At 34.2% G+C, this 57,671-nt stretch carries 65 protein-coding genes, 3 pseudogenes and 1 riboswitch; of the genes and pseudogenes, 16 read left to right on the forward strand and 52 right to left on the reverse strand.

Annotated features, from left to right (window positions below):
- From AC3WTI_RS09655 to AC3WTI_RS09770, 24 genes and pseudogenes are all read right to left on the reverse strand, one after another.
- Positions 1–1,064, reverse strand: a pseudogene (locus tag AC3WTI_RS09655) (hypothetical protein); the annotation flags it as partial.
- 631 nt (positions 1,065–1,695) lie between these two features.
- A pseudogene (locus AC3WTI_RS09660) lies at positions 1,696–1,897 on the reverse strand (molybdopterin molybdenumtransferase MoeA); the annotation flags it as partial.
- 331 nt (positions 1,898–2,228) lie between these two features.
- Entirely contained in the window at positions 2,229–3,176 is a 948-nt protein-coding gene (locus tag AC3WTI_RS09665) for a DNA-binding domain-containing protein (RefSeq protein WP_142305790.1), read from the reverse strand.
- A 799-nt stretch (positions 3,177–3,975) separates the two neighbouring features.
- Complete coding sequence (locus AC3WTI_RS09670; RefSeq protein ID WP_000075958.1) at positions 3,976–4,884, reverse strand: chemotaxis protein; 909 nt, start codon at positions 4,882–4,884, stop codon at positions 3,976–3,978.
- 125 nt (positions 4,885–5,009) lie between these two features.
- Positions 5,010–5,495, reverse strand: coding sequence for a hypothetical protein (locus AC3WTI_RS09675; protein WP_000068312.1), 486 nt, complete (start codon positions 5,493–5,495; stop codon positions 5,010–5,012).
- A 239-nt stretch (positions 5,496–5,734) separates the two neighbouring features.
- The gene (locus tag AC3WTI_RS09680; protein WP_000213334.1) at positions 5,735–6,073 is read right to left on the reverse strand and encodes a DUF3964 family protein; all 339 of its coding nucleotides are present in this window, start codon (positions 6,071–6,073) and stop codon (positions 5,735–5,737) included.
- A 49-nt stretch (positions 6,074–6,122) separates the two neighbouring features.
- On the reverse strand, positions 6,123–7,436 hold the full coding sequence (gene flgE / locus AC3WTI_RS09685; RefSeq protein WP_144488427.1) for a flagellar hook protein FlgE: 1,314 nt from the start codon (positions 7,434–7,436) through the stop codon (positions 6,123–6,125).
- A 21-nt stretch (positions 7,437–7,457) separates the two neighbouring features.
- The gene (locus AC3WTI_RS09690; protein WP_001143483.1) at positions 7,458–8,030 is read right to left on the reverse strand and encodes a flagellar hook assembly protein FlgD; all 573 of its coding nucleotides are present in this window, start codon (positions 8,028–8,030) and stop codon (positions 7,458–7,460) included.
- 3 nt (positions 8,031–8,033) lie between these two features.
- Positions 8,034–9,149: a flagellar hook-length control protein FliK gene (locus tag AC3WTI_RS09695; protein WP_142305788.1), complete on the reverse strand. Its 1,116-nt coding sequence runs from the start codon at positions 9,147–9,149 to the stop codon at positions 8,034–8,036.
- Positions 9,150–9,159: 10 nt separating this feature from the next.
- Positions 9,160–9,570 carry a hypothetical protein gene (locus AC3WTI_RS09700; RefSeq protein ID WP_000360869.1) on the reverse strand — a complete coding sequence of 137 codons (411 nt, stop codon included), beginning with the start codon at positions 9,568–9,570 and terminating at the stop codon, positions 9,160–9,162.
- Between the two features lie 116 nt (positions 9,571–9,686).
- Entirely contained in the window at positions 9,687–10,991 is a 1,305-nt protein-coding gene (gene fliI, locus AC3WTI_RS09705; protein ID WP_097840436.1) for a flagellar protein export ATPase FliI, read from the reverse strand.
- Positions 10,988–11,674: a FliH/SctL family protein gene (locus tag AC3WTI_RS09710; protein WP_097840435.1), complete on the reverse strand. Its 687-nt coding sequence runs from the start codon at positions 11,672–11,674 to the stop codon at positions 10,988–10,990. Before AC3WTI_RS09710 ends, fliI begins: the two co-directional genes overlap by 4 nt.
- The gene (locus AC3WTI_RS09715; protein WP_000883361.1) at positions 11,661–12,665 is read right to left on the reverse strand and encodes a flagellar motor switch protein FliG; all 1,005 of its coding nucleotides are present in this window, start codon (positions 12,663–12,665) and stop codon (positions 11,661–11,663) included. The genes AC3WTI_RS09710 and AC3WTI_RS09715 overlap by 14 nt, the downstream gene beginning before the upstream one ends.
- Positions 12,666–12,678: 13 nt before the next feature.
- Positions 12,679–14,259, reverse strand: a complete 1,581-nt coding sequence (locus AC3WTI_RS09720) for a flagellar M-ring protein FliF C-terminal domain-containing protein (RefSeq protein ID WP_492304359.1) — start codon at positions 14,257–14,259, stop codon at positions 12,679–12,681.
- A 22-nt stretch (positions 14,260–14,281) separates the two neighbouring features.
- The gene (gene fliE / locus AC3WTI_RS09725; protein ID WP_000701682.1) at positions 14,282–14,581 is read right to left on the reverse strand and encodes a flagellar hook-basal body complex protein FliE; all 300 of its coding nucleotides are present in this window, start codon (positions 14,579–14,581) and stop codon (positions 14,282–14,284) included.
- 16 nt (positions 14,582–14,597) lie between these two features.
- Positions 14,598–15,011: a flagellar basal body rod protein FlgC gene (gene flgC, locus AC3WTI_RS09730; RefSeq protein ID WP_000484671.1), complete on the reverse strand. Its 414-nt coding sequence runs from the start codon at positions 15,009–15,011 to the stop codon at positions 14,598–14,600.
- A gap of 20 nt (positions 15,012–15,031) precedes the next feature.
- Complete coding sequence (gene flgB / locus AC3WTI_RS09735) at positions 15,032–15,490, reverse strand: flagellar basal body rod protein FlgB (RefSeq protein WP_142305789.1); 459 nt, start codon at positions 15,488–15,490, stop codon at positions 15,032–15,034.
- Between the two features lie 317 nt (positions 15,491–15,807).
- The gene (locus tag AC3WTI_RS09740) at positions 15,808–16,080 is read right to left on the reverse strand and encodes a hypothetical protein (protein ID WP_001058080.1); all 273 of its coding nucleotides are present in this window, start codon (positions 16,078–16,080) and stop codon (positions 15,808–15,810) included.
- Complete coding sequence (locus AC3WTI_RS09745) at positions 16,070–16,438, reverse strand: flagellar export chaperone FliS (protein ID WP_097840433.1); 369 nt, start codon at positions 16,436–16,438, stop codon at positions 16,070–16,072. Before AC3WTI_RS09745 ends, AC3WTI_RS09740 begins: the two co-directional genes overlap by 11 nt.
- 22 nt (positions 16,439–16,460) lie before the next feature.
- On the reverse strand, positions 16,461–17,837 hold the full coding sequence (locus AC3WTI_RS09750) for a flagellar hook-associated protein 2 (protein ID WP_097840432.1): 1,377 nt from the start codon (positions 17,835–17,837) through the stop codon (positions 16,461–16,463).
- Between the two features lie 19 nt (positions 17,838–17,856).
- Positions 17,857–18,720, reverse strand: a complete 864-nt coding sequence (locus AC3WTI_RS09755) for a flagellar hook-associated protein 3 (RefSeq protein WP_097840431.1) — start codon at positions 18,718–18,720, stop codon at positions 17,857–17,859.
- 41 nt (positions 18,721–18,761) lie between these two features.
- A complete protein-coding gene (gene flgK / locus AC3WTI_RS09760) occupies positions 18,762–20,060 on the reverse strand; it encodes a flagellar hook-associated protein FlgK (protein ID WP_253621532.1) in 1,299 nt (432 codons plus the stop codon).
- A gap of 17 nt (positions 20,061–20,077) precedes the next feature.
- Complete coding sequence (locus tag AC3WTI_RS09765) at positions 20,078–20,530, reverse strand: flagellar export chaperone FlgN (protein WP_097840429.1); 453 nt, start codon at positions 20,528–20,530, stop codon at positions 20,078–20,080.
- A gap of 16 nt (positions 20,531–20,546) precedes the next feature.
- Entirely contained in the window at positions 20,547–21,011 is a 465-nt protein-coding gene (locus AC3WTI_RS09770) for a YaaR family protein (RefSeq protein ID WP_097840428.1), read from the reverse strand.
- A gap of 145 nt (positions 21,012–21,156) precedes the next feature.
- On the opposite strand from AC3WTI_RS09770, the gene AC3WTI_RS09775 reads away from it, so the two are divergent.
- Together AC3WTI_RS09775 and cheR are read left to right on the forward strand one after the other, a co-directional pair.
- Positions 21,157–21,654, forward strand: a complete 498-nt coding sequence (locus AC3WTI_RS09775; protein ID WP_001020094.1) for a hypothetical protein — start codon at positions 21,157–21,159, stop codon at positions 21,652–21,654.
- A 39-nt stretch (positions 21,655–21,693) separates the two neighbouring features.
- Entirely contained in the window at positions 21,694–22,476 is a 783-nt protein-coding gene (cheR, locus tag AC3WTI_RS09780; RefSeq protein ID WP_142305787.1) for a protein-glutamate O-methyltransferase CheR, read from the forward strand.
- Between the two features lie 32 nt (positions 22,477–22,508).
- On the opposite strand, the gene AC3WTI_RS09785 is transcribed toward cheR, so the two are convergent.
- The 7 genes from AC3WTI_RS09785 to AC3WTI_RS09815 all read right to left on the reverse strand — a co-directional run bounded on the left by AC3WTI_RS09785 (position 22,509) and on the right by AC3WTI_RS09815 (position 30,621).
- Positions 22,509–23,225 carry a hypothetical protein gene (locus AC3WTI_RS09785; RefSeq protein WP_097840426.1) on the reverse strand — a complete coding sequence of 239 codons (717 nt, stop codon included), beginning with the start codon at positions 23,223–23,225 and terminating at the stop codon, positions 22,509–22,511.
- A gap of 27 nt (positions 23,226–23,252) precedes the next feature.
- Positions 23,253–24,605 carry a transglycosylase gene (locus AC3WTI_RS09790; RefSeq protein ID WP_097840425.1) on the reverse strand — a complete coding sequence of 451 codons (1,353 nt, stop codon included), beginning with the start codon at positions 24,603–24,605 and terminating at the stop codon, positions 23,253–23,255.
- A gap of 16 nt (positions 24,606–24,621) precedes the next feature.
- Positions 24,622–26,265 carry a flagellar motor switch protein gene (locus AC3WTI_RS09795; RefSeq protein WP_087958203.1) on the reverse strand — a complete coding sequence of 548 codons (1,644 nt, stop codon included), beginning with the start codon at positions 26,263–26,265 and terminating at the stop codon, positions 24,622–24,624.
- Between the two features lie 173 nt (positions 26,266–26,438).
- Positions 26,439–28,439 (reverse strand): chemotaxis protein CheA, encoded by a 2,001-nt coding sequence (locus AC3WTI_RS09800; RefSeq protein WP_087958202.1) that lies wholly within the window; start codon positions 28,437–28,439, stop codon positions 26,439–26,441.
- A gap of 129 nt (positions 28,440–28,568) precedes the next feature.
- On the reverse strand, positions 28,569–28,937 hold the full coding sequence (locus tag AC3WTI_RS09805; protein ID WP_000940576.1) for a response regulator: 369 nt from the start codon (positions 28,935–28,937) through the stop codon (positions 28,569–28,571).
- 150 nt (positions 28,938–29,087) lie between these two features.
- Positions 29,088–29,765 carry an OmpA family protein gene (locus tag AC3WTI_RS09810; protein ID WP_000977945.1) on the reverse strand — a complete coding sequence of 226 codons (678 nt, stop codon included), beginning with the start codon at positions 29,763–29,765 and terminating at the stop codon, positions 29,088–29,090.
- 22 nt (positions 29,766–29,787) lie between these two features.
- Positions 29,788–30,621, reverse strand: coding sequence for a flagellar motor protein MotP (locus AC3WTI_RS09815; RefSeq protein WP_097840424.1), 834 nt, complete (start codon positions 30,619–30,621; stop codon positions 29,788–29,790).
- A 172-nt stretch (positions 30,622–30,793) separates the two neighbouring features.
- Between AC3WTI_RS09815 and AC3WTI_RS09820 the strand changes: the two genes are divergently transcribed.
- On the forward strand, positions 30,794–31,396 hold the full coding sequence (locus AC3WTI_RS09820; RefSeq protein ID WP_087958200.1) for an HD domain-containing protein: 603 nt from the start codon (positions 30,794–30,796) through the stop codon (positions 31,394–31,396).
- Positions 31,397–31,421: 25 nt separating this feature from the next.
- Here AC3WTI_RS09820 and hfq read toward each other — a convergent pair whose 3' ends face one another.
- Both hfq and AC3WTI_RS09830 read right to left on the reverse strand, forming a co-directional pair.
- Entirely contained in the window at positions 31,422–31,610 is a 189-nt protein-coding gene (gene hfq, locus AC3WTI_RS09825; RefSeq protein WP_000400660.1) for an RNA chaperone Hfq, read from the reverse strand.
- A 54-nt stretch (positions 31,611–31,664) separates the two neighbouring features.
- Positions 31,665–31,883: an aspartyl-phosphate phosphatase Spo0E family protein gene (locus AC3WTI_RS09830; protein ID WP_002096752.1), complete on the reverse strand. Its 219-nt coding sequence runs from the start codon at positions 31,881–31,883 to the stop codon at positions 31,665–31,667.
- Between the two features lie 239 nt (positions 31,884–32,122).
- Between AC3WTI_RS09830 and AC3WTI_RS09835 the strand changes: the two genes are divergently transcribed.
- The 6 genes from AC3WTI_RS09835 (at position 32,123) to AC3WTI_RS09860 (ending at position 36,767) form a co-directional block, all read left to right on the forward strand.
- The gene (locus AC3WTI_RS09835) at positions 32,123–32,242 is read left to right on the forward strand and encodes a YjcZ family sporulation protein (protein ID WP_000120179.1); all 120 of its coding nucleotides are present in this window, start codon (positions 32,123–32,125) and stop codon (positions 32,240–32,242) included.
- 166 nt (positions 32,243–32,408) lie between these two features.
- Entirely contained in the window at positions 32,409–32,876 is a 468-nt protein-coding gene (locus tag AC3WTI_RS09840) for a VOC family protein (RefSeq protein ID WP_097840423.1), read from the forward strand.
- A gap of 7 nt (positions 32,877–32,883) precedes the next feature.
- On the forward strand, positions 32,884–34,098 hold the full coding sequence (locus AC3WTI_RS09845; protein WP_253621531.1) for an MFS transporter: 1,215 nt from the start codon (positions 32,884–32,886) through the stop codon (positions 34,096–34,098).
- Positions 34,099–34,226: 128 nt separating this feature from the next.
- Positions 34,227–34,676, forward strand: a complete 450-nt coding sequence (locus AC3WTI_RS09850; protein ID WP_097840421.1) for an ArsR/SmtB family transcription factor — start codon at positions 34,227–34,229, stop codon at positions 34,674–34,676.
- Between the two features lie 19 nt (positions 34,677–34,695).
- Positions 34,696–35,916 (forward strand): MFS transporter, encoded by a 1,221-nt coding sequence (locus AC3WTI_RS09855; protein ID WP_097840420.1) that lies wholly within the window; start codon positions 34,696–34,698, stop codon positions 35,914–35,916.
- 125 nt (positions 35,917–36,041) lie between these two features.
- Positions 36,042–36,767: a sulfite exporter TauE/SafE family protein gene (locus AC3WTI_RS09860; protein ID WP_097840419.1), complete on the forward strand. Its 726-nt coding sequence runs from the start codon at positions 36,042–36,044 to the stop codon at positions 36,765–36,767.
- Between the two features lie 94 nt (positions 36,768–36,861).
- Here AC3WTI_RS09860 and AC3WTI_RS09865 read toward each other — a convergent pair.
- From AC3WTI_RS09865 to AC3WTI_RS09880, 4 genes and pseudogenes are all read right to left on the reverse strand, one after another.
- A pseudogene (locus AC3WTI_RS09865) lies at positions 36,862–37,447 on the reverse strand (DJ-1/PfpI family protein).
- Between the two features lie 86 nt (positions 37,448–37,533).
- Positions 37,534–38,268 carry an oxygen-insensitive NADPH nitroreductase gene (gene nfsA / locus AC3WTI_RS09870; protein WP_087958193.1) on the reverse strand — a complete coding sequence of 245 codons (735 nt, stop codon included), beginning with the start codon at positions 38,266–38,268 and terminating at the stop codon, positions 37,534–37,536.
- A gap of 211 nt (positions 38,269–38,479) precedes the next feature.
- Positions 38,480–38,797 carry a magnetosome magnetite crystal formation protein family gene (locus tag AC3WTI_RS09875; protein ID WP_087958192.1) on the reverse strand — a complete coding sequence of 106 codons (318 nt, stop codon included), beginning with the start codon at positions 38,795–38,797 and terminating at the stop codon, positions 38,480–38,482.
- Between the two features lie 148 nt (positions 38,798–38,945).
- Positions 38,946–39,524, reverse strand: coding sequence for a YdcF family protein (locus AC3WTI_RS09880; protein WP_097840418.1), 579 nt, complete (start codon positions 39,522–39,524; stop codon positions 38,946–38,948).
- A gap of 160 nt (positions 39,525–39,684) precedes the next feature.
- On the opposite strand from AC3WTI_RS09880, the gene AC3WTI_RS09885 reads away from it, so the two are divergent.
- Positions 39,685–40,350 carry a DUF421 domain-containing protein gene (locus AC3WTI_RS09885; RefSeq protein WP_087958190.1) on the forward strand — a complete coding sequence of 222 codons (666 nt, stop codon included), beginning with the start codon at positions 39,685–39,687 and terminating at the stop codon, positions 40,348–40,350.
- A 36-nt stretch (positions 40,351–40,386) separates the two neighbouring features.
- Here AC3WTI_RS09885 and AC3WTI_RS09890 read toward each other — a convergent pair whose 3' ends face one another.
- From AC3WTI_RS09890 to AC3WTI_RS09900, 3 genes are all read right to left on the reverse strand, one after another.
- On the reverse strand, positions 40,387–41,742 hold the full coding sequence (locus AC3WTI_RS09890) for an MATE family efflux transporter (RefSeq protein WP_087958304.1): 1,356 nt from the start codon (positions 41,740–41,742) through the stop codon (positions 40,387–40,389).
- A gap of 131 nt (positions 41,743–41,873) precedes the next feature.
- A complete protein-coding gene (locus tag AC3WTI_RS09895; protein WP_097840417.1) occupies positions 41,874–42,719 on the reverse strand; it encodes a MerR family transcriptional regulator in 846 nt (281 codons plus the stop codon).
- 96 nt (positions 42,720–42,815) lie between these two features.
- Complete coding sequence (locus tag AC3WTI_RS09900) at positions 42,816–44,489, reverse strand: ribonuclease J (RefSeq protein WP_087958188.1); 1,674 nt, start codon at positions 44,487–44,489, stop codon at positions 42,816–42,818.
- 333 nt (positions 44,490–44,822) lie between these two features.
- Here AC3WTI_RS09900 and AC3WTI_RS09905 point away from each other — a divergent pair, with 333 nt between their 5' ends.
- Entirely contained in the window at positions 44,823–45,986 is a 1,164-nt protein-coding gene (locus AC3WTI_RS09905; protein ID WP_087958187.1) for a cation:proton antiporter, read from the forward strand.
- Positions 45,987–46,049: 63 nt separating this feature from the next.
- Here AC3WTI_RS09905 and AC3WTI_RS09910 read toward each other — a convergent pair whose 3' ends face one another.
- From AC3WTI_RS09910 to AC3WTI_RS09945, 8 genes are all read right to left on the reverse strand, one after another.
- Positions 46,050–46,328, reverse strand: coding sequence for a DUF3986 family protein (locus AC3WTI_RS09910; RefSeq protein ID WP_087958186.1), 279 nt, complete (start codon positions 46,326–46,328; stop codon positions 46,050–46,052).
- An 81-nt stretch (positions 46,329–46,409) separates the two neighbouring features.
- A complete protein-coding gene (locus AC3WTI_RS09915; RefSeq protein ID WP_142286638.1) occupies positions 46,410–47,759 on the reverse strand; it encodes an aspartate aminotransferase family protein in 1,350 nt (449 codons plus the stop codon).
- 190 nt (positions 47,760–47,949) lie between these two features.
- The gene (locus tag AC3WTI_RS09920; protein WP_097840416.1) at positions 47,950–49,500 is read right to left on the reverse strand and encodes a solute symporter family protein; all 1,551 of its coding nucleotides are present in this window, start codon (positions 49,498–49,500) and stop codon (positions 47,950–47,952) included.
- 2 nt (positions 49,501–49,502) lie between these two features.
- Positions 49,503–49,844 (reverse strand): DUF485 domain-containing protein, encoded by a 342-nt coding sequence (locus tag AC3WTI_RS09925; protein ID WP_000817376.1) that lies wholly within the window; start codon positions 49,842–49,844, stop codon positions 49,503–49,505.
- Positions 49,845–50,079: 235 nt separating this feature from the next.
- Entirely contained in the window at positions 50,080–50,709 is a 630-nt protein-coding gene (locus tag AC3WTI_RS09930; protein WP_492304360.1) for a sterol desaturase family protein, read from the reverse strand.
- Positions 50,710–50,790: 81 nt separating this feature from the next.
- Positions 50,791–51,084, reverse strand: a complete 294-nt coding sequence (locus AC3WTI_RS09935) for a hypothetical protein (RefSeq protein ID WP_000286363.1) — start codon at positions 51,082–51,084, stop codon at positions 50,791–50,793.
- 19 nt (positions 51,085–51,103) lie between these two features.
- Positions 51,104–51,736, reverse strand: a complete 633-nt coding sequence (locus AC3WTI_RS09940; protein WP_087958303.1) for a LysE family transporter — start codon at positions 51,734–51,736, stop codon at positions 51,104–51,106.
- A 138-nt stretch (positions 51,737–51,874) separates the two neighbouring features.
- Positions 51,875–52,603: a YqcI/YcgG family protein gene (locus tag AC3WTI_RS09945; protein ID WP_087958182.1), complete on the reverse strand. Its 729-nt coding sequence runs from the start codon at positions 52,601–52,603 to the stop codon at positions 51,875–51,877.
- Positions 52,604–52,870: 267 nt separating this feature from the next.
- On the opposite strand from AC3WTI_RS09945, the gene cspB reads away from it, so the two are divergent.
- Both cspB and AC3WTI_RS09955 read left to right on the forward strand, forming a co-directional pair.
- Positions 52,871–53,068: a cold shock-like protein CspB gene (gene cspB, locus AC3WTI_RS09950; RefSeq protein ID WP_001161731.1), complete on the forward strand. Its 198-nt coding sequence runs from the start codon at positions 52,871–52,873 to the stop codon at positions 53,066–53,068.
- A 119-nt stretch (positions 53,069–53,187) separates the two neighbouring features.
- Entirely contained in the window at positions 53,188–53,436 is a 249-nt protein-coding gene (locus AC3WTI_RS09955; protein WP_000534396.1) for a DUF2564 family protein, read from the forward strand.
- Positions 53,437–53,469: 33 nt separating this feature from the next.
- Here the strand turns inward: AC3WTI_RS09955 and AC3WTI_RS09960 are convergent, their stop codons facing one another.
- From AC3WTI_RS09960 to AC3WTI_RS09970, 3 genes are all read right to left on the reverse strand, one after another.
- Positions 53,470–53,646 (reverse strand): zinc-finger domain-containing protein, encoded by a 177-nt coding sequence (locus tag AC3WTI_RS09960; RefSeq protein WP_087958181.1) that lies wholly within the window; start codon positions 53,644–53,646, stop codon positions 53,470–53,472.
- Positions 53,647–53,658: 12 nt separating this feature from the next.
- Positions 53,659–54,318 carry a ribonuclease H family protein gene (locus AC3WTI_RS09965; protein WP_087958180.1) on the reverse strand — a complete coding sequence of 220 codons (660 nt, stop codon included), beginning with the start codon at positions 54,316–54,318 and terminating at the stop codon, positions 53,659–53,661.
- A gap of 151 nt (positions 54,319–54,469) precedes the next feature.
- The gene (locus AC3WTI_RS09970) at positions 54,470–54,955 is read right to left on the reverse strand and encodes a QueT transporter family protein (RefSeq protein ID WP_001026467.1); all 486 of its coding nucleotides are present in this window, start codon (positions 54,953–54,955) and stop codon (positions 54,470–54,472) included.
- A 6-nt stretch (positions 54,956–54,961) separates the two neighbouring features.
- A riboswitch (PreQ1 riboswitch) is annotated at positions 54,962–55,006 on the reverse strand.
- A gap of 132 nt (positions 55,007–55,138) precedes the next feature.
- On the opposite strand from AC3WTI_RS09970, the gene AC3WTI_RS09975 reads away from it, so the two are divergent.
- The 3 genes from AC3WTI_RS09975 to AC3WTI_RS09985 all read left to right on the forward strand — a co-directional run bounded on the left by AC3WTI_RS09975 (position 55,139) and on the right by AC3WTI_RS09985 (position 57,386).
- The gene (locus AC3WTI_RS09975) at positions 55,139–56,011 is read left to right on the forward strand and encodes an aldose 1-epimerase family protein (RefSeq protein ID WP_087958179.1); all 873 of its coding nucleotides are present in this window, start codon (positions 55,139–55,141) and stop codon (positions 56,009–56,011) included.
- Between the two features lie 69 nt (positions 56,012–56,080).
- Positions 56,081–56,467 (forward strand): reverse transcriptase-like protein, encoded by a 387-nt coding sequence (locus AC3WTI_RS09980; protein WP_097840415.1) that lies wholly within the window; start codon positions 56,081–56,083, stop codon positions 56,465–56,467.
- Between the two features lie 13 nt (positions 56,468–56,480).
- On the forward strand, positions 56,481–57,386 hold the full coding sequence (locus tag AC3WTI_RS09985; RefSeq protein WP_144488432.1) for a DMT family transporter: 906 nt from the start codon (positions 56,481–56,483) through the stop codon (positions 57,384–57,386).
- Between the two features lie 2 nt (positions 57,387–57,388).
- Here AC3WTI_RS09985 and AC3WTI_RS09990 read toward each other — a convergent pair whose 3' ends face one another.
- The gene (locus tag AC3WTI_RS09990; protein WP_001195212.1) at positions 57,389–57,649 is read right to left on the reverse strand and encodes a DUF6123 family protein; all 261 of its coding nucleotides are present in this window, start codon (positions 57,647–57,649) and stop codon (positions 57,389–57,391) included.
- Positions 57,650–57,671 lie beyond the last annotated feature (22 nt).

Below are 57,671 nucleotides of genomic sequence, written 5' to 3' on the forward strand. Positions count from 1 at the left end.
ACTAAACCTGTTACTTTGATTGTATCTTCTGTTGCTTTTTTATTATTTGCTACTGTGATTGTATCCGCCGCTGGCGCCGTTGTTACTGGCTCTGTTGCGTATTTTACTGCTGTTCGGCTACTTTCATCTTTGTTTGGTTTTGTCACAGTTACGTACACTGTTCCACCTGTTGACTCTAATAAATCTTTCACTTTAATTGTTGCTTCTTTTCCACCGTCAGCTACTGCTTCTGATGTTGCTTTTACTTCTCCATCTTTCGCTACATTGTATACTTTTACAATGTCACCTTCTGTTAAGTCTGTTACTTTAATTGTATCTTCTGCACCTTTTTTATTGTTTTCTACTGTGATTGTTTTTGCTGCTGGCGCTGCTGATACTTCCGTATCATATTTCACTGCTGTTCGTGTGCTTTCTAACTCTTCTACATTTTCAACACTTACATATACTGTTCCAGTAGTTTTTGCATTTTTTGCAATTTGTTTGATTTTCACTATACCTATTTCTAGCTCAGAATCGCCCTTTACAATTGCTTTTCCTAGCTCTTTCCCTCCACTAGAAGCATCATAAACTCTTACTGTAGCCCCTTTTTTTACACCTTCCACTTTTACTTCATCTTCTACACTCGCTTTATTATTCACTACTGTTATCATTTTTACAGCCGGTGCTTTTGTTACTGGCTCCGCAGTATATTTTATCGCTGTTCGGGAACTTTCTTCCTTTTCTTTTTTCGTCACAGTGACATACACTGTGCCACCTTTTACTTCTAATAAATCCTTCTTAGAAATTGTCAAAGATTTACCTTGATCTTCTACTGTGCCCTCTGCTAATATCTCTGTAGATTTGATTGTACTATAAACTCTTACTTTATCCCCTGCTTCCAATTCACTTACTTGAATCGAATCTGTATCACCAGTTTTTTTATTTTCTATTTTTACATATGTCGCTTTTAGATCACCAGATTTCTCTACTGCTGCAAAAGCTGTAGCAGTTGGGTGAATAGCAGACATCAATAATATTGAACTCATACCAAGACCTGTTAAAAATTTTGTATTTTTATTTTTCATTGTTATAGCCTCCCAAATCTTATTTTTTATTTATAAAAATAATTTTATATTTTTATTTTACAATACTATATATTAACGATTTATATTATCCTACTTTTTTTAAAAATATGCTAGATAGTTAATTAAATTTTTTTATAAAAAAATTTAATTAACTATCATTTAAAGTATTTCTGAGAATTGTTTCACTTAAAATTTAATTATCAAACTAATGGCCAATAAAAATACAAGCAACTGTCATATATACTCATAATCGCCTTATATGAAACCCAATATCAAATGAATACTAACTTAAAAATTTTAACAAAGAACTAAATATTATTTCTACTCGTCTATAGAATATCTTAATTACGAGTTGTGCCCATACAGGTATAAATATTTTTTAATTAGTTGCTCAACCTTCCAATGTTACCGCTTCAAAAAGAAAACGTGATTTGCATAGATAACGAGTTTCAAATATTAACAGAACAAATTATCTATATGGATTAAGCTATAGTACTCAATAATCGATTTTTATTTAATGGATAAAATGTACAATGCCAGTAAATATATTCCACCCTGCAATGGATAGAGAACATCTAATCCCCTTTTTATATCCTCCCGTACCGTCTAGTAGTATAATAAAAGTGTTTCAACCTACTAACAAAGAAAACGAACTAGATTATCTAATCCTGATGGATAGGCGAATAATTGCTCTTAAATACAATCTAGCTTTATTCGTATAAATTTTTTAAATGGATAGGTTTTAGAAAATCTTCTCCCAGTAATGTTCTTTCTCGTTTCACGTGTGATTTTTCACTAAGCATCTAGATACGGATACTAGATTTTACTAATAATATTTAGCTAGTAAACATTTATAATTCTCTACTGATACACCACCAATTGTAATTAATATATCTTCTTTTACTTAACACTTTTTCACAACTGGTACTTCGCTGTAATCAAATGTAACAAAGAAGAAATGAAATACCTAGATTGATGTAAACTCTTCGTTTCCTAAAAATCATTCCTTTTTGAATATCTTCACCTCGGAAAGAAGCCTTATCTCTTTTTAATTAAATGCTTCATTTTCACATATTCCCCCTTTTCCCGGAACGATTCCATACAAAACAAAAGGGAAATACATATAAACTATGTACCTCCCTTTTATTTTGTACCCAAATTTTATTACTGTGTTACAGTCATAACCTGTCCACTACGATCAACCATAATTTTCATTTTACCGTCTTGTGCGTTATATAACCCTAATTTATGCAAATCTTGTTTACATTCTTTTACGAAGTAAGGCAATGTGCGAATTTGATCAATATCAGAGCTCGTAATGAAATGAATTAAATGATGCGTCATTTCTTTTATATCATGAACAAGCTCTTCCTTTTCTCGCTTTAACCTTTCATTTTCAGCTCGTAATACATGTAACTCGACTTCAAGACCACGTGCATTCTTTTCATCTTTTGAACGCTCTGCAGCCATACTAGAAAGCTTATAGATTCCTTCCATGAACTGATGTAGTTCATGCTCTTTTCTTTCACTACAATGGCTAATTGTTTCAAAATTATCAACAATACCAGATATAACTGTTACTAGATTTTTTTCGTTCTCTATATTTAGAACTTCTTTTCGTAATTCTTTCTTGTTTTCTTTTTTCATCTCAACAATTGGTTCTTTTACAGGTGTATATTTTCGTTTTCGTCCTGGTTTTTGTTTTTCAATATTTTCAAACGGTATTTCACATTTTTTTAATTTGTAATACGTATTTTGTAATTGACTTTCTGTTTTCAGAAAAAGATTTAGTTCGTTTTTACTAACGTATTTTGAAATATTAATAATGTTTAAACCGTGCCGTTGGCAAAATTGATACACTTCATACAGTAACTCTAGCTCAGACTTCAGCCATGTAATCGCTGATTTTTCATATGCTCGCATCCCGCCATGTTTTTCGATATCTATTTGAAATAATACCATTCTATTATGTAAATCAACTAGTTCTTCATACTCTACTCGGAATTGTTTCTCTATTTTTTTAAATTCCGTTTCTAGTTGCATATCGTTCATTTTATTATTTGACATGTTTTGTAAAAGACTTAATACATTGATTGCTGTGTGGTGATACATAATCTGTGTCACTCCCCCTCATCCTTTCACAATTCTCATCTGACTCCCATGTCTTCTCAGAAAATAGCAATTTTTACATATCCATATTATAACATTTCGAAATTATCTGTCAAATAATAAACATACAAAAATATATAGAAAGTATAGAAATAGAAAAATTATTTTTAATTAATATGTATAATTGCATATTAATTATATTATATGGTATTTTGGATATATTTTCACCGGAAAAGTTTGCGTTACTACGCAACCTTACTAGCATAATCCCAAAATACCTTCTCTTATATTTTTAAATAAACAAGTCCACTATTTATTCATTAAACGAATTGAAAATCTCGAAATAGAGACTATTCATACAACCACAAACACTCCAGAAATGTTTAATCTTTCTCCCTGTACAGAAGAGTATAGAATACTAAAAAGGAACTAGCCAGTACTACTTACACGTGGCTAGTTCCCTCCTCCCTACTAAAAAAATAGAGTTGTATATCAGTTCTTCAAACCCTCAATCAAAGGCTCTTTTCTTCTACTGACCTAAAACCACTCCATATATCTGATCTCACATCACATGGGGCTCTATTAGGCACTAACCGCCACCACACATAGCTAGATACTCTACTCTCGACTTGATAAATAAAATGAAATGGTACACCAGTTCCTCTCAAACTCTCTTGGTGCCCAACTTCCCCCATTTACCTAAAGCCACTTCATATCTCTGGTCTCACATCGCATGGGGCTCTATTAAGTACTGACCGCTCCAAACATGGCTAGTTCCTCTATTCCAACTAAAAAGAAGCTTTTAAAGCACTAACTTATCAACTAAACCAATTAACTCTTGAATATCTGGTTTACTTACTTGAGCATTTGCTCCTACAGCTTCGCCTTTATGGAATAATTCATTTGTAATTAAAGAAGAGAAAATAATGACCGGTAAACGATTCATTACTTCACTATCCTTAACAACTTTCGTTAAATGATGTCCATCCATTTTCGGCATTTCAATATCAGTAATTAGCAAGTGAATATGTTCAAACATTTTTTCACCTTGCTCTTTCGCTAATTTTTCAATTTGTGCTAACGCTTCTGCACCATTGCTGAAGAAGTTCATTTTCGTATATCCAGCTGATGATAATGTTTCTTCTAATATTTGGCGAAGCATCGCTGAATCTTCTGCAATATAAATAACTTTTTCAGCTCGATCTGTTTTCTGTTCTAACCCTGCAAGTGATTTATTATCATAACCAGTACCGCTAATTTCGCATACAATTTTTTCATAATCTAATAGTAAAATAATTTGCCCATCTAGCTTTACAATACCAGATGTCGTTTCTTCTAATCCCATAGACAATGAAGCTGGTTCATCAATTTGTTCCCACGAAATACGTTGAATACGATGCACTTCATCAACGCGGAAAATAACTTTCATTTGGTTTAATTCAGAGATAATAAATTTCGTTTGATCAAGTGGCTTTGTCGATTTTAAATTAAGAGCTGTCGCTAAATTAATAACAGGTAAAATTTCACCACGTACTTGAACAACACCTTCAACTGCATGATGAGATTCTGGCACAGTTGTAACAGGGAATGGATTAATGATTTCACGTACTTTCATTACGTTAATACTAAATAGGTTTTCACCAACAGTATATGTAACAATCTCTAATTCATTTGTTCCGCTTTCTAATAAAATACTTTGTGCTTGTGACATAAAGGTGTCGCTCCCCTTCCATTAATTCCGTATATCTAATTATTAAGCTTTATTAAAACGAAAAAGTCAACTATCTATATAAAAAATATAGATAGTTGGACGATTCATTTTATTTAAAAAGACAATTAATCTTGTATAAACGAAGCAAGTGCCTCTAATAACACTTCTTGTGCTCCTACAATTTCTGTCGGCATTGCTTCCCACTTTTTCGAAAGCTCCGTTTCTACCCTTATTCTTAGCTCCGAATCCATTTCTTCTAGCACATATTCTTTCGTCGCTATATCAACATCAAGTAGCGCAAGTGCATATAATTCTGGATCATTTATTTTTTTAAATAATTGTTTCAATATAGCTGGTGCTATATGTTTTAATTTTTCAATATGAATTTCCTTATCCGAAAATAGTAACTCATATTGAATAAACGTAACATTATCTTTAATCACTTTAAAATAGCAATTATTTTTTTTATCATTTACAAAATAACCGTTCGGATCTGCAATAATACTCTCTACTTTACGAATTAAATCCGGCAAACTACTCGCCGCCATTACAGTCCGTTGCTCAACCTCACTTGGCGAAATGAATGTAACGCGATACTTATTCTGCGCCATCCTCCTCATCTCTCCTTTTATAAAAATCTATCGTCACAAATAAACTTAGTAGTCAATCTAACACGCTAAGACCACAGGTATTATTCATACTACACTTCGCTTAAATCTTCTTAAACTAACCTAGTAACTCTCCATATCTCTGGTCTTAAACAACGGTCGAGCACCCACATAAGCACTAACCGCCACCACACACCGCCAGGTTCTCTCTCAAAACCTAAAAAAGGGCTTTTAAAAGCTTTTTAAGAGCTTTTCAATAACTCGATGTTATTGAACCAAAATGCAATCTGCTGATCCGTTATCCCTGATAGTGTAATAAAAAACTCACGGCACTTCATCTCGTCCTTAAACAGTTGATACTTCCATTCTCCTTCGCTACCAACACTTACGAAATAAAACTCATGAATACGGCCAATAATTGATTGCTTTTCACCAAATGAATATGCAGGTACTTGCTTAATTTCAAATTGATCAGGTAAATATATATGCTCTTCTCGTTCCATTTTTAACACTTGCTCTGCAAGTTCACGTTTATTTTCGAAAAAAGGCAATTGTAAAATTCGCTCTTGTCTTGTCGTCATACGAATAAAAAACCCTTTCTACTACATTACAATTTTACTTCATGATATATTATCGAATTAAGTTTACAACTTCATTTAATACTTCATCTGAAACTTTAATTACTTTCGCATTTCCTTGGAATCCACGTTGATAAAGCATTAAATCAACAAATTCTACAGATAAGTCTACGTTTGAACTTTCTTTTGCTGACCCTCGTACATTCCCTGCACCATTCTCACCAGCAACACCTATTCCTGGAATACCCGCTGATGGTGTCGCAACATAATTTCCATTTCCTGTTTTCATTAATCCACCTGAATTTGGGAATGTAGCTACAGCTAGTTGCCCTACAACTTTCATACTACCATCTGAATATTTCATCATAACGAAACCACCGTCAGAAATAGAATAGTCATTTGCAATTGCAGCTGGACGCCCCGTTACTTCTGTTGTAGAAATAGTTTTCCCTGTCGGATAATTTGTTAATCCGCTTAAATCAAGTGTTAGACCACTACCAAAAGGAATTTTAATGGATCCACCTTTAGTAATTTCACCAGTTACTGGATCTTTTTGTACAGCCTCATCTGTCTCCTTTAAATTTCCTAATGTATCAAATTTAAGATTTTTTTCGCCCGTCATGCCTTCGACAGGCTTAAATTCTTTTTCGTTTTTAGAATCATTCCTTACAGAAACTGTATATGTATATTCGCCTGGCACCGGCTTTTCAACTTCTTTACCATCTACAGTCTCTTTTGTAGTCTTTTGTTTAATATTTACACGTAACGTTAATGAGTTCCCTTCCGCATCAAAAACTGTGAATTCGTGAGATAATGCATTTTGGTTTCTAGGAAGGTTTCCGCCTATTGTCGCTTTATCTGTTTGAATCCCACCAACAGCTGATCCCATTGGAATATGAATTGGGCTTGGTCGTGAAGAAAAATCTACTTCTTGTGTTCCTGTTTTCACGCCATAACCTAGTACATACTGTCCACCTGTATTTGTAACATAGCTATCTTTCGATACACCAAAAGACCCTTTTCTCGTATACTCTACATTTCCACCGTTACGATCACCAACTAAAAACAAACCGTTTCCTTCTATCGCTGTCTCCATCTTATCACTAGTTAAAGTAATAGAACCATCACTAAAATCTGTAGATGTCCCACTGAACTTTACACCGTTACCAATACTCTTTGGATTCGTACCAGCATAGGCACCATCACCACGTGAACCAACCGTATTATTATATAGCAGATCATCAAAAATAGCCTTTTGCTTTTTATATCCAACTGTTTGTGCATTTGCAATATTATTTGAAGTAACACTTAATGCATTTTGTGCTGCATTCATCCCTGTAATACTTGTATATAACGCTTTAATCATAACCTTTGTACACTCCTTTTATTAATCTTGCTTAACCTCTTCATTTTTTTCTATATCATCTTTTTTCTCATCTTCCGGATTAGTTTCTGTTATCGGTTTATCAGAAACCCTTTCTATGAAACGAAGTGAGACAACTTGATTATCAACAATAAGTTGCACATCGTTATTTTCAGCAAGCCGAACTGTTTCCACTTGACCAGTCACTTGCTTTCCATTATTGCTTACACCTCTAACGTACTTTCCTAAAAACTTCATCCCTCCATCAAGAGCCGTCGAATACATCGTTGATTGCAGTTTATCTACTGCTTTCGTCATATTCTGTACTTGCTCCATAAGCGATAACTGTGCTGTTTGGTTCATCATTTGGTTCATATCCATCGCATTAAACGGGTCTTGATGTTGAAAGCTTGCTAAGAAAAGTTTCAGGAAATCATCTTTATCCATAATACCGGGTGTTTTTTGAGTACTTGCTGATACTCCGTTTGCTTGTTGAGCTGTCGACTGTGCACCAGTAACAGATGCATTTTTTGTTTGTGCTCCTGCTTGTAACGGAATATGATTTGTACTCGTTGTATTTAATCCAACTGTTGGCACACTTTATTCCTCCAATAATCCCGCAAATTCTTTTGAATGTTGTTTTTCATGTTTCGTACTTGCTAATTTTTGTTTTTGTCTTTGCTCTTGTTCTCGCTGTTCTTTTCGATTTTCATCTTTATCTGAATAGCTAATTTGAATATTGATTTCTTTTTCTTTTAACTTCAGTCTCAATTCATCAAAAATGATTTCAACACGTTTTTTCGCATCATGTTTTTCCATTTCTACGTGAACATCAATTTGGTCTCCATGTTTTTTCATAAACACCGTTAATGTACCAAGTTTTTCTGGATTTAACTGAAATAAAACACGCTCTTGTTTCACTACAAATTTTTGCAACGCTTCTACTTGTGCTTCCATTTTCTTTCCTAAGTCAGGTAACGTAACTTTCTCAGCGCCACTATTTGATTTTCCTATTTGATCCGTACCCGTTGCTTTATTTAGTAACTCCGCACCCATTGAACTCGAATCGTTTAACACATCACCTTCCGGCAACTCTATCTTTACATCATCGCCCTCAGCTTTTGGGAGATCTACATCTAAGTCTTTGGAATCTTCTTGTTTCTTTGCAATATTACAAGTTTCTGTTTCTACAATTTTTAATGCTTGCATCGTTTGCTCTGGCATCGTCACTTTATCTAATACCATTTGCATTGTATCTTCTAAACATATAGCATTTTTAATATTCATATTTGAAAGGAGCTCTTGTAATTGTTGTAATTCTGCTGCGGGTAATTCGTTAAGTTTTATATTTCCATATTCTTTATACAGCTCTTGTATTTTTTGTATGTATTGATATAACAATTCTGGCTGCACACGTAATTGCTCAATTGCAACCATTTGCTCAGATACAGCTAATAACAACTGTTCTGTCTCTTGTTTTTCTTCTTTCTTTACAATTGGCTCTTCTTTCGTTACTGATTGTTTAGAAAGAATATATTCTTTTTTTTCTTCTTTTGGTGCTTCTTCTCGTTTCATTTTCTCCGTTTTCGGCTGCTTTTTATTTTCCATTCTCATCGTACGATCGAATGAAGAATCTTCACTTTTTGATTGTACTTCTAGCCCTTTTTCTTTTTGCGGAGGTAAACTTTGTTGCACCGGTAATACAGACTGTATCACTATATTCACCTCATCCATTCATACACATTTTCAAATCAAGAAGCATTTTTTCTTCCTGCTTTTCTCTTACTTTTGCAAGCTTTTTACAATCTTCTTGATACATCTCATCAATGACACGTTCTTTTTCTTTTACTTGTTCTAAAAGGCTTTCATTTTTTTGAATAAAATCTTCCGTTTTTTTAATTTTCCGATTCCATTCTTCTATTCTTTCAGGTGAAAACGTATGTGACGAAAGCATGCCAGCCATTATACGCTGCCCAGTTTGTACGACTTTACTACGCGATTTTACAACATATAAATCATATTCTTTTTTTTGTTCTATTTTTCTTTTTTCAGCTGTTAATTCATACACTTCTTTCAAAATCTGTTCTTTTTCTTGATTTATTTGCAATTTTATCGTGTCGTACTGCTGCTTATCCACCTGTTTTTATAGCCCCTTCCTATTATAACGTTCTCTTTTTCTATTATATAGTTTTTTTCCAAAAAAATCTGTGAAATATTAAAAAACAAAAAAATAAGACCTCTTGGGCAGAGGTCTTATACTATATGGTGCATCGCTTCAACAATATCATCAAATTGGAAGCGATCTGATCGACCTTGTTTTAAAAACGTATTTATACCTTCTACTTTGTTTTTACATTCAAAAATATAAGCATTTTCTGCATTTTCTTGAATCGTCCCTAATTTAAAATACAATTCATTTTCTTTATAAACAGATAAGATTTTTCTCATTTCATTTGCAAGTTGCCAATGATTAGATGACACGATTTCTTCCATAATCCTACTTACTGAGTCTAGCACTGAAATAGCAGGGTAATGACTAAGTGTTGCAAGTTCACGCTTTAATACAATATGCCCATCTAAAATACCACGAGCTAAATCTGGTACAGGTCCGTTTAAATCATCCCCATCAACGAGTACTGTATATATACCTGTTATAGATCCCTTTTGTGTTTTCCCAGAGCGCTCTAATAGCTTCTTCATATAACTTTCCATTAAGAGTGTTTTACCACCGATTGGCAACTCTTTAACGGCAATATCAACACTTCTACGCGCATCAGCAAAACGAGTAACAGAGTCCATCATAAGTAGTACGTTATTACCTTGATCACGGAAATATTCAGCAATAGATGTTGCCAGTTTCGCTGCACGAAGTTGCATTAGGTGACTTTCATCTGACGTCGCTACAACAACGACGCTTTTTCGCATACCTTCTTCGCCTAACTCTTTTCGAATAAAGTCTTTTACTTCTCGGCCACGTTCTCCTACTAAACTAATAACATTAATATCAGCTTTTGCGTTTTTCGCAATCATTCCGAGTAAAGTAGATTTACCAACACCAGAACCTGCAAAAATACCAATCTTTTGACCGATGCCAATTGTTAGCATGGAATCAATAGATTTGATTCCCGTTTCAAATACATCGGTAATTTCTTCACGTTCAAATGCATGAATAGGCGGGGCATCTAGTTTTATTTTTTGTAGTGGAATATTGTCTGCATCCTCATTTAGTACTCCGCCATTTGCACTTAACACTTTTCCGAGTAAATGATTGCCACGAGGTATAACAACATCTTCTTCAATTAGTGTAACTGAATCTCCGTAACATACTTTTTCTGTTTGTTCAAATGGAAGTAACATGTTGTTCTCTTTTTCAATTGCAATTACTTCACATAAGACGCTATGTTCTCCAACGAGACAAACATCACCGATTTTCGCCTTTGGCCCTTTCGCTACAAAAAACTGTTCTTGTACACTATGAACTTTACCGACTTTCGTATAAAACGGCGTTTCAATAAACGTATTCCATTTTTGGTTTTCATTCATTAATAGTCGATTCATACATTTTGCTCCTCAAATAACTTCTCTTCTTCCCATTTCTGGCGAAGTTTCGCAAATATAGGTGCAAATTTAAATTCAAAGAACTCTTTCTCTTCTTCCAGAACAAATTCACCGAACTGTAAGGAGAAATCATATTTCCATTCTACTAATTGTAATAACCAGTACTCTTTCGTATTTTCCTTCTCTTCTTGAATACGTTCAAACGTTTCTGGATGTACGGTAATAACTAGTTTTTCAAACGAAGTAGGCAATGTTTGAACGATGCCAGTTAAAATAGGTAACACATCAAGCAATCTAGCATCTACTGCTTGATTCACAATTTTTTCTGCTAGTTGAAAAGATTGATCCCATAATAATTCCATCCATTCGTATGCTGTTTCTTGTTGTTCTTTTTGAAACTGTATATGTGCCGATTCTATCTCTTTCATCTGCTGCTGAACATGCATTTGAAATTGTTCTTGATCATGTAATAACTGCTGACGTTCTCGTTCTAACATTTGTTGTTCTTGTCTTAGTTGATTCAGTTCAGTATGTAATGATTGTTGCTGTGCAAGAAGCTCTTCATGGTCCACCTGTATTTCTTCTTCTACTTGAACTGGTATTGGTTTTGGAAATTGTAATTCATACGTTTCTTCAGAAAAAGAAACAGAATTCTTCGGAATTCTGTTTTTAAATAAGGACATCATCTTCACCTCTTTGAACGATAATTCTTCCTTCCTTCTCTAACTTTTTCACTGTGCCTGTAATCGTTTGCTGTGCCTTTTCAGCATCCGTCATCTTAAGCGGTCCTAAGCCATCTAATTCTTCTAGAATCATCTCTTTACGGTTTGAAGACATACATGTAAATAATTTCTCTTTAATCTCTTCTTTTGCAATTTTAAGTGCTTTCGCAATAACACCATTATCTGTAATTTCCTCTAACACACGACGAAGTGCAAGATCTTCAAGTCCAAGTAAGTCTTCAAATACAAACATGTTTTCTTTAATTTTCTCAGATAACTCATAATCCATTTCATCCAGCTTTTGAAAGACTGTTTTTTCAACACCTCGTGAAACGTTATTTAAAATGTTTACTATTGTTTTCAAGCCATCTGTTTTATTAATTGCATTAAACGCCATATTATTTAATTTTGATTTTAATAAATCCCCAATTTGATTTATTAATTCACCATCTACTTGCTCTAGCTTCGCAATCCCCATTACCGTTTCTACTCGCTTATGATCTGGTAATCTCTCAATTAATTGAGAAGCAAGCTGCGGTTTAATATAAGAAGCGATAATCGCAATCGTTTGTGGCGATTCATCATTAAGTACAGTAAGAAGTGGTTCTAAATCTGTAAGTGAATTTAAGAATTCAAACGGATTATCTTTGTTATACCAAAGATCTTCCAATAATTTTTCTAGTTCGTCTTCTGGCATATTTTTAAATATGCGACGAATATATTCTTTATCTGGAGTCACTAGGTTTAATTCTTTTACATTTAATTCATACAAGAACTCCCCTAGTACATTTTCTAACGTTTCCGGTTTATATACACGAAACTTCGCGATTTCACGAAGTAATACTTCTTTTTCCTCAGCCGTCATATATTCAATGACTTTTGCTGCCACCCCTTCTTCTAATGTACGAATAAGGATGGCAGCTTTTTCTTTGGAGGAGATTTCATCTAACATCGGTGTTCCCCCCTTACTGTCCATTTAACCATTTTTTAATTACTTTTGCAGTTCCTTCTACATGTTCTTTCGTAGCATCCTGCACTTGTTCATCTAACGTCGGTTCTTTCGGTTCTTCTGGTTCAGGTTTTGGTTCTGGTACTATTTTTTCTTCAGGAATTTCCATAATACTTTCACTACTTGCAGCAATCTCATCTTCTGCTAAGTATTCTTCATATTCCTCTTCTTCTTTCTTTCTCTTACGTCTTGCTAATAAGAACCATACTAGACCACCAATTGCTAATAAACCAGCTGGAATTCCACCGAATAACCACCAGTTTATACCACTTTCTTCTGGCTCTGGCTCTTTCTCTTTTTCAACTTTCGGCTGGTCAAACTGAACAGTTACAACATTAACTTGACCGTTTGTAAAGTTTCCATTCGGATCAGCTTGAAGACCAGCTGCTGTGCCGATCGCTTCTTTGAAAGTAGTCATATCTATTTTTCGTTTTACTAATGTATCGTTGTCTACCCATACTACAACATTTGTTTTCGTTAATTCTGGGTGTTTCTTAATTGTTTCAACTGTTTTATCTATTTCATAGTTTTCAATTTTGTTACCATTTTTATTATCGTAGACGATTTTACCATTTTGATTATTGTTCGTACCGTAATTTGGTACTTCACCGTTCGCTGTAATACCAGCGCCTTGTTTCGTTTCTGCTCCTTCTTGTGCAGTAGAGCTTTCTTCTTGCTCTTGTTTACTACGAAGTACACCTTTATCACCATACTTTTCTGACTGGCGTGTAACTTCATCATAGTTTACAGACACTTTCGTATTCACTTTATATTCATTCGGTTTAAACATCGTCATTAATGTTGCATCAATATCTTGCTTTAATTTACCTTCAATTTGTTGCTGCATCTCTACTTCTTTTTCATAAGAAGAGGAACTAGTAGAATGCGCTTCATCTGCCCCTTTTGAGATTACACCTTTTTTACTATCAATCACACTTACTTCTTCTGCTTTCACGCCAGGAACTGCTGCACTAATCATTTGCTGTATACCCGCAACTTGATCAGCAGTTAATAATTGGCCACGCTTCACTCCAACCGTAATCGCAGCTGTTCCTTTTGCTTTTTCTTCATCAAAAATTGTCTCTTTTTCAGGTAATGTAATTTGAACATTCGCCGTTTCAACTGTCGCAAAGTTTCTTACGATATCTTGCTCCAATTGCTTTTTCGTACCGACAATTTGCTTCATTTTTTTATCTTGCTCACTTGAACCGAGCGAGCTTTCTAATAAAATTTCCTCACCGCTTTTAGAATTAAACGGTAAGCCCATCCCATTCATTTCTTTTCGAACCCATGGAGCATCATTTTTTTGCACACGAATCGATCCATCGGCCGCTAACTGATAATCGACACCTAACTTTGATAATTCTGCTGTAATCTCTTGCTTATCTGCATCATTTAAATTTTGATATACAACAACATATTTATCCGGCAAGGTGAAGTATAAAAGTGCTCCTGTTACAATCGCTAAAAGCGCAGCACCTATTACTAACTTATGCCACGTTTTTAACGATTGGATAACATTTTTCATCTTTTCCATTTAAACACACCCGTCCACTTTCCTAAATTTGCATATTAATTAGTGACTTATAATTTTCAATAAGATTATCACGTACGAGAGCAGCCGTTTTCATTTGAGACTCAGCCTTCTTCTGCTGAATTAAAACGTCATGCGTTTCTCCTACCCCTTTAGTTAGTAAATCATATACTGCTGTTTGCGCATTGTTTTGCGTTTGATTCATATCTTCCAATAAATCAATAAACTTTTTCCCCTCAACTACTGATGTTTGAGAAGTTTTCGGTGCACCAATTGACTGAATTGCTCCAAATGGTTGCGTATTTAACATTGGTTGGATTTTCATATTGCTATATTCCCCCTTATCCTCGGCCAATTTCCAAATCTTTATCGAGCATTTTTTTATTCGCATTTAATACACTTGTATTTGCTTCGTACATTTTTTGGGCAACCATTACATTCGTCATTTCAGCAGTCACATCAATATTTGGATAACGTACATAGCCTTCTTCATTTGCATGCGGATGTGTTGGATCATACACTAAGTTTTCAGTTTTATCTGCTTCAATACTTTTTATTTTTACTCCATTAGTAGGAGCCCCATCTAACATATTTGCAAAACTATTGTTTGATTCTAGCACTACACTACGACGCTCATATAAATCCGCCCCCGGAGCAGCCGTTGTATTTGCATTTACAATATTGTTAGAAGTAACTTCCATCCACTTTCTCGCTGTCGTTAGCCCTGAGCCACTTGCATTAATTGCCTGAAACATCGTTGTCTCTCCTTCTACTTTTAACGTCCGCGTGCCGCTTGGTTAATTGCATATTGTGTATTAATCGCGTTAATTGAAATACCGTATAACTGATTTGCTTTCATTAAATCTAGCATTTCTGTTGTTACATCCACACTATTTCCATCTTTATTCGTTTGCATTGATTTTGTTTGAATCTTTGCATATGTATTTTTCGTATTTACTGTCGGTAAGTGCATTTCATTCGTTTGATATAAATCTGGATTGCTCTTTAAGTCAGCAACATTGTTCTTATATAATGCACTACTTTTATTCATTTGCTCAGCAAATGTTACATCTTGCGCTTTATAGCCAGGTGTATTCGCATTTGCAATATTACTAGAAACAGTATTTCGTTTCGTCACTAAATAATTCATATAATGGCCTACATCACTCACTAAATCTGGCATATTCCACACCCTTTCTTTTCTAATTTCATGATCCACTGATGGAAGTTTCATTTCATTATTTATTTTCTTATATGTGTTTATTAAAATATTAACAATCATGTACCCTTACATATTTTATTCCATTTTTCCATTGTTGTCTTTAGAAAAATACAAAAATATAAAAAAGAATACAAAAAAACTGTATACACGTAATAATCTATGCAACATTTCAATATATAATCTACAAACTAAAGTTCATTTTTACATTATTTAGATTACTACTTTTTTTCATTACAGTCATAAAATGAAACCTCAATCAGCGGAAGTCTTTATTTAAACAAAGTAATGGATCCCCTCCTAAAAGGGGAATCCGTTTCTAAACTCTATCATTAAAATTTACCGTAAAATGAATTAGCTTTCATACGCCCATCATTTGTCATAATCATTTCTTCTAAAATCTTTTGCTTATCTCGAATATGCTGCGCCGCCTTAATAATGAATGGACTTACTTCTGCTGCAACTTGCGCACGTGTTTCCTCATCCAATGTCATCATCCAGCGATTTAACATTTCACTCTTCTCAGCAAACTCTCCATCTGACACTTGCAATTCACCGATTTCATTAAAACAGCCGACAAACGTTCGATAAATATCATTGTTCATTTTCAAGCGCTCCACGGTATCCGTCTATTAAATCTTGTAGCACTTTCACAATCGCATCAATGTCTTTTGCTTCACGCGTGACTTTCATCGTTTGAATTTGAATGCTAATCCAATCGTATAAGCCATATAAACTATCATATAAATCTTTCGTAATTTCGGGATTTAATTGCAACTTTAGTTCTTCAAAAATACGTTCTAACTTTTCAAGAAGTGCATCACCATCTTGAATTTTAAATGTATTTAAAAGTTCTTCCAATTTACGAAACTCGATGATACATCTTTCATAAATAAATATTGTATTTTTAATTGGATTACTCGTCATAATATCATTTTGCATATAACGTTGCCATGCTTGCATACAATCACTTCCTCAGCTTTCATTAATCATCACTTTTTGTTTTTGTCATTGCTTGAATTGTCTTCAACTGACTATCAAGCAATGCTAACTGACTTTCTAATTTTGCATATTTATCAATAATTGTTTTTTGTTTTTCCTTATTAACTGTATCAATATCTTGAATTTTTCTCTCTAAATCAGTTACTTGCTTTTCAATACTTTTAGAACGTTTCCCAATAATTCCTTCATCTCCAAATATCCCGTCTAACTTTTTCTCTGTATCATGACCTAAGCCATTCAAGCCAAAGAAAAATTGTTTCGTAGATTCCGGATTCTCTTTAAAAGCTGTTTTCAATTTTTCTTCATCAAGAGTCATACTACCTTTTTTATCAATTTGAATTCCAAAAGAAAATAAATACTTATCATCTTGGGAAAAGTTAAAAATACTTGTCATTGCATTATTGATAGCAAACGACACATTATTCCCTTGCATTACTCCATTTTCCCCAGCAAATAAATCCAAACTTTTAACAGCCTTATTATACTCGTCTTTCATTTTTTTTATTAAGTCTATCGAATTTTTTATATCAGAATCCTCAATAGTTAATTTTATTGGCTCTGTAGTTTCCTTTTCTAAATTAATAGTTAATCCTGGAATTGTATCAATCTTATTTGTTTTACTAGTTCCTTTTATTCCATTTATTGTATACTCAGCATTTATTGCTCCTGTCACTTGATTTGCAACAACATTCGTTCCATCCGTATTTTTCGCAGAAGTAACTAGCCCTATATTTTGCAAAAAACTATTGGCGCCATCAGTTAATTTCAGCTCTCCAGCTTCTCCTGCAGTAGTCGATGTGAAAAATAGTTGATCCCCTAAAGTATATACTGATGTACCATAATTCCCATTATTTATCTTATTGACAAGATCTTTATACGTCATATCTTTTGAGATTTTAACTTCTTTTCCATTTATCTGAAATACATCATCTACTCCAAGTTTTAAATCTAAACTAAATTGTTGCTCCATACCTTCAGGAGTTTTTGAAGGAGTAAGTGGAGCTGTAGTTATTTGATGTCTTTCAGCTACTCGCTCTACTGTAATTGTGTATGTTCCAGGAATTGCGGCAGCGTCAGCTTGTGCTTTCATAAAACCATCTTTGGATAGAGTTGTTTTCTTTTCATCACCTTTAAATGCGTATAAATCTTTGAACACTTGTACAAGATTTGCAAATTCTTTTTTCATGCTTGCATACACATTTTTTTCATTTGTTAATGTTTGTTTTTGTGTAGTATAGGGTGATTTTTTCATTTCCAATGCTTGTAACTCTAAATCGACTAACTTCTTTGTATCTATCATGTTATTTCCTAAATTCCATATTTGTTGTCTGCCACCATAATCAGATATTGTTCCTGCCATATTTTTCACTCCTTATTGTTTACATATAATCTAAAATACTCGTTTTACTCATCGTACTAACTGCCTTAAGTGTTGCTTCATACGTCGCGTTTATATAAGCTAAATCAGAAATTGCTACCGCTAAATCAACATCCTCAATTTCTTTACGGTTTTCTTGAAGTGCTAAATTTTGCTCGCTTAAAATTGTTTTAAACGTCTCCATTGTGTTCATTGTTGAGCCAACTTCAGTTGTGCGATTAATGACGCCATCTAAGTTTTGCTTATTTTCTTCTAATAACGGTTGTAACGCTTTTGGGTCACCGTTTTGCATCGCTTCACTCATCTGTTTTAACGTTTTTATAACCGGGGATAATAATGCATCTCCGTTCCGAAACGCTTTGAAATCATAACCGTCATTTAGTTGCCAGTTCACATCATTTTTTCCACCTTGATACATACCATCTTCTGTAAACGGTGGATTCTCTGCACTATCACCACCAAAAATATAACGACCCTGTTCTTTCGTATTCGCTAAATATACGACTTGTTTTAAAATTTGATCAATCTCTACCCCCATAGCCTGCAATTCTTTTTCACTATTTGTCCCATTTAATGCTTGTACTGTTAATTGGTCTGCTCTTGTTAAAGACTTCAACACACTTTGTAAAGTATTTTCAGTTTGTGTTAATACATTTTTCGAATCCGCTAAATCTTTTTGCATTTGTTCAATATTCGCCAATGAATGTTGAATCGCAAATGATTTACTTGTCGCAAGTGGATCTTCACTCATAAAAAGGTTTTTCTTCCCTGAAGTTACTTGATTTCGGTGGTATTGTTGTTGCACATTCAAATCCATTAACTGATTCTTTGCCCAGCTTGCATTTTGAAATGTAGATACTCTCATTTCTATCTCCTCCTTATATATTTCCAATCAATTACTATCACTTATCGAATAATCGAAAATAGACTATCAAACACTTCATTCATCGTAGTAATAGCTTTAGAGTTTGCAACGAAATATTTTTGGAAGGCCATTAAATTAACCATTTCCTCTTCCATATTAACGCCTTCAACACCCATCTTTTCTTGCTGAATCCCCTCTAATAAATCTCCATGAATTTTTTGATGAGCATTCACTGCACTTTTATCAGATGCAACACCAACTACAAATTGGTCTAATGCTTGTTTATAAGAAAGACCTTCTTTATAATTCCCATCTGTAATTGCTGCTAGTTTATTTGCTGTTTCAGCTGATATTTTCATTTTCGAAACATCTTGTGGAAATTCAGGGTTTAATTTCATATCTTTCGCTTGATCTCCAACGAAGAACTCTTTCCCCATTACTGTGTTCACTTCATTCTTTACAGAACTCATTAGTTCTTCAAGGTTTTTCTTATAACTAGCAATCTTCGCTTTCGTATCGATCGCTGATTGAATTGCTCCGCTAGTTAAAGGAATTTCCGAACCATAAATTTCAGCAGTCATTGGTTCTTTTTCTTTATTTAATTGAAGTGGATATGTATCTTGTCCATTTACTGTTAAAACACCATTCATTCTAACACTCGCGATATTAGGATTCACAGATTCATAAGACACTTCTATATTTGCATACTTAGACATTTCTGTAATGATACGATCACGTTCATCCAAAAGTTGATTTGGCACTTGTGTGCCTGCTTGTCCAATTTTTTTATTCGCTTCCGCTAAGCTGCCAGCAAGACGATTAAATTCATTGACATGCGCTTCAATATCTTCTGTCGTTTGTGCTTCTGCTGTATCTAAGCCTTTCGCTAGACGATTTACTTGACTTGTAAACTTCCCAGTTTCAGAAATTAATGTATCGTAGTAATTTGGTTGTTCTGGATTTTTTGCGACTTCACGAAAGGCATTGAAGAAGCCATCCATTAAACTAGATAATGAATTCTTCCCTGTCGTTCCAACCATAGATTCTACACGTGATAAAGTCGAATTCATATAGTTATAGTAAGAGAGTTGAGATAATTGATCGTTAAACTGTTTCGTCTTCACTTCATCTGTAATACGGTCAACGCCTAACGTTTGTACACCGTAACCTATTTTTTGTTCCGGTGAATAGCCCTGACTTGCCCCAGCCGATCCGTAATTCACCATTTGACGCACATAACCAGGCGTATGAATGTTAGATAAATTTTGTTTCGTCGTTTGTAATCCCATTTGTGCCGCTAACAAACCCGATAACGGCGTATTATAATCAGATAGTCTCATAATGTTTCACTTCCCCTTTACAATAGTTCGTTCATAAAGATTTGTGAATTATTGTTTCGCTCTAAATTATATTCAGAAACGGAATCCACAATACTTTCTGTAGTTTTTAATAGTACGTTTAAGTAATATTGATTTTTCAAAAGAATCATTTTTACATTCTCTTCTAATTCTGTTAGGTTTTTTTGTAATTCTTCCATTTTTTCAATTTCTTCATGAGAAAAATACGAAAATAACGCACTTACGCGAAATGCTTCCACTCCCTGTTCTTTACAAAACTGAGCAACCATTTCTTCAAATGAACTTGATAACTTTTTTAAACCATCAATGTACTGCAATTGCTCTACTTGTAACTTTTGAACTGCATTTACATTTTTATGTTTTAAATTCTCATATATTTGTTCTCCAAGCGTTTGAATGTTTTCATATGCTTTTTGAATAATAACGAGCTTTTCATATAATTGTATGTACATATAGCTTCCTTCCCTTTTACAAGACTAAATTTACAATTAAACCGTGGATTTCTCCAATTTGATTTAACATTTCTAAATGTCCCGTTTTCGTATTAATTAAATTCATAACATCTTCTAACTCATTTAATCCCATTTCCGCTTGTTTCACAATCGTCATTTTCTGTGAATATCCGTAACGCGGATGACGAGACATGACATCTTTATATTGCAATACATTATCTACGTAAAAATTCAAAAATGATTTTACTGTATTTTTGTATTCCATTACATTATCAAGCGTTAATTCCATTTCAATTTTCTCTTTAATTTCTCCAATGTTATCGACAAATGCTTCCATTTGTTCTAGCAATTTATCTTTTTTCGGATCTGCATGCAAATTATCCGAAAATGCAAGTCCTGTCCTGACATTTGCTTCTTTCGGCATTTGAGTAGCAGACGGTATATGCGATAAAATCGGATTATGTGAGATCGAACGCAGCATATATATATCACCTATTTATTTTTTTATTTCTTCCTAAACTTAATCGTAAAATCCAGTTATTTATAATTATACTCTGAACACTAATATTTTGCAGTTATTTTTTATAAAAGATATGTTACAATTTAGCATGAGGTGGCACAAATCTATGAATATTTTTCTTTGTGGTTCAAATCAATTAACAGCATTAGATCAGGAAGAAATAAAAAAATTTTTAACTGACTATGCTCACAAACATAAAATTTACATATTATGTTATAAATCTATTGAAAATGAGATTCTTCGTTTTTTCATCGAAAACGAAAGACTCGCTCAAAATTTATGCCTTTACACGCTACAGCCGTTACAAGCATTAACAGATGAATTTCAAGAGGTCGTTGATTACTTAAAAAAACACGGAGCCGAGTATGTCGCTTTTGATCATCCTTCCGACTCCATTTACCGATCAGATTATATGTTTTTTGTAAAACAAATAATCGAAGATACCGATTTAGTTCTCTGTTTTTATAATGGGGACAAGCATACATCTGTCATTCCCGTTGACGTTGCAAAAGAAGCAGGAATTGATGCTGTTATTTATGATTTACCAGGTTTACATGAAAAACAGATGAAAAAAAACTTTGAACAAAAAATCCGTATGATGTAAAGGGGGAGGCACAATATCGTTATTGTGCCTATTATAAATATGATAATTGAACAAGATTATGATCATTTTATCGCGAGTTTTAAACAACAATTCAATATGGATATCGCTTCATATAAACAAGATAGAATGCGTCGTAGAATCGATGCTTTTATTTCGAGAAAGGGCTTTGAGAGCTACACTAGTTTTCTAAGCAATTTACGTACCGATCAAAATTTATTTTTAAGTTTTATTGATTATATTACAATTAACGTTTCAGAATTTTTTAGGAATAAAGAACGTTGGCAAACGTTAGAGACGAAAGCACTACCAAAATTACTTGAACAAAACAACGGAAAATTAAAAGTATGGAGTGCCGCTTGCGCTGCCGGTGAAGAACCATATACACTCTCTTTAATTTTATCGAAGCATCTAGCTCCATTTCGTTTTGAAATACAAGCAACAGATCTTGATTTTCACATTTTAGAAACTGCAAAACGTGGTCAATATACAGAACGTTCTTTAAAAGAATTACCTATCGATCTGAAAGAACGTCATTTCACAAAAGAGAATGATATATATTCATTACATCAAAACATTAAGCAAAACGTTACGTTCAAACAACATGACCTGTTAATGCAGTCGTTTGATACAAATTACGATTTAATCATTTGTCGCAACGTAATGATATACTTCACTGAAGAAGCAAGGGTAAAACTTTACGAAAAGTTTAGTCGTGCTTTACGAAAAGGCGGCGTACTATTTGTTGGTAGTACCGAACAAATTTTAACACCTGAACGTTATAATCTTCAGAGATTTGATACATTCTTCTACGAAAAAATATAAAAAGGTCGTCACAATGTAAAGTGACGACCTTTTTATATAACTCGAATTAAAATAATAGCAACAATCCATACAAAGAGAAAAAGAAATGTCATAGACCATTTATGTTCTTGCATCGTTTGTTTCAGGGCCTGTGATAATTGTGTCATATTCATTTCTGCGAGCGCTCTCCATACACTTACATCCCGCTCTTTAGCAGTGCGATCTGTAACGCTAATTAAAATAGTTTCGTTAGACAATTTCGTTATGTAAGCAGTAATAACCGTTACCATTAAATTTATATTTCCTTCTGAAGAATCACTTTCCACTCTAGAAAGGAGTGCACTTACATCTAATAACGGAATATGTACTTTTCTACCAAATGATAATTGTACTTCAGCAAAATCATACGTCCCATCTAACAAAGGAAGCTCTTTTATATGTGCCTGCTTAACAAGCCCTTGCAAACTTCTCATTACTTGTTCAAATACTTTTTCTGTTTGCTTCCCTTCTCCAGATAACGTATGCAACTTTTTAAAGAGTTGTAACACTGTATCCATCTCTTTAGAAAGCATTTCCTTCATAACCTTTCCATCACCTAAACTCGCAAGTAAAATCCCTATTTCATTATTTTTCGAAATAATCTTAGACTGTCCAGTAAACACTAGATTACTATGCTTTCGTTCTTTCTGGATTTCATGTTCCGAAATAGCTGCAGGCTGTTTTAATGGTTGTAGCGTCTTATTTTCAATTGTCGTACGTTTAATCTCCATCTAAGCGCCTCCACTACTATGAAATTATTAGCCCCATTCTTTATTACTTTTTAAAACTAAAAACAATACGAATAAACCAGACATAATAGCAAATACATTAGAAGCTTGTATTCCTTGGTCACTTTTTGCTTCTTTCTTCTCTTCCGGCTCTTCTTTTTTCTCTTTCTTTTTCGAAATGACTTGATTGTTATTATCTTTATCTTTTTGAGCCTTCGTTTTATTTACTTCCTTATTGTCTGTGAGAGGCTCTTTTATAACATAGGTAATTTTTTCTTTCTCTTTCAATGGTTCTTTTATAAGATCGTTTACTTTCTCTTCTTTTTTCGGAATTTGAACAACTGGTGGTTTTTCTTCCTGAAGCGGTATTTCTACTTTCGAGTCTTCCTGCTTCTCAGTTTCTTTCTTATCTTCTAATTTATTTTCTAATTTATCTTCATTCTCTCGTTCTTCTATCTTTTTATCCTCTTCTGTTTTTTGCTCCAAAACAGAAACGATATACTCACTTTCCTCAACCAGTTTATTGCCGGCCGCATCCACTATCTCTACAAGTATTTCGTATGTCCCGATTGGCAACGCATCCGTTATTTCAAATACTTTTTGCCAATCCATATCGCGCTTATTGTAATCTAATAAAAATGTAATCTCTTTATTTTCTTTTCCTTTTAATGTAACACGAACTTCTTTCACAGCTGATTCTACGTCTGTTGCCTTCACTCGTACACGTATAGAATCGCCTTGTTTCCGTTCAATTACGTTTCCCTTCGTCTCATCAATCGTAACTTTATGCAACTTCGGTAACTCTTTATCTAGAGTTGGCATTTCATTATTTATACGAATAAGCGGGACTTTCACTTCATTTTCTACAAGCTCTTCTTTCTCATTTTCTTTGTAACTTTGAATGAGCTGAAGATTCCAATCACCTTGCAAATCAAAAATCTCGACCTTGTAGTTAGCAATCCATAGCTTCGTTTCCTCTTCATACTTAAACGATAACATTCTTTCTTGTTCATACTGATCGCCGTTTTTTGGCAAGCGCAAAATACCTTTTATACTTTGAACATTTTGCTCTTTCGGTTCTACAATAAGCTGCACTTCTTCGCCAACTTTTAATTCTGGCTTATTTACTGTAATAACCCCTTGATCCGTCTCTATCTTTTTTTCGATTTCTTGTTCATTTGCTACTTCTTGTTGTTCCTCTTTATCTTGATTCACTTCCACTTGCTCTGGTTGCTCTTGAACTTCTTTGTTTTCTTCTTGCACATTCACTTCATTTAATTTTTGTTCTGGCACATTTTGCTCTTCCGCCTGACTTTGCAGCGGGAAGAGCAAGCACATATGTATGCATAGCCAGCAAATTAGAAAGAACTTTACGCTTTTCATCTACTATTTCAACGCCTTATAGTGATTTCGTCACTTTTACTCCGAAAAATCCATCTACATTTACAAGTTCACCATACGCCACCAATACATCATTTACATAAATACGAATTGGCTCGTCAATATCCTCATCTAGTACAACCGCTTCATTCTCTTGTAAACTTAAAATATCTTGAATTGTTTTCACTGTGCTTCCAAATACAAATTTCACATTCATTTCTACATTTTGTAAGATGGATGTGTCCATGTATACTGGTTCCATTTGTTTTACTTCTTTAAATTCAATAGGTTGCACAACAGGTTCTACAATTTTTTCTTCTTCAATTTCTTCCGTAACAATCTCTTCTTCCTCTTCCATCATTGGATATAGAAGTCTTCTTACCATTTCTTTCGCTTCTGAAATCGGTAAAATTTGATACATTTTCGATTGAAGCAGGTCGCCAATTTCAAGGTTGAACGTAATTTGGACGAGTTCGTCCACTTTCATTGACTCTCCCAAATATTCCATTTCTTCTTTTAACGTTACGAATTTAACATTTGGTGGTGTCATGTCCATTTTTTCTTGAAACATTTCTGACATCGCCGTCGCAGCATGCCCCATCATTTGGTTCATGATTTCTTTAATACCGCTCAGTTCTAATTCACTAAGCTCCTTCTCTGGATCAACTTCCCCTGTTCCCATCATCATTAAATCTACCATTGTTAAAGCGACATCTTTCGTAAATACGAATACATTCTCATTCTTTAGTCCTTCAACAAAATCAACATTTAAAATAACAAATGGGACTGGTACTCCGTCATAATGACGAACATTGATTGATTCTACATTGGGCGTACTAATTGTAACTGGCTGATTTAAAAGTGTTGACAATACTGTTGAAGCGGAACCAATTGAAATATTTGCAATTTCACCAAGGACATCTTTCTCTTCTTGTGTTAAATGCTCTTTTTCAACTTGTTCTTCTACAATCTCAGTTTCCACTACTTCTGCTGGCTCTTCTTGCTCTTCTACGTCACCAGATAATTGCATTAATTTATTTACCATTTGTTTCGCATGATCAACTGAAACAATTTGCACAAGTTTAGAATTTACAAGATTATCTATCTTTAAATCAAACGATACTTTAACAATCGTTTGATTCCCATCGATTTCAGAGATTTTCTCCATTTCTTCTGATAACTTTACAACTTTAATTGTCGGCGGAGACATATCTACTGTATCTTGGAAGAATTCAGACATAGATGTAGCTGCGAACCCCATCATTTGATTCATCGCTTCTTGTACAGCACTTAGCTCTAATTCACCAAGTTCTTTTCCGTCTTCCACTTCACCTGTTCCCATCATCATTAAATCAGCAATCGATAATGCAACATCTTGCTTAAGAACAAGAAGGTTTTCCATATCTAATCCTTTTGTAAAATGAATGTTTAATACAACGTGTGGAACTTCGACGTCGCTTGAATCATATAAATCTACCAATTCTATGCGAGGAGCAGTAATACTTACTTGCCTATTTAAGATTGTTGATAATACAGTCGAAGCTGAACCAAATGATATATTTGCAATTTCGCCAAGAATATCGCATTCTTGAGGCGTTAAATGCTCATTTTCTTTTTCTAGCACAATTGTGCTCGTATCCCCTTTTGTGTGTTGCTCAGGCATTTTCTCTGCCTCCTCATTTCTGTTTTTCTATCAAATGATATAAACTCTCATTTTATTTTAACAAACTTATTATATAAAACGTTAATATGTATTTATTCCCATTTTTAGATTAGTAACGATTAACCAAAAAGCTCCCCAATTGTATACAAGTGGGGAGCTTTCCTTCATTCCTATTATAAACCTTCTGGGTTTAAAATGAGGACCACTCGTCCATCACCGAGAATCGTCGCACCAGAGAAATAATTAGAACTCTCTGCAAAGAAGTCACCTAATGACTTTAGGACTATTTCTCTTTGACCGATAATTGTGTTTACAATAAGTCCATAGCTGCGATGTGTATTACGAACAATTAACACAGGAACCATTTGACCATCATATGACGCAAACGCCTCATCTACTGTTTTCTCACCAAATACAGTACTTAAATGCTTCACTTCAATAATTTGATTACGGTAATTTAACACATCTTTTCCTTGTAAGGATTGGATGTCTTCCCTCTTAATCCGAATTGCTTCAACAATATTACCAAGAGGGAAAGCATAACGTTTATCATTCGTTTGAACAAGCATAGATTGAATAATAGACAACGTTAATGGCAGTTCAATTCTAAATGTACTACCTTTTCCTTCTTCAGAATCAATAATTAAATGTCCACCTAAACTATGGATCGTATGTTTCACTACATCTAATCCAACGCCACGCCCAGAAAGGTCTGATACAACTTCAGCTGTACTAAATCCTGGTTGGAAGATTAAATCAAATACTTCACGGTCCGTTAATTTATTTGCCTCAGATTCTGTTACAACACCATTTTTAATCGCTTTTTCTAATACTTTCCCTTTATGAATACCATTTCCATCATCCGTAATTTGAATAACGACATGATTTCCACTATGAAACGCTTCTAATTTAATCGTACCTGTCTCATTTTTACCTGCATCACGACGTTGTTCAACAGTTTCAACACCGTGATCAATTGCATTACGAATTAAATGAACGAGTGGATCTCCGATTTCATCAATAACAATTTTATCAACTTCGGTGTCTTCACCTGTAATTTGTAAATCGATTTTCTTCCCTAAATCTTTCGCTAACATACGTACCATACGTGGGAAACGATTAAAGACTGTTTCAATTGGCACCATACGCATGTTTAGTAGTACATTTTGAATATCTTTTGAAATATCACCTAATCGATTTAAATGCTCAATTAATTCCTTGTTTTGAATTGCTTGTGCCAATTCATCTATACGGCCACGCTCAATTACACTTTCTTCAAACATGTTCATTAATCTTTCAATTTTTTCTAATTGAACACGTATGGAACGATTTTCCACTTTACCATTTTTCGTTTTTGCAGCGCTTTTAGCTGGTGCAGCATTAGCTGATTGCTTCGATTCTTCTTTAGTTGGTTCCACATGCGTAGCTACTTGTATATCTTCCTGCACGGCTTCTTGTGTACCCAATTCTTTCGAGACTACTTCTTTTAATGTATGTCCTTGCTTCACTTCTACTTTCTCAATTTCAGAAACATGAAGCACTACTTGTTTTAATTCTTCTTCACTTTGATCAGTATCCATAAATACTGTGAACTCAAACCCGAAAGCATCTGCTTCAATTTCTTCAATACTTGGAACTGTTTTTTGTACATTCCCTACATTTTGCAGTGCTTCAATACACATAATTGCACGTACTGCTTTTAAAATAGCTTGTTGCTCAACAGTTATAAGCACTTCATGTGAAACTGCATCATTATTTATAGGTTCTTGCTCAATATATTCCGCAGGAGTTTCTACATTGCCATTCAATAATGCTTCTAATTTCTGCTTAGTTGTAATTACATCAATATTGCCCATTCCGCCTTGTTGCACATCTGCAACCATCTTCTCCAAATTATCAATGCACTCAAAAATCACATCAATAATCTCTGCATTTACAACTATATTCCCATGACGAATTTCATCTAAAACGTTTTCCATCTTATGCGTTAAATCCGCCATTTCCGTAAATTCCATACTCGCTGACATACCTTTGAATGTATGGGCTGAGCGGAATATTTCTCCCACAACATCCATATCAGTGGGATTTTGTTCTAAAGTTAGCACATTTTCATTTAGCGATTGTAAATGTTCTTCTGATTCCTCAAAAAATATATTTAATAGATCTGTTTGCATTTTAATCCCCTACCTGTCTAACAAACATTTCATTCATGTATAACAATTTAGTGTTTTAAAGCAAGAAAAAAGGGGGCCACACGCATATCCGCTATCAATGTTTAGATTCCTTGTGGCACCCCTTCTATATTAGCTGTTTGCTACTTTTGTTAAAGCTTCGATTACGCGATCTGCTTGGAATGGCTTTACAATAAAGTCTTTTGCCCCACCCTTAATTGCATCTAATACCATACCTTGTTGTCCCATTGCAGAACAAATAACAACTTTTGCACTTGAATCAATTTTAATAATTTCTTTTAATGCTTCAAGTCCGTCCATTTCTGGCATAGTAATATCTAATGTAACAATATCAGGTTGAAGTTCTTTATACTTTTGAATTGCCTCTACTCCATTTTCCGCTTCTCCGATTACTTCAAATTCAGAATTACTTTTTAATAAGTTTTTAATCATCGTTCGCATGAACATCGCATCGTCTACAACTAAAATTTTATGTGCCATTCTTTTTAATTCTCTCCTTCTATGTATAAATATATCTTAATATTTCACCTTATCATTCTCACTCATTATACAAAATAAAATGATAAAATTTAATATTTTTTTAAAAGAATTTTCGTATTTTCATTATTTTATTATTAAAATGATAATATACTATTCTTTTATGTAAATGACAACGCGACGGTTTTTCTCCCAATTTTGCGGTGAATCATTTGGTACAACTGGCTTTGTGTCTGCATATCCTACCGCAGCTAGCCTTTTATCATCCACATTATACACTTCGATTAAGTGGTGAATCATATTTGCTGCTCTTGCTGAAGACAGCTCCCAGTTAGAAGGGAATTTGTCATTATGAATAGGTCTACTATCTGTATGCCCTTCAACAACAATAGGATTTGGTACTGATTGGAAAAACCCAACTAATTGACTTATTATCTCTTTCGCTTCTGGTTTAACGTTCGCGTCACCCGTATCAAATATTAAATTATCTACTATAACGACGCTTACTCCTGTATCCTCTCGATATACATTCACTTGACTAATACCGTTATTATCTACATATGCTTTTAACTTTTTATATAATTCGTCCATTCTCTTTTTAGAGACCATTTTTTCATCATTTTTTTCATGTGAAATATCTGGTATTGTATTTTCCATTACTTTTGCATCTACTTGCTCCACGTCACTAAACTTTTCAAGCATCTGTGACAATTTTACTGCATCCTGCTTTGATGTAGCAACTAGTAATACAAAGAAAGTTAATAATAACATCGTTAAATCTGTAAAAGTCGTCATCCAACGAGGCGATCCCTTTTGCGGTCGTTTCATCATCACCATACCACTCCTTGCAATATTAGGCTGCTCGTTTTACTTTTTTTATCTTTGTTTCGTATACATATGTATCGAGTTTCAACTTTAATTTAGAAGGGATTTGACCGCGATATAATTCTGAAATCGCTTCAATAACAAACTTCTTCTCTGTATATAAATCTTCAATACCACGATACACTTTTTCAGCAAGAGGGATTGCAATCATATTCGCAAGTACTGACCCATACAATGTCGTTAACATCGCAACTGCCATCCCTGTACCAATTTGCGATGTGTCTTGCAAGTTTTGAAGCATAATAATAAGACCGATTAAAGTACCTATCATGCCCCAAGCTGGAGCGAAATCGCCAATTTTATCTAATAATACTGCCCCTTTTCTTAACTCATACACTTCCGTTTCAACATCTTTCATTAACACTTCTTTTAATTCATCTTCATCGTAACCACTTAACATTAATCGAATTCCTTTTTGAATAAAAGGATTGTCTACTTGCTCTCCATCAACTTCTAAAGAAAGTAGGCCGTGTTTTTTAGACTTTTTCGAAAAATTCACAAACAAATCCGTTAACTGTTCTAAATCTTCTTCTCTTCTATGTAAAACAGTAAAAATACTTTTCGTATATTTTTTTATTTCTCCAAATCGATATGCCACAACAATTGTCGCTGTAGTTCCCCCTATGACAATTAAAATAGATGAAACATCTAAAAAGTTTTTAAAAGCTTTTATTCCACCGCCGCCAAGCATAATTGCCGCTATTACAATAGCAAAACCTACTATAATGCCCACTGGGCTAGAAATATCAAACTTCCTTTTTTTTCTTTCTGGCCTAGCAAACACTTGATTTTCGTCTCCCATATTCCTGCCCTTCCCTTTTCATTTTTTTAAAACATTTTTTTATTTTAATAATGCGTTTTCACATATAATAAGTATTATACGCTTATCATCTATTTATCGCAATATACTCATAGAATTGACACATTTTATTTCCATATTAGAATTATAGTATAGATATATGAGGAGGATCACGATGGAACATAACATTTTACAAGTCATTGCACTAGCCGAAAAACTAAAATATGAAATGCGACATAGCTGGCTTTCTAACGGCCGTCAAGAAAGCGTTGCTGAACATACGTGGCGCATGTCTCTAATGGCCATTTTAGTTGAGCCTTATTTAGATCAAAAAGTAAACATTGAAAAATTACTTAAAATGGTCATTATTCACGACCTAGTCGAAGCTGAAGCTGGTGATATTCCTGCTTTTGATACAATGAATAGTTATGAATTACAATTACAAAAACAAAAAAATGAGCAAGAAGCAATTTTAAATATTAAACGCACATTAAAAGGTTCACTCGGCATGGAATTATATAATTTATGGATGGAGTTTGAAGCGAAAGAAACATACGAAGCAAAAGTTGCTAATGCACTTGATAAGCTTGAAGTAAAAATTCAGCATAACGAAGCTGATATTGATACGTGGCTACCAATTGAGCATAAAATGACTTTCCAAGTAGCAAAGCATACAAACTTTGATTCTTTCCTATCTAAATTACAAAAGATCATCGAACAAGACGGAGAAAAGAAATTATTAGATGCCGGCATTGACGTGGAAGCTTGCAAACAATAATGAAAAGACACTCAATTTGAGTGTCTTATTTCATTATTGTTGATATAGCTTGCTTGTAAATAAGTTGTTGTTTTCCATCAACTAACATTAAAACGGTAAATTTGTCTATCGCAACAACTTCTCCTACTATTCTAACGCCACTCTTTAAAAAAATTGTAACAATACCTTTTTCTTCTTTTATTTGTTTATATAGCTCTTCTTGTAAATGTTCCAAATACTTTTCTCTCCTTTTTTACGGAATATCTTAATATAAAAAACTACAAATTACTTATTTATGTACTTTATCTTTTACATTCATAAACTTATTAATAAGTATATCTAAATCTCGGCTAAATAACAAAACTTTATCATGATCCAATCCGTGTCTAGCAACAAGTTGAATTAGCTCTTTCTTTTTGTTTTCTATTTTATTGTGTAATTTTCCCATCTCCATCTCTTTACTAAAACTCCCTTTTCCCATAATATTACTTGTAAAATTATAGTACAAATCCACTCATAAAAAAATATAAAAATGGTTTTTTTTACAATTTTTATATTTTTTTATGAACAAATCGCAAAATATATAGCAATTCATTCACATATCCCTAGCTAATTATACAATCAAAATGACCATACAGGCGTTTGTCTAATTACTCAAGAGACTGGCTCCATTTCCATACAAAAAACATACTGTATACAGTAGTCCATGAAATATATAGATTAACTTACTCAAAAGGAGGAAAACATATGAGTTATGGTGGAAGTTGCGCTGGTTTCGGCGGTGGATTTGCTTTGCTTATCGTACTATTCATCCTTCTAATCATCATCGGATGTAGCTGTTGGGGTGGCGGCGGATACGGATACTAATATATCCTATCCTTAACAAATGAACGAAAAACTATAAGAAAACAGCTCATATTTGAGCTGTTTTTTCATACTTTCGTATGAAGTTATGTCCCTCCTTTTTCTGATTTCAACTAATAAAAAACAGTTTACTATGAAATCAGAAACATTTTTATTAAGGAGGATTACAATGATTAAAGGTCTTTACGAAGCGCATTTACCTGTCCGCAACTTAGAGGTATCAATATCTTTTTATGAATCACTTGGACTGAAATTATATAAAAGAGGAGATGATATTGCTTTCTTTTGGATTAAAGAAAATGAAAGTTGGCTCGGCCTTTGGGAAGGCACAGAATACAAAGTTAATTATCACCCCTCTTTACGACACATCGCCTTTCAAGTAAGCTTACATGATTTAGAACATGCGATACATTGGCTAAACAAAAAAGGCATTTCAGCACGAAAAGACTTCGGAATGGAACCAATTGAGCCAATTGTTTTTCCAACATTAGCACATGCCGCCGTTTACTTTAACGACCCTGATGGAAATATTTTAGAATTGATTGCACAATTACCTGTCGGACTCCCTACAGATGAGAAAGTGTATTTAAGCGAATGGAAAAAACGGGTTCAAGCCTCATCATTACATAAGGATTAATCTTTTTATGTCAGTTTCTTATTCCACACTTCTTAAAACAAATACTAACTTCAAAAAACTATTTTATGGGCAAACGTTAAGTGTACTTGGGGATTGGTTTCATACAGTAGCTTTATTAACATTCGTCTATGGCATAACGGAATCGCCGTTTATGATTGCACTCACCTTTATAAGTAAAAGTTTGCCCCAACTTCTTCTTAGCCCCTTCATAGGCGGAGTTGTAGATCGTTTTTCTAAAAAGAACATTATGATTTTCACCGATATTACACGAGGAATTCTAGTCCTTACATACTTATTCGCAAACTATAAAATTGAGATTATTTTCATTGCTAATATATGTTTATCTGTACTTTTTTGCTTATTTGAGCCGGCTAAACAAGCAACCTTAAAAAATATCGTATACCAACATCATTTCGTAACTGCTAACTCTCTTTCTAGTACAATAAATGGTTTTATGTCTATTATGGGGGCTTCTTTAGGCGGGATACTTGTACAATCTTTACATATTGAATTCGCTTTTTTAGTAAATAGCTTTTCATACTTTATTTCAGCCTATTTTATTTATAATATGAGTGTCCCTACTCATGATACTTGTAACGAAAACAAAGCATTTCTTACTGATATAAAAGATGGTTATACATACATTTTACAAACTAAAATCATTTTAACGTTAATTCTTATCGGCATTTCATGGGGCATAATTGGCGGCGCTTATCAGCTACTTTTAACGATCTATGCCGAAAGAATTTTCCACACGAATATTGGAATTTTATATACAGTTCAATGGGCTGGGCTTATGATAGGGAGCCTCCTCGTTAATCTTTATATATCTAAAAATGAAGAAAAAATGAAAAAAGTATTCGGTTGGGCCTACTTCCTACAAGGAGTTTTCTTTCTCGGATTCATTTTATCCGATCAACTTATTATCGGTATCATTACATTGCTCTGTATGCGTATAGCAGGAGGAATCATCATACCACTTGATACGACATTACTTCAAACTTACACGAAGGACAATATGATGGGTAAAGTTTTTTCATTCCATTATTCCATTTACGGATCTCTTATTCAGTTATCTATGTTTTTTACAGGAGCGCTTTTAGAAATTCTTTCTCCGCAAGTTATCGGTACCTTGCTAGCTATATGCTGTATTTTTGTTAGTTTTATTTGGCTGTTCTTATATTATCGTGGGAAACTTAATGAAGAATCTACCATCACTTAATAGCATGTTTATGTACATGCTATTTTTATTTATGTCGAAATATAATGGAAAAAGGCGATTTATTTTACTTACGTTCTAGTTTTTTAGAACGTACAATAAATTTAGATTATAAGAAAGGAGATGTCATAATGTTTGACGATAGACTTACTATTTCAGCTGAACAGCAGAAGCTCATTTCCAACGCAACTCGCATTCAAATTCTTCATCTTTTAAAAGACGAAGCACTCACTGCAAAACAAGTAGCTACTAAACTAAATAAATCTGCTGGTAGCGTACATTATCACGTTCAAATTTTATATGATGGAGGGTTACTTGAATTAGTAAACACGAAAGAAAAACGAGGAATTATTGAAAAATATTATAAGGCAAAATCTGCTCATTTCTATATTGAAGAAAGCGGCACAGAAGGAACGAATACAGGCAGTCATATTGTATCTCATTTATTTTTAACTCCAGAGGAATTACAACAGCTTACTTGGGAAGTTTCACAAGTTTTATTACGCTGGGAAAACAAAACCGCTCGTCAATCAAACTCCGAAGAGGAATACGCTATTTCCTGCATGATTAAAAAACAATGAAAGAAAGGTCCAGCTGCTCATGAAAAATAAATTATTATTATTGTCGGGAACAGGAATTTCTCGTTTAGGTGATTTTATGTATCTCATCGCTCTAAACTTAATGGTATTAAATAGCACAAATTCCCCTGCTGCTGTAGCAGGATTATGGATTGTAGGTCCAATTGCAACCGTTGTTACAAAAATATGGTCTGGTAGTATAGTAGATCGGTTAAACAAACGATCCATTATGCTCATAACAGATATAATTCGGGCAGCTCTTATTGCCTGCATTCCACTATTTGATTCTATTTGGGCCATTTATATTTTTATCTTTTTAACTCGTATCGCTACATCCTTTTTCGATCCAGCTTCATTTTCTTATAGAACAATGCTCATACGAGCTGAAGAACGCGCTCAATTCAACGCTTGGAATAACTTTTGTACAAGCGGGGCTTTTATTATCGGTCCAGCCCTTGCTGGAATACTTCTCACCACGTACTCAACATCCTTTGTGATTTACTGCAACTCACTTTCCTTTCTACTTTCTACTATTCTCATTTATTTCTTACCAAACATTACATTACAAACAAAGCAAAACGAAGAGGTTGCAAATACTTTCGTACAAACATTACGAAGTGATTGGAAACAAGTTTTTTCATTCGCTCGAACGGAAACTTACATCATTCTCATATTCGTTTTATTTCAAGCTACTATGCTTGTTTCTATGGCACTCGATTCACAAGAAGTTGTATTCACAAATCAAGTACTGCTTTTATCCGACATGGAATATAGCATGCTTGTTAGTATAACTGGTGCTGCTTACGTTTTCGGCTCATTTCTTGTTTCCCTCTTTGCTAAACGATTACCGATTCAATATTGTATCGGATTCGGTATGATATTTACAGCAATAGGTTATGTAATTTTCGCCTTTTCAAATTCATTTATCATTGCGGCAGGCGGTTTCATTTTACTGGGTATTTCTTCATCATTTGCTGGTACTGGATTTATCACATTTTATCAAAATAACATCCCGGTTCATATGATAGGACGTATTGATAGCGTATTTGATTCTATAAAAAATTTCATCCAAATCTTTTTCATTTTAGCAATTGGAGCATCCGCACAATTTCTTTCCGTTCAAATTACTGTAATCAGTAGCTCGTTACTCATTCTTTTCCTTTCCTGCTTATTAGCAATCCGGGTAATGACCCCTTCACGAGAAAAATATTTTAAAGCTACCGGGTCATCATTGGAATATTAACTGCAACATAAAAAGCGGCTATTTAGCCGCTTTTTCCCCGTATTAAAGGACAGTAAGCCCTCACTGATTAAAGTTTCACTTTATGTTAAAATATGTATTGGATCTGATTATGTAGGAGGGCTATTTTGGAGATTATATTCATTTTCATATGTATTATATTAGTAGCTTCTATTTTACAAACAAGTACAGGTTTTGGCTTTTCTATTATGGCAACACCTTTCTTACTCATGCTATTTCTACCACAAGAAGCTATACAAATAAATATCATTTTATCATTAATTATTTCCATATCACTCATCTGGAAAATAAGAATGGACATTGATTTTATTCTACTGAAAAGATTAATTTTCGGCAGTATAGTTGGTGTTCCTTTTGGTATTATCATTTTTAATTCTATTAACATCAACACATTTAAATTAGCAATTAGCATCCTACTCTTACTATTAACGTTGATGCTAATATGCAACGTTAAGATTAAATCAACACAATCTAGAGATTTCATAGTTGGCGGATTATCTGGTCTATTAACGACAAGTATCGGTATGCCAGGACCACCCCTGTTACTTTACTTTACAGGAACTGATACGAAAAAAGAGAAATTAAGAGCAACCACTTTAGCTTTTTATCTATTTATATATTTCATTAGTCTACTAACTCAAATACTCTTTACTGGCACAAACAAAACAATTTGGGAATCCAGTTTTTATGCTATTCCAATCGTATTTCTAGGTTTGTATATAGGTCAAATTATTTTCAAATGGCTTAATCAACGGATTTTTAAAATATTTACGTACATCCTTTTGAGTTGCACCGGTATGTATCTTCTTATTGAAAGTTTGCATTTGTTATAAGTAAGCTCTTCAAGATAATAGATGCTTTAAATGGTACAAAAACACATTGACTTAAACGATAAAAAGCGGCTATTATGCCGCTTTTTATCTTCACTTAAACTAACGTTTCATCACACAGCTCTGTTACATTTTTAAAGTACTGCAAGTTCTCCTTCGCTTCAGCTTCATTAAATAAATTGAGCTGTTTCATTATTTCAGCAGCGAATTCAACGTACGCAGATCCTACCGCTGTTATAATTTTCCCATCAACGGTTACATCTTTATTTTGTTTATATTCCCATTCATGTAAATGCGCTAATTGTTTTTCATCTGGTGTTAATGATGTCGAGAATTTCTTCTTATTAAGTACTCCTGCTGCATGTAGTAATGATGTCCCTGCACAAATACCTGCTATCCATTTATTTTGCTTATGTAATTCGTTCACGATAGTTAACAATTGTTCATTTTCTAAATGGTCAAAAATATGTCCCCCTGGTACAATAAACACTTCATAGTCTGCCAACCTCAATATGCTCGATAGCGACATGTGGTTGACACAAAAAACCACCTTCTCCTGTAACTGTTTTTCCTTCTACAGTTGCTGTTATTATTTCAAATTCCTTACTTATCAAAAATAAACTCGCTATATTCACTTCAAATTCTGCAAATCCATCAAATAAAAAGATTAAAGCTTTTTTCATATTATCTCCTCCTTCTATACTTATTCGAAAACAATCATATTTCTCCTCCAAAAAAGGCAGACCTACATGTAGGTCTGCCTTTTTATTCATTTCTTATTAAGTCCTTTTTCACTTAAAAACTCTTTCATATGCATTCGTTTTTCTTTAGACATAAACGAACTCATTGATTCCGTCCATGTTACGTTTTTCTTATTTGATGATCTTGCTTTGTAATACGAACTCATCGTTTCATCGTATTCGTTTAGTAATTCATCATATTTCTTTTCATCATACCCATTTTCATGTAGAATTGCCGCTACTGGTAAACGTGGTTTCACTCCATGATCTTCATCTGGTACACCCACTGTCATTCCGAAAATAGGATATACTTTATCTGGTAAATGAAGCAATTCACTTACTTCTCTCGGATTATTACGAATACCACCAATATAACATATACCGTATCCTAACGATTCTGCTGCTAGCGCTAAGTTTTGTGCGAAAAGTGAAGCATCTACCGTCGAAACGATAAAATCTTCTACTCCTTCATGCTTTATCTCGGTACCATGTTTTTCACATGCCATTTCAAGACGTTTTAAATCTGCACAACAAACAAAGAATGCTGCGCAGTCCTTCACGTGACGATTTCCGGATAACTCTGCTAGTTTAGCCTTTAAGTCTTGATCGGTTACATATATAACAGAATACGCTTGTACAAAATGCGAGGAAGCGGCATGCTGCGCAGCTTGCACCATTCTTTCCACTACATCTTTCGGAATTGATTCTTCTTTATATTTACGAACTGACACGTGTTGCTCCATTTTATGTATGATCTCATTCATGAAAAACACTCCTTTTTCTCTTCATAATGAAAAATTAACATATCTTTTTCAATATTCACAACTTATAAGCACAAAAAGAGCAATTCTTTTTGAATTACTCTTTTTAAAACGCCTATTAGTACGGTAAATGAAATTATATCGACGATTCGACAAAGGATATCGACTTACCGACAAATAAAGACACACTCACGCCGAATTATTCCTTATCTTATTACGCCGTTTTCAAAACTTTAATACCTTTTACGATATTCCAAATGAAGTAATAAATCCCTACAAGAACGAACACCGCATATGTGATCATCATTCCAATTCCAGCACCATCCGATTGATTGAAGCTTAAGCCATATATGCCGGATACTGCTAAGCCACCAAATAAAATCGCATACGGGAAAATATGTGACCAAAATGCTTTTTTCGCGTGGTATTTCACTTCATCCTCCGCAACGAAGTACACGATAATTGGTAGTAAAAATGGTGCAAAAAAGATACTAAAGTAACATAGTGAAGATAATATATTATTTCCTTTCATCCGATTCACCTCTAAATAGTTTTTGTTATCTTCATTATGTCAAGAATCCATTGTAGAAACTATCGCTTTACCTTTCATAAACATGACATATTTGTAAGATTTCCATCAAAAATAATCCCGCCTGGATTTCGAGGCGGGATTATTTTCTCTATATTCGATTCATAAACCAATATTGCGTAATGGCTAAATACTCTCGTATATTCGATGGAATGACAATTCGCTTCGGTGTTTCAGCCGGAAGGCCTTCTAATTGTAAACCTTGTTTTGCTGCTATTTTTTTCGCTCTAAACATATGGAAATCGTTTGTTACGATCATTCCTTTTTTCATATCGCTCGGAATTAACGGTTTTGAGAATGTAATATTCTCATCTGTACTCGTTGATTTATCTTCCATTATGATTCGGTCTTCTGCAATTTTTAGTTTCATTAATCCATTTTTCATTGCTAATGCTTCTGAAATATCTTCCCCTTTTCCTTTCCCTCCAGATACTATAGCAATTGTTTTCTCATGTGATTGTAAATACTCAGCTGCTTTATCAATACGATATTGCAATGAGTACGATGGTTTCGTTCCGTTGACTTTCGATCCTAATACAATTATATAATCCGCATCGTAGGTAGCATTCATTTGCCCATGCTTATAAATGTTATATTGTAAAAATCCCGCATAAACGGCGCAAACCATTATAATTCCTATCATATACTTCATTATTTTCTTCTTTTTCATATCCTTATTCTCCTAAGTTCTTTGCTTCTTTCATGATAATATCCATTTATTTGTTTGTATACAGACAAATTCCAATTCATCCTAATTTATCCTCTGGAAAGTAATATTTATATTTCTTTCGGGAACAGTAAGTACAACTTTGCACGAAGGAGTGTCTCTATTGCTTCTCTTTTTATGTAACGTATCGTTCTTTTTTATCTTATTTTTACTATCACTTAAATTGCTCGGTAAATCCGCTTTAGCACAACTAACTCCCCATGATTTTGGTGCTATTATCTTTTTATCTTATTTAGCTTTTCAGGCCATACCAGTCTCTGGTGCTTTGCAAGCTTTTCTTGGTATGGTCGTTATTACATGTTTGCATTTACTTCTTACAAAATTAAGCTTACTAAACAAACTAAATCGTTTCATTCTCGGACATCCTATCATTTTAATTAAACATGGTGACATTATTTTTGAGAACTTACAAAAAAGTAGATATCCAATTGCTGAACTACTTTCTAATCTTCGCGTCGCAGGATATCCAAGTGTTCACGAAATTGAATACGCTATTTTAGAAGCAAACGGAGCCATTAGTATTTTACCAAAGCGTGAGCTTGTACCATTAACTCCAAAAGATTTGAACATAGATGTTACGTATGCCGGATTACCAATTGCCCTTATCGTTGATTCGCAAATTCAATACGATAACTTAAAGTTAATTCATAAAGACGAAAAATGGTTATATAAAGAATTAAAAGAAAAGGGCATCACTAATATTAAAAGCGTTGCTTTCGCGTCTGTTCAAGAAACAGATGGATCTTTTGCGATTAGTTTAAAAGCATAAAAAAATCCCCTTACTTGCTCAAGGGGATTTTCTTCATTATATCGCTTCTTTCTCTCCCGCCATATTTAATGGAACAGGATGTTTCATACGATTCATCGTAAATACGATAATCGCTGTCAATACTTCAGCTACTGGCATAACGAGCCAAATTCCATTTATCCCAAATAATTTTGGCATAATCCATAATAATGGAATAATAAATAGTAACCCTCGGCTCATTATAATCAGCACTGATTTTGTCGTTTGTCGCACGGATTGGAAGTACTCTCCATACACAATGTTATAGCCTAAAAATACATATTGGATAAAGAACAGGCTAATACCCGTTAATGTTAACTCCAACAACTCTGGAGATTGGACATCAAATAGACCAATAATATATTTCCCGAAGAATAATCCGACAATTATTGCAATACCACCGAGTACTACCGCAATTTTTACAGCGAACTTTAATCCTTCACGCAATCTCTCTGATAAATTTGCGCCGTAATGGAAACTAGCAATCGGTTGTAATGCTGCTCCAACACCGAAGAATAATAGTAATGTCATAGCGTGAATACTATTCACCATCGCATAAGAAGCGACTCCAACTTCTCCTGCATATTGAACGAATGCGATATTAAAACCGATTGTTACAATCGCTACTGTACTTTCTGCTGTAAAGCTCGGGAAACCGATTATCATAATTTGTTTCACTGTATCCCACTCAAAATGAAATTTCGTCCATTTTAAAATACTACTTTTTCTAAAGAAATGAGATAATAATACAAGGAAACCAATCGCTGCTGAAAGAATAGTCGCTGAAGCAGCTCCTGTTACGCCCCATTCAAAAATGAATATAAAGATATAGTCAAACACTATATTTAATACAGCCGTTACAACTAGACCTGCCATTGCTAAATTAGGATTTCCGTCATTTCGTATAAATGTACTTAAAATATTTTCTAAAACGTATATCATTCCAAACATTAATAACACATGTAAATAGTCTAACGCATACGGTAAAATCACTTCGTTTGCACCGAATAAGTATGCTATATCTTCTATTCTCCATAAACAAATCGCTGCTAAAACACCTACGATCATTACTGCTACCGTCATGGATTGCGTAAAAATAGACCTTGCTCTTTCTATTTTATTTTCACCTAGAGCAATGGAATATAACGTTGCTCCGCCCATTCCAATCCATAATGAAATAGAGAAGAAAATTGAAAAGGCTGGAATAGCCACGTTTACTCCTGCTAATCCGTTTGCTCCAACTCCCCTACTAATCATAACCGCATCAATCACAATATTAACTGACATTAATACCATTCCAAGAACGGCTGGTATTAAATATGAAATAAATAAACTTTTTATCGGTTTTTCTCTTAACTTTTCTGTTGTTTCCATCATATAAATGCTCCTTTTTTCAATGCTCTGTTCACAGTTTAAACCTTAAAGTTACTTGAAGGTCAATAGAGAATTTGAAAAATAGGTAACTTAATTATTCTGTTTGATGTCAATTTGTAATGATACGAGTTCTAAATCTTATTGCTTTGTTTTTTCATGATAGGAATTTGAATTTCAGTTACTTGCTCCTCTGGATTTTCTGTTACAGACCAATCAATTAATGCAATCTCAATCGCATCTCCACTTACTTCGTATCCTTCTTGATCAATATATTTCATTAATTTCTTATATGTTTCATCCGTTTCTTCATATGGGCCGTGATGGTATACACAAGCGAACATACCTTCTTTAATTTCATCTGAGCTATGTACTTGAAAAGGCATGTAATCTAACAGAATGAAAACACTACTATATGCTTGAAACTCATTTTGCATTAATCCTTTTTTCGCAACTGTTACACCGATGTCTCCAGAGAATAAACTATCATCCATTTGTCTCATATTTTTTTGCAGCGAATGAATATAGTACTCAAACATATCATCCGTCGTATTCGGGGCAACCGCGATGGCTGTAATTTTCCTCTGCGGGATCTCTTTAATTACCATTTGTTCAGCTTTTGCTTTTGTTGCTTCTTTAATTAAATGAATTCTATGCTCCATTTTCGCCAAAGCATACTCAATTTCTCTTTGTTTTTTCAACATCATTTCTTGTTGTTTCTCCAGTAAATTAAGTGCGTACGCTGGATTTCTTTCATCAATATATTTCTTAATTTCCTTTAATGGAATATTTAATTGGCGTAAAAACTTAATCGCATCTAATAGTGAAAATTGATCGATTGTGTAATAACGATAATTCGTTTGCGGATCTACTGTAGACGGATGAAAAATACCTTTTTCATCATAATAACGTAATGTAGATTCTGCTATATTATGCATTTTTGCCATTTCTCCAATTGTAAAGCGTTTATTTAATAACATCTTTTATTTCCTTCCATTTCTATTTATTTCATTATATGTTCATTCTGTCTTCAAAACAAAAAAGAATTCCCCTACGAGAATTCTTTTTATTAACTCTTACACCTCTATTATTATAGGAAGGATCATCGGTTTTCTTTTCGTATTAGTATATATAAACTTCCCTAAAGCCTCTCTTACTTCTCTTTTCAAAATACCCCAGCTATTCACATTCTCTTTCTTCAAATTATTAATTGTAATAACAGCTAATTTATTTAATTCCTTCAAAAACTCTTCTGAATCACGAACATAGACAAATCCACGAGAGATAATATCAGGACCGGAAATAATTTCTCCATCCACTTTATTAAAGGTAATAACTATTACGAGCATTCCATCTTCGGAAAGTTGTTTTCGATCACGTAATAAGGCATTTCCAACATCACCAATTCCTAATCCATCTACATATATATTTCCGGCCTGTATTTTTCTAGATTGAACGGCCACTTCATTACTAATATCTACAACATCTCCATTACGAACGATAAAGATATTTTCTTTTTCGACACCAATTGATTCTGCTAACAAACTATGGTGATGTAGCATTCTAAACTCTCCATGAATTGGGATAAAATATTTAGGTTTCATTAAAGTGAGCATTAATTTCAACTCTTCTTGATACGCATGACCAGATACATGGACTCCAGTAGAACTACCTGATCCATATATTACTTGTGCTCCTAAAGCAAATAAATTATCTATAATTCTTGAAACGTTACGTTCATTTCCTGGAATCGGAGTCGCGGCTATAATAACCGTGTCTTCTGGCAAAACATCAACTTGTCTATAGTTCCCACTCGCTAAACGCGCTAAAGCTGCCATCGGTTCTCCTTGACTTCCTGTACAAAGTATCGCTACCTGCTTTGGATCTAAACGATTTACCTCACTCGCTTCAATTAACATGCCGTCTGGAATATGTAAATAACCTTTCTCTAGAGCAACTTCTACTACATTTACCATACTTCTCCCGAGCAAAGCCAGTTTTCGATTTGTTTTTATGCAAGCTTCAACTATTTGCTGAACGCGATTCACATTAGAAGCAAATGTAGAAATAATTACTTTTCTATTTGCTTTCATAAATATTTCTTCTATTCGTTCTCCTACTGATCTTTCTGATGGAGTAAAACCTGGTCGTTCTGCATTTGTACTTTCAGATAGTAAAGCTAGTACACCTTCACTACCTATTTTAGCCATTTTATGAATATCAGGATGTTGTTTATTTACTGGTGTTAAATCAAATTTAAAATCCCCAGTATGCACTACAGTACCTTCTGGTGTATGAAACACGATACCGAGACAATCTGGAATACTATGATTCGTTTTAAAAAATGTCGTCTGAATGGAACCGAGAGCGATTTCTGATGCAGCGTGAATAACAATTAATTCTGTATCATTTTGAAGATTATGCTCTTTTAATTTAATTTCAATTAAACCTAACGTTAACTTGGTCGCGTAGATTGGTACGTTTAGTTGTTTTAAAAAATATGGTATTCCGCCAATATGGTCCTCATGCCCATGTGTCACGACTAATCCGCGAATTTTTTCTTTATTTTCTTGTAAGTATGTGATGTCTGGAATTATTAAATCAATTCCTAATAAACTTTCATCTGGAAATTTAGATCCACAATCAATAACGACAATATCATTTTCATATTGAATAGCATACATATTTTTCCCTATTTCATTTACTCCACCTAAAGCAACAATAGACAAGTTGTTCTTTAATGAATTCAAAGGATAGACCCTCCCTTTCATATTTATAATTCGTGAAATAGCATTTAGGCTTTATTATTTGTAATGAAAAAGGACTTCATACTATTTCATACATATAAAAATTCACACACTATTCTTATGTATATATCCCTAATAACACCATCTCTCTCTAAAAAAGCTCCCATTTTTTCATTGATTTTTTGTAAAATCTATTATATATTAATTACAGGTTCAAATTACGAGTTCAAAAGAACTTGTAATCAGACCCTTTGTTTAATGGGTTTTACATATTTTCATTAGGCAAATTCCGAGAAATCGTATGATAAAAATAACAAATGATGAGGAGAGGATCCGATGGAATTCGAATTTTTCTTTCAAATTGCACTTATTTTATTAAGTACAAAGCTTGCTGGTGATCTTAGTGTTAGACTAGGCCAACCCTCTGTACTAGGTAAATTAATTGTCGGTATCGTTATCGGTCCAGCTGTGTTAGGTTGGATTGAAAATTCAGAGCTTCTAACACAATTAAGTAATGTCGGTGTTATTCTTTTAATGTTTATGGCAGGACTTGAAACAGACTTAGAGGAATTAAACGCAAATCGTAATTCTTCTTTAGCTGTTGCACTTGGAGGTATCGTTCTTCCATTCGTAGGTGGTTACGTTTCTGGTCTCGTTATGGGAATGGAACAAGGAAATGCTGTATTTTTAGGATTACTTCTATGTGCGACAAGTGTTAGTATTTCTGTACAAACACTTCGCGATTTAGGAAAGATGAAAACACGTGAAAGTACAACTATGCTGGGCGCAGCTGTATTCGATGACATTCTTGTCGTTATTTTATTAGCATTTGCTATGAGCTTCTTAGGTACAGACGATGTTAACTTAACAATGGTTATCTTGAAGAAAGTTGTATTCTTCGCTTCTATTATTTTAATCGGATGGAAAGGTGTTCCTGCGATTATGCGCTGGTTATCACCACTACGCGTATCTGAGTCTATCGTGAGCGCGGCGCTTATCATCTGTTTCTCATTCGCATATTTCGGCGAATTATTAGGAATTGCTGGTATTATCGGTGCTTTCGCAGCTGGTATCGCTATTTCTCAAACGAATTACAAACATGAAGTAGAAAAGAAAGTAGAACCAATCGCTTACGCTATGTTCGTTCCAGTATTCTTCGTAAGTATCGGTATGAATATTACATTTGATGGTATTGGCGATCAAATTTGGTTCATCCTAGCATTAACAATAATCGCTGTATTAACGAAACTAATCGGTTGTGGCCTAGGTGCACGAATGACTGGATTTGACGCTAAGTCTTCTGCAATTATCGGTTCTGGAATGGTTTCTCGTGGTGAAGTTGCACTTATCATCGCAGGAACAGGACTTTCTTCTGGTCTACTCGCACAAGATTACTTTACAGCCATCGTTATTGTCGTTATTTTAACTACAATGATTACGCCACCAATGTTAAAATACACTTTTGGTGCAAAAGATAAAGCAATAAAAGCAAGTAAATAAGCTTTCTACAATAAAAAGAGATTACTATCTTATAAGATAGTAATCTCTTTTTTCATTTTATCTTTAAACAATTCCGTTCGTTTTTAACCATTTTTCAAAAATATTGTGTGCTTCTTCATCATCCGTATCATCACTAAATGAATACACCATAATACCGTAATCATCTATATATTCACCTAGGTTCATTTTCTCTACTTTCTTGTAAAAATCATCTACCTCATAGTACGGAATATAAGCATCCCAAACTGGTTCATTTATTCTTTTGTACGCCGTCACTTCTAAATCATGTCCATCTTCATAATATCCGATATGATAATGTTGACTAGGATCATATTTCTCCATAATAATTCCCCTCCCTTTGAAAACTTACCATATTTCACCTCATAAACAAAAGCGAGCTGTAATCACAGCTCGCTCGATTCATTAAATGCGTTCCATCGCTGTCTTCAACGTTCCAACAACAAAAGCAATTTCTTCACTTGAAATAACAAGCGGTGGTGCTAATGTTAAGACGTTATTATATCCAGCCGTTGTCATGCCGTTTCGTCCTATAATTAACCCTTTTTCTTTACAAGCATTTACAACACTTGCAATTTTGTCGTTATCAATTGGCTCTTTCGTCTCTTTATCATTTACTAGTTCGATTCCAACTAGTAAACCTTTTCCTCTAATATCCCCAACAAGTGGATGCTCTCCAATTTCTTCTTTTAATTGCTCTAATAAAAACGAGCCCATTTGTGCAGATCGCTCAATTAAATTTTCATTTTCCATAATTTCTAAGTTTTTAAGCGCTAATGCACAAGCCGCTGGATTTCCACCAAACGTATTAATATGACGGAAGAATTCATATTCTCCCTTCCCTTTAAATGCTTCATATATTTCTTTTTTCACAGCTGTTGCTGATAATGGTAAATATGCGCTTGTAATCCCTTTTGCCATTGTAATAATATCAGGCTTCACATCATAATTCATAAATCCAAATGCTTTGCCTGTACGCCCGAAACCGCAAATTACTTCATCACTAATGAGCAAAGCACCATGTTTTTGACACGTTTCATGAATAGCTTTCATATAGTCTTGTGGCGGCATTAAAATGCCTCCGCCCGTAATAATTGGTTCCATAATAAAAGCTGCAATCGTTTCACTTAATTCCCATGTCATAACGCGATCTACTTCTTTCACACATTCTACATCATAAATGTTCTCTCTTTCTATTCCAGGCATACGATAGCAATCTGGCGGCGTTACATGTAAAAAGCCTGAAGCAAATGGCTCATATTGATATCTACGCTGTGCTTGTCCCGTCGCTGCCATCGTTGCCATTGTATTTCCGTGATACCCACGGTAACGTGACATAAATTTATAACGATGCGGTTCACCTTTTTGAGCATAGTATTGCCTTGCTATTTTAAAAGCTGTTTCGTTCGCTTCCGAACCACTATTAGAGAAGAAAATAACATACTCTCCTCCGAGCCACTCATTTAATTTTTCGGCAAGCTTTATAGCCGGTTCATGCGATTGTGACATCGGAAAGTATGATAATGTTTGTAATTGCTTATAAGCTGCCTCTGCAAGCTCTTTTCTGCCGTACCCACTATTCACACACCAAAGACCACTCATACCATCTAAATATCTTTTTCCTTGTATATCTTCAACCCAGCACCCTTCTGCTTTTGCCCCTACCATTGTACTATTTGGACTAAAGGGACGCATTCCGTGCCAAACATATTGCTCATCTTTTGCTAATAATTCATCAGTCTGTTTCGTTTTCATCATTTCTTCCACCTTCCATAACAACTTATTTTTCACAAAAGCTGCGCTGGTGCCATGATGATTTAAATTTCTCCCTGCTTATTTTCATTCCACAAAATTAAGACAAATCCTACTTACAAAGCAGTATTATTTACAAGAAAATGCCAAAAGAAAAAGGAGCTTTTCTTATATATCGAAAAGCCCCTCTTTTTTAATGTGAAGACGCATCACTAATACCGTGACCAGTATTCGATTTCACAAGAATTTCATCAAATTTCGCTGCATCTTCTTTCTTACTAGATAAAACGGTCCCTAAATATGCGGCAAGGAATCCGAGCGGGATCGAAATAATTCCAGGTGTCGTATATGGGAATATCGCTTCTCCAACAAATATAGCTTTTCCAGCTACAGGATTCCAAACATTTGGACTTAGCGCTACGAGAACAATTGCTGATACAAGACCAACAATCATACCTGAGATGGCACCCGTCGTATTGAAGCGCTTCCAATATATTGTGAATAATATAACTGGTAAGTTTGCACTCGCTGCAACTGCAAATGCTAATGAAACTAAAAATGCTACGTTCAATGTTTGAGCAAATAACGCTAGTATAATGGATAATACCGCTACTCCAATAGACGCATAGCGAGCCATTGACACTTGCTCTTTTTCCGTTGATTTCCCCTTGCGAATAATTTCATTATAAAAATCATGTGCAAAGGCTGACGCTGCTGTTAATACAAGACCTGCCACTACAGCTAAAATCGTTGCAAAGGCAATAGCTGAAACGAAAGCAAATAAGAAATCTCCACCTAATGCTTTTGCTAATAAAGGTGCTGCCATATTACCAGCAGGATTTGCTTTAATAATTGCCTCATTTCCTACAAATGCCGCTGCTCCAAATCCTAAGAAGATTGTCATAATATAAAATGCACCAATTAACCACGTCGCGTATACAACAGATTGACGTGCTGTTTTTGCATCACGCACTGTAAAGAAGCGTACAAGAATATGTGGTAATCCCGCTGTACCAAGAACTAGTCCTAAATTTAAAGATAGCGTATCAAGGCCATCTTTATACTTTACTCCTGGATTTAAAAACGAATCTTTTAACGGTGTAGCTGTCTTCATTTGCGCGAACATTTCAGTCACACTAAAATTAAATTTTGCGAAAACGATAACAGAAATAATAAATGTACCAGCCATAAGTAATACAGCCTTAACAATTTGTACCCAGCTCGTCGCAGTCATTCCGCCGAAAATAACGTACACTGTCATTAACGTACCAACGATTAAAACAGATGTCGTATATTCGATCCCCAATAATAATTTAATAAGTGCACCAGCCCCAACTAATTGTGCGATCATATAAAAAATCGAAATCGTCATCGTATTCAGCGCTGCAACTCCGCGAACTTTTTTCGCATCAAAACGCGCCGCAATCATATCTGCTAACGTGTACTTACCTAAATTTCTAAGTGGCTCTGCAACTAAGTATAATACAACTAAATAAGCAACTAAGAAACCGATGCTATAAAAGAATCCATCAAACCCAGTTAACGCGATCGCCCCAGCTATACCAAGAAAGGACGCAGCAGACATATAATCCCCCGCAATGGCCAGACCATTTTGCCAACCAGTTAATCCGCCTCCAGCCGTATAAAACTCACTCGCATTCTTTGTTTTCTTCGATGCAAAATAAGTTATGACGAGTGTACCAAGAACGATGATTAAAAATAGTGCAAAAGCGGTTACATTCAAAGTCAGCCCCTCCCTTTTTGCATATCTTGCAGAATGTTTTGTGAGATTTTATCAAAGGATTCCGCTTTTTTGCTGTAAATCATACATAATGACCACGTCATAATAAATTGAGCAAATGCAAACACCCATGCCCACGTAACATCACCGAATGCTGGTGTATTGAGTACCTTTGAATACGATGTTAAAATAGGTAACGCAATAAAAAAGCTTAAAAAGAAAATACTCATTGGAACGATGAACTTCTTTTTCGTATTTAATAGCAATTGAAATTCTTCTGACTGAACAACCTCTGTATAATTCACCTCATTTTGTAACTTACGTGCTGACGTATCATCTCGCTTCATTCTCTAATCCCCTCTCTTACTAAAAATACAATTCCCCCTTGTATACCTAAAAAACTAAATTTTATAAATATTCAGAAACTTATTTTCATTTTAGACAATCCATACATTCCTGCAAAGATTTTTCGATAGACATTTTTCGGCAATTTCCCCTAAGTTTTTAATATACTTTTTCAGCATAAAATTTACACACTAGCCAAGCTTCCATACTCGTTATAACAAAATAAAAAAGTAGTGCTTATCGCACCACTTCTGTTTTTTTCTCTTTTTCTAAATTACGAGCTGTCTCACTTAATTCAACATCTTTTCCATCTTTAAGCGTCCCAAATAAGAAATCAAACACTGGGTTTGAAACACCGAACCAAAACTTTTCATTTTTATAATGGTGTAATATGTGCTGTTTTTTTAACCATCGTCCAAACTTAGTGACGGGACGAATCGGCTTATGTGCAATATAATGTTTCCATTCATAAACGAGAAGCATAATAATCATACCAATCCCGAATGAAAGTGTAATAGTAACACTTGTTGTTATAGCGTATGATAGGAGTAAATATATAGTAAAGCTCGGTATACTAAACCATACAGGCAAAAATAATAGTTTTAAATCATCTGGATAAACGTGATGATCATAATGTAATCTTCTTAACATTTTTAATAAAAATACGTTTTTAGGTGGTTTTAAGTGAAATAAAAACCGGTGTGTCATATATTCGTTCAGCGTATAAAAAACAATCCCAAACAAACACGTTAACATACCGATCCATGTGAATAATTGCATTTTTAAAATAATAATAAAAACAAATAAAATACTATACATAATAACGATATCATGTTGTAAAAAGAACTCTTTCCCCACTCTTTTCATATTCCTTCCCCCTTTTTCAAAAAAACAGCCGTAACATATCGTTACGACTATTTCTTTTATTTTATTCTTATTCTATTCACTTTACAGATTTGCCTGCTGCTCTATTGTCGAGAAAAAATTGTTCGATCCAAATATATTTTGCTTCGGAATAATATGTTCCACCGCAAACACTGTTACTTCTCCTCTTTGAACCTCTCCAATAATGAGCCCAAATATTTCATGATTTACCGCAAACGTCGGTTGCTTTGTTTGTAGTAACCTTGCTGCATTATGAAATACCGCTTCATATAGTGGATTCCTATCAGTAATTTCTTTTCGGATTTTTGGTGCTAGCGTAATAATAATTTCTTTTCCGTCAATAGTGGTTCGATACATAAAAATCTCCCCTTCAATCTTATGTGAACAACTGTAAAGCTTTGTATGCAAAATGGATAGAGTATCCTACTAAAATAATACCGGCTCCGGCTGTTATATAGCCAAGTGCTTTTTGCTTTAATAAAGTTCTGCCAAAATGGACAGAAAAAGCGATATTTAAATTCCATAAAATAATACCAACGATAATACAAAGGCTGTACAAAAAGGCTTCTTGTTTCGTTACCTTCGTAAGCAATGAGCTAAGTGTACTTCCGTATATACCAAACCAAAAAACAAGATTTAATGGATTGGATATCGCAATTAAAAAACCTGCCATAAACGATTGTTTTAGGCCACCTACCTCTTCTTTTTTATATTCCATATTCGAGTGGGAAATTCCTTGTTTTACACTTTGAAATCCTAAATAAAATAATAAAAAAAACCCTGCGCAATACATAAAAGCTTGTACATATGTATACATAAACACAGAAGATAAACCGAAATAGATGAGAAGCATAAACAAAATATCTGCAGTCATCCCACCAATTCCAACAACCCACGCATGCCAAAAACCTCGTTCAATGCCTCGTTTTAACATTTCAATATTAATAGGTCCTACTGGTGCAGCTAATGAAATACCTAATACAATTTGTTGTATAATCGCTCCAAACATCGCTCTGTCCTTTCTACTTCTTTTACTATTAAGTAATGATGTAATGTTTAAAAATAGACTAGCTTTCATCAAAATATTCACTACTAAAATACCCTTTTTTATCCAAAATATACAAAAGAGCCATCTAGATGATGGCTCTTATTTTTCTATCTTATGAAGAAAAGGACATTTTCCTTTTAGCGGCCCTACATCGTCTCCTATGAAGTATTGTTTCCATTCGCGATGATCAGGGTCACCATAATGACTAATGTTAGGATGTTTCGGCAACTGATCCCACTTTTCAACCCGCTCACGGACCGTTTGTCTTGAATATGCTCCTTTAGGACGATCCCCTTCTAATCCATCAAAGATGGTACGTGGTTGAAAGCCAATAACGAGAGAATTTCCTAAGTACCTAGTTTTTCGTTGTTTATAAGCTGGTGCATTTCCAAATGCGAATATCGGTTCACCACCAAATGAAAATTCCCATAAGTAATGGTCTGGGTCTTCTGGAATTTGCTTCGGCCATGCTTGGTCATCATTTTCATGTAAATATTGTAATACTCTCCAAAAGTAATCTCGATAATATTCTAGTGATTGCTCTTCACATTCCGGTTCCACAAAGAGGAAAAATCCTCTTCTTACAATTGGCCGCTCTTTCATTAACTCTAAAAAAGATAACATTGTATGTGGCAAATGACTCCAATCATTATGAGAGAGGAAGGAATAACGAAGCTCATTCTTTTTCAAAGCTGTTAGGCCGAAATAACACGGGAAAGTTGGTTCTAGCACGACACTCGAAAAATTTTGAAATTCTTTTGTAACCCAATTCGGTATGTCCGTTCTCGTTCTCATTCCTTCATTATCTAATAAATAAGACTCATTCATTCTTTCTTTCACCTCATTATGTATAGCATTCAATTAAGAATATTACATACTCGGCCTGTCCTATACCTATTTAAAAATCTGGCTGAAAAATTATTTAAAAATACAAAAAAATAAAATCGCTTACTTGACTAAATTCTACCAATTCGTGTATATTTAAATTAATCATTTAGCAGAATATTCAAGATTATAGCATTTTTAGTTTATATTATCTTTTCAAATGAATTTCACTAAATGAAAAAAGCAAATGTTTTTAGGAGGAATTGTAACATGCAAGGAAAAGTAAAATGGTTTAACAACGAAAAAGGTTTTGGATTTATCGAAATGGAAGGCGCTGACGATGTATTCGTACATTTCTCTGCTATCCAAGGCGACGGCTACAAAGCTTTAGAAGAAGGTCAAGAAGTATCTTTCGATATCACTGAAGGAAACCGCGGACCTCAAGCTGCTAACGTAGTAAAACTTTAATCCAACATATGACAGGAGGTTACCTAACTTGGTAACCTCCTTTGTTATTCCTTTGTATATTTCCGTTTTCCAGAGCAAAAACTATGTGAAATGCGCAATATACAAAGGAGGAATTAGCAATGGGATCAGAAGTAAATGATTTTGAAGAAGTAAAATTCCGTGTAGAAACAGCACAAAAAATGGTAGGATCAGCGACAATTTCAATGGATCCAGATACATTAGAGCATGCTACTACTGCGGTAGAAGCCGCTCGCTCTCAGCTTGAAATTATGAAATCTGTTGCAACAGATTTAGATGAGCCATTTCTTATGAATGAGGAAAAGAAATTAAGTCAATGCGAGCATCAATTAAATGAAGCGAAGCACTAAAAAACATCCAGAGAATTTTCTCTGGATGTTTTTTCATGACAACTGTTCTCCATACTTTTTTAACGTTTCTCCAATTGTACATTGCCTAATACAAAAGGAATGAGCATAATACTTACTATTTGTCTTTCGATTATGTTCTCGCAAAAAACACCCTTCACAATACGTTTCTAATAAGTCATTTACCTCTGTAATGAGTTGCTTTTTATCCACCTTTGCACCTCTCTATTCGGTTATTTCTTTATGACTATCAATTACTGTTCCTTCTAATGCTTGCGTAGCTAATTGGTGTGCTTCTTTGTTTTGTTTTCTAGATATCGGCTCACATACAAGTTTTAATTTCATTTGCTTCGCCTTTTGTTCAATTTGATCTAAGTAATGATTTAAATGCTCATCATAACAAGGCCATTCTCCAGCCAATTGCTGCAGTACAACTTGAGAATCGCCGCGAAGCGTGACCGCTTCATACTTAATCCCTAATTCCTCGAGTATATTCATGCCATATAGTAACGATGCATATTCCGCTTCATTATTATCATATATGCCTTCTATATATGCATTACGGCGAATTCGGTATTTAGCATTTCCTTTTTTATAGTATACACATATACCTACTCCAGCTTCTTTCGTCTGTACATCATAACCACCATCAAAATAAACGAGTATTTCTTGGGGCTCTTCCTCCACTTGTTTACTCAGCTTTTTCATTTCCTTTAACGACCATTCTGCATCCATTTCATCATAAAATGATAGTTCTTTCACTCTTCCTGTTTTCTCAAAATCCTCTGCAAATTGAAGTACATCTTCTATGTTCATATAATCTGTCGTTAACTCTGTCTGCAAACCACGCTTCGTTTTATATAACCAATGAATTTTATATTTCATACTAGATTCCCCTTATATAAGACTTCTTATATGTAGCCAGCTAATGAAAGCCTTACTTTATTTTATTATATTTTATCAAGAGTCACAGCATTATATTCAATGTGATTACATACAAAAAGAGCTACCCCTTTAGGAATAGCTCTTTCATCTATTACATAAATCTTTCAAATTGTACTCGTTTATTAATCCAGTACATTACAGGCATACCGATCGCCATGACAACAAATTCACCAATTGCACATGTTAACCAAGTCAACATAAATGGTAAATCAAATGCAAGATGAAGTTCAATTGCAATCATAAACATAGTAATCGTAAAAATAACTGTATTAAAAATCATACGAGCCCAAACACCTTTAATAAATCGCATAGAAATAATCGTTGCAACTAATGCAAGAATAGATTGCCCTACTCCAAATACTAAATCGTAAGCGATCATAGGTGAGAAAAAGAGATTCGTTAAAAATACACCTAATACAATTCCGTAAATTGCTTTCTTATTAAATACAACAAGATGATTAAACATCTCTGAAATACGAAACTGTACATTCGTAAAGCCAAATGGCTGAATAAGCATAGAAACAGCAATATATAATGCCGCTAAAATACCATTACCGACTAAAGTTCTAATATTCATGACAAAATCTCCTTAGTTTTTTTACGTGGGATGGTTTCGAACCACGTTATTCTTTTTTTAAGCAACAAGATTATATTCTACGCAATACACACTCTTTCGTCAATAGATTCCTATCATTAACTACCTTTTTTCTTTTAGACAACGTATAATAAAACATATGAAAGTTTTAGGAGGTTTCACTTCATGACAGCAACAATTCAAAATGAAAAAGTGATCGTTTCCATTTCTGACAAAGGTGCAGAATTACAAAGCGTTCGCTTAAAAGAAGATAATACTGAATACTTATGGCAAGGCGATTCTACTTATTGGGGGCGCCGCGCACCAATTTTATTCCCAATTGTCGGTCGATTAGTAGATAATACATACTACGTAGATGGTAAACCATATTCTTTAACACAACACGGCTTCGCTCGTGACCTTACATTCACTGTGAAAGAACAAAGTGAAACGAAAATCACTTATATTGTTACTAGTAATGAGGAAACATTAAAAAAATACCCATACGAATTCGAATTACTTGTTTCTTATGAGCTAGACGGACAAATCGTTCATGTAACATATGAAGTAAATAATCCCGCTTCAACAGAGATGTTCTTCTCAATCGGAGCACATCCTGGTTTCAACTTCCCGTTATTAGAGGGCGAATCATTTACAGATTATCATTTATCATTTAATGGTTCTGAACGCTTAGAAACAAGCGTATTAGAAGGTCCTTACCTTTCAAGCAAAAAGCAATTAATCGCTGAAAATACGAATGAGTTACCACTTACATACGATTTATTTAAAAATGATGCACTTATTTTTGAAAATATGAATACGGATGAAATCTCTATTCGTTCTCATAAACATAATAAATTTGTAAAAGTAGAATTTGAAGGATTCCCATTTGTCGGTGTATGGACACCAGGCGAGAATGCACCGTTCTTATGTATTGAACCTTGGTACGGAATTGCCGATGAAGTAACTCCAGCAAAAGATTTCAAGGAAAAAAAAGGAATTCAATCTTTACAAGCGAATGAAACATTTACATGTCGTTATAGCATTACAATCGGCTAATTACTCTATCCCCTACTTCAAAGAAACATATAAGTAGGGGATCATCTTATCATTTGGAGGTTTCTCATTTTGATTGAAGTATATATTGATGGTGCATCAAAAGGAAATCCTGGTCCTTCTGGTGCGGGAGTATTTATTAAAGGGGTTCAACCAGCTGTACAATTATCATTACCCCTCGGGACAATGTCCAATCATGAGGCAGAATACTACGCTTTACTTGCGGCATTAAAATATTGCACAGAACATAATTATAACATTGTCTCTTTTCGTACAGATTCGCAACTTGTCGAGCGAGCTGTCGAAAAAGAATACGCAAAAAATAAAATGTTTGCACCACTATTAGAAGAAGCACTGCAATACATAAAAAATTTCGATCTCTTTTTTATTAAGTGGATTCCAAGTAGTCAAAATAAAGTTGCTGATGAGTTAGCTAGAAAGGCTATCTTACAAAATTAACGGGGGTATGAGTGTGAAAAAAGATTGGATTGCTCCTCTTGCTTTATTATTTGTCTCTTTTATTTGGGGGGCTACGTTTGTTGTCGTTCAAAATGCTATGTCTTTCGTTGGTCCATTTACTTTTAATGGTATTCGCTTTTTATTCGCTGGAATTATTTTATTATTCGTTCAAATGATTTTCGCAAAAAAAACTTCAAAACAAGATATAAAACAGAGTAGCCTTGCTGGATTAATCGTTGGATTCTTTTTATGTGTTGGCTATGTGTTACAAACATTCGGCTTACTTTATACAACTTCTTCAAAAGCAGGATTCTTAACAGGGCTTAGTATCGTTATGGTACCCATCTTGTCTTTTATCTTTTTAAAACAAAAAGCTACTATTTTTATCGTAATGGGCATTGCTGTAGCAACAGCTGGTTTATACTTATTAACAGCTGGTGATTCATTTCAATTAAACATTGGAGATATACTCGTTCTCGGTTGCGCGGTTGCTTTCGCTGCTCATATTCTTGTTAATGGCTTCTTCTCTAAGAAAATATCACCTTTATTGTTAAGTACATCGCAAGTGTTAGCTGTCGGTATGTTTTCTTCTATTTGCGCCTTTTTGTTTGAAGATTGGGAAAAATCATTCTCAGCAGCACTATGGACGAATTCTTCCTTTTTATTCGCCCTATTTCTAACTTCCCTATTCGCAACATCTATTGCTTTTTTCATTCAAACATCAGCGCAAAAACATACGTCTCCAACGAGAGTAGCCATTATTTTCGCAATGGAGCCCGTTTTCGCTGCCTTAACAGGCGTTCTCGTTGCAAACGAACAACTTTCTATTTCCGCTATTATCGGATGCCTCTGTATTTTCCTAGGCATGGTGTTTGTTGAATTACCTTCAAAAACAAAAAAAGAAGCGCAGGCTGCATGAAGTTACGCTTGTAACTTTCGCATAAAAGCCTTAGCGCTTTTTTTATCTGTAATCTCTTCTTCTTTCAATCGTTCTAATAACGCAACAAAATAACTCCCATCAAACTGTAACTGATGTTTAATTGTCGCTTCTATTGCCGCGTTCACAATTCCATCAGATGCACCAGTATATCCTTGTCCGAACATAATAAACCCTTGTGCTTCCTCTGATAGTTTAAATCCTTTCGTATGTAAGAATGAAAGATAATCTTCTACTGTTTGCATGTTATTCCCACCTACTCAAAAA

The sequence above is a fragment of the Bacillus sp. EB106-02-03-XG38 genome (genome assembly GCF_058792175.1).

Bases quoted from the DNA above. Each gene is read 5' to 3' on its own strand.
- AC3WTI_RS09810 (WP_000977945.1), bottom strand. From the start codon at position 29,765: ATGATGAAACGACCGCAAAAGGGATCGCCTCGTTGGATGACGACTTTT.
- AC3WTI_RS09905 (WP_087958187.1), top strand. From the start codon at position 44,823: ATGGAATTCGAATTTTTCTTTCAAATTGCACTTATTTTATTAAGTACA.
- AC3WTI_RS09815 (WP_097840424.1), bottom strand. From the start codon at position 30,621: ATGGGAGACGAAAATCAAGTGTTTGCTAGGCCAGAAAGAAAAAAAAGG.
- AC3WTI_RS09765 (WP_097840429.1), bottom strand. From the start codon at position 20,530: ATGTACATACAATTATATGAAAAGCTCGTTATTATTCAAAAAGCATAT.
- AC3WTI_RS09845 (WP_253621531.1), top strand. From the start codon at position 32,884: ATGTCAGTTTCTTATTCCACACTTCTTAAAACAAATACTAACTTCAAA.
- AC3WTI_RS09910 (WP_087958186.1), bottom strand. From the start codon at position 46,328: ATGGAGAAATATGATCCTAGTCAACATTATCATATCGGATATTATGAA.
- AC3WTI_RS09835 (WP_000120179.1), top strand. From the start codon at position 32,123: ATGAGTTATGGTGGAAGTTGCGCTGGTTTCGGCGGTGGATTTGCTTTG.
- flgK (WP_253621532.1), bottom strand. From the start codon at position 20,060: ATGAGACTATCTGATTATAATACGCCGTTATCGGGTTTGTTAGCGGCA.
- AC3WTI_RS09715 (WP_000883361.1), bottom strand. From the start codon at position 12,665: ATGTTAGATGAAATCTCCTCCAAAGAAAAAGCTGCCATCCTTATTCGT.
- AC3WTI_RS09935 (WP_000286363.1), bottom strand. From the start codon at position 51,084: ATGTATCGAACCACTATTGACGGAAAAGAAATTATTATTACGCTAGCA.
- flgB (WP_142305789.1), bottom strand. From the start codon at position 15,490: ATGAAACTTCCATCAGTGGATCATGAAATTAGAAAAGAAAGGGTGTGG.
- AC3WTI_RS09940 (WP_087958303.1), bottom strand. From the start codon at position 51,736: ATGTTTGGAGCGATTATACAACAAATTGTATTAGGTATTTCATTAGCT.
- AC3WTI_RS09955 (WP_000534396.1), top strand. From the start codon at position 53,188: ATGGGATCAGAAGTAAATGATTTTGAAGAAGTAAAATTCCGTGTAGAA.
- AC3WTI_RS09890 (WP_087958304.1), bottom strand. From the start codon at position 41,742: ATGGAAACAACAGAAAAGTTAAGAGAAAAACCGATAAAAAGTTTATTT.
- AC3WTI_RS09925 (WP_000817376.1), bottom strand. From the start codon at position 49,844: ATGAAGCGAGATGATACGTCAGCACGTAAGTTACAAAATGAGGTGAAT.
- AC3WTI_RS09805 (WP_000940576.1), bottom strand. From the start codon at position 28,937: ATGGCACATAAAATTTTAGTTGTAGACGATGCGATGTTCATGCGAACG.
- AC3WTI_RS09855 (WP_097840420.1), top strand. From the start codon at position 34,696: ATGAAAAATAAATTATTATTATTGTCGGGAACAGGAATTTCTCGTTTA.
- AC3WTI_RS09895 (WP_097840417.1), bottom strand. From the start codon at position 42,719: ATGTTATTAAATAAACGCTTTACAATTGGAGAAATGGCAAAAATGCAT.
- AC3WTI_RS09800 (WP_087958202.1), bottom strand. From the start codon at position 28,439: ATGCAAACAGATCTATTAAATATATTTTTTGAGGAATCAGAAGAACAT.
- AC3WTI_RS09795 (WP_087958203.1), bottom strand. From the start codon at position 26,265: ATGCCTGAGCAACACACAAAAGGGGATACGAGCACAATTGTGCTAGAA.
- AC3WTI_RS09740 (WP_001058080.1), bottom strand. From the start codon at position 16,080: ATGAACAATGATATTTATCGAACGTTTGTCGGCTGTTTTAATGAAATC.
- fliE (WP_000701682.1), bottom strand. From the start codon at position 14,581: ATGAAAATCCAACCAATGTTAAATACGCAACCATTTGGAGCAATTCAG.
- AC3WTI_RS09965 (WP_087958180.1), bottom strand. From the start codon at position 54,318: ATGAAATATAAAATTCATTGGTTATATAAAACGAAGCGTGGTTTGCAG.
- AC3WTI_RS09880 (WP_097840418.1), bottom strand. From the start codon at position 39,524: ATGAAAAAGAAGAAAATAATGAAGTATATGATAGGAATTATAATGGTT.
- AC3WTI_RS09710 (WP_097840435.1), bottom strand. From the start codon at position 11,674: ATGTCCTTATTTAAAAACAGAATTCCGAAGAATTCTGTTTCTTTTTCT.
- AC3WTI_RS09785 (WP_097840426.1), bottom strand. From the start codon at position 23,225: ATGGAGATTAAACGTACGACAATTGAAAATAAGACGCTACAACCATTA.
- cheR (WP_142305787.1), top strand. From the start codon at position 21,694: ATGATAATTGAACAAGATTATGATCATTTTATCGCGAGTTTTAAACAA.
- AC3WTI_RS09665 (WP_142305790.1), bottom strand. From the start codon at position 3,176: ATGTATCACCACACAGCAATCAATGTATTAAGTCTTTTACAAAACATG.
- AC3WTI_RS09720 (WP_492304359.1), bottom strand. From the start codon at position 14,259: ATGGAAAAGATGAAAAATGTTATCCAATCGTTAAAAACGTGGCATAAG.
- AC3WTI_RS09850 (WP_097840421.1), top strand. From the start codon at position 34,227: ATGTTTGACGATAGACTTACTATTTCAGCTGAACAGCAGAAGCTCATT.
- AC3WTI_RS09755 (WP_097840431.1), bottom strand. From the start codon at position 18,720: ATGAGAGTATCTACATTTCAAAATGCAAGCTGGGCAAAGAATCAGTTA.
- AC3WTI_RS09790 (WP_097840425.1), bottom strand. From the start codon at position 24,605: ATGAAAAGCGTAAAGTTCTTTCTAATTTGCTGGCTATGCATACATATG.
- AC3WTI_RS09990 (WP_001195212.1), bottom strand. From the start codon at position 57,649: ATGCAAACAGTAGAAGATTATCTTTCATTCTTACATACGAAAGGATTT.
- AC3WTI_RS09945 (WP_087958182.1), bottom strand. From the start codon at position 52,603: ATGAATGAGTCTTATTTATTAGATAATGAAGGAATGAGAACGAGAACG.
- cspB (WP_001161731.1), top strand. From the start codon at position 52,871: ATGCAAGGAAAAGTAAAATGGTTTAACAACGAAAAAGGTTTTGGATTT.
- AC3WTI_RS09970 (WP_001026467.1), bottom strand. From the start codon at position 54,955: ATGAATATTAGAACTTTAGTCGGTAATGGTATTTTAGCGGCATTATAT.
- AC3WTI_RS09915 (WP_142286638.1), bottom strand. From the start codon at position 47,759: ATGAAAACGAAACAGACTGATGAATTATTAGCAAAAGATGAGCAATAT.
- AC3WTI_RS09775 (WP_001020094.1), top strand. From the start codon at position 21,157: ATGAATATTTTTCTTTGTGGTTCAAATCAATTAACAGCATTAGATCAG.
- AC3WTI_RS09975 (WP_087958179.1), top strand. From the start codon at position 55,139: ATGACAGCAACAATTCAAAATGAAAAAGTGATCGTTTCCATTTCTGAC.
- AC3WTI_RS09840 (WP_097840423.1), top strand. From the start codon at position 32,409: ATGATTAAAGGTCTTTACGAAGCGCATTTACCTGTCCGCAACTTAGAG.
- AC3WTI_RS09820 (WP_087958200.1), top strand. From the start codon at position 30,794: ATGGAACATAACATTTTACAAGTCATTGCACTAGCCGAAAAACTAAAA.
- AC3WTI_RS09875 (WP_087958192.1), bottom strand. From the start codon at position 38,797: ATGAAAGGAAATAATATATTATCTTCACTATGTTACTTTAGTATCTTT.
- AC3WTI_RS09675 (WP_000068312.1), bottom strand. From the start codon at position 5,495: ATGGCGCAGAATAAGTATCGCGTTACATTCATTTCGCCAAGTGAGGTT.
- flgC (WP_000484671.1), bottom strand. From the start codon at position 15,011: ATGTTTCAGGCAATTAATGCAAGTGGCTCAGGGCTAACGACAGCGAGA.
- AC3WTI_RS09745 (WP_097840433.1), bottom strand. From the start codon at position 16,438: ATGCAAGCATGGCAACGTTATATGCAAAATGATATTATGACGAGTAAT.
- AC3WTI_RS09750 (WP_097840432.1), bottom strand. From the start codon at position 17,837: ATGGCAGGAACAATATCTGATTATGGTGGCAGACAACAAATATGGAAT.
- nfsA (WP_087958193.1), bottom strand. From the start codon at position 38,268: ATGAATGAGATCATACATAAAATGGAGCAACACGTGTCAGTTCGTAAA.
- AC3WTI_RS09930 (WP_492304360.1), bottom strand. From the start codon at position 50,709: ATGAAAAGAGTGGGGAAAGAGTTCTTTTTACAACATGATATCGTTATT.
- fliI (WP_097840436.1), bottom strand. From the start codon at position 10,991: ATGAATCGACTATTAATGAATGAAAACCAAAAATGGAATACGTTTATT.
- flgE (WP_144488427.1), bottom strand. From the start codon at position 7,436: ATGATTAAAGCGTTATATACAAGTATTACAGGGATGAATGCAGCACAA.
- AC3WTI_RS09680 (WP_000213334.1), bottom strand. From the start codon at position 6,073: ATGACGACAAGACAAGAGCGAATTTTACAATTGCCTTTTTTCGAAAAT.
- AC3WTI_RS09670 (WP_000075958.1), bottom strand. From the start codon at position 4,884: ATGTCACAAGCACAAAGTATTTTATTAGAAAGCGGAACAAATGAATTA.
- AC3WTI_RS09770 (WP_097840428.1), bottom strand. From the start codon at position 21,011: ATGCTGCGTTCGATCTCACATAATCCGATTTTATCGCATATACCGTCT.